The 55,303-nt window shown below is 54.3% G+C and carries 61 protein-coding genes, 1 tRNA gene, 3 rRNA genes and 1 other annotated feature (2 of these 66 running past the window's edge); of the genes, 47 read left to right on the top strand and 18 right to left on the bottom strand.

The genetic code is table 11. The annotated features are described in order from the left end of the window. Positions 1-382: the end of an L-aspartate oxidase gene (gene nadB / locus CU081_RS10190; RefSeq protein WP_022651669.1), read on the top strand. 1,238 nt of this gene lie to the left of the window's left edge; the window shows 382 of its 1,620 coding nt (coding positions 1,239-1,620); its start codon lies beyond the left edge, outside the window; its stop codon occupies positions 380-382. Here the strand turns inward: nadB and trmN are convergent. Further along, positions 367-1,104: a tRNA(1)(Val) (adenine(37)-N(6))-methyltransferase TrmN gene (gene trmN / locus CU081_RS10185; protein WP_003860724.1), complete on the bottom strand. Its 738-nt coding sequence runs from the start codon at positions 1,102-1,104 to the stop codon at positions 367-369. The two genes, nadB and trmN, sit on opposite strands and share 16 nt — an antisense overlap. A gap of 132 nt (positions 1,105-1,236) precedes the next feature. Between trmN and srmB the strand changes: the two genes are divergently transcribed. Beyond that, the gene (gene srmB / locus CU081_RS10180; RefSeq protein ID WP_003860725.1) at positions 1,237-2,565 is read left to right on the top strand and encodes an ATP-dependent RNA helicase SrmB; all 1,329 of its coding nucleotides are present in this window, start codon (positions 1,237-1,239) and stop codon (positions 2,563-2,565) included. A 52-nt stretch (positions 2,566-2,617) separates the two neighbouring features. On the opposite strand, the gene grcA is transcribed toward srmB, so the two are convergent. After that, the gene (grcA, locus tag CU081_RS10175) at positions 2,618-3,001 is read right to left on the bottom strand and encodes an autonomous glycyl radical cofactor GrcA (protein WP_003860727.1); all 384 of its coding nucleotides are present in this window, start codon (positions 2,999-3,001) and stop codon (positions 2,618-2,620) included. Positions 3,002-3,316: 315 nt separating this feature from the next. Here grcA and ung point away from each other — a divergent pair, with 315 nt between their 5' ends. Continuing rightward, complete coding sequence (gene ung, locus CU081_RS10170) at positions 3,317-4,006, top strand: uracil-DNA glycosylase (protein WP_003860729.1); 690 nt, start codon at positions 3,317-3,319, stop codon at positions 4,004-4,006. 39 nt (positions 4,007-4,045) lie between these two features. Here the strand turns inward: ung and CU081_RS10165 are convergent, their stop codons facing one another. Next, entirely contained in the window at positions 4,046-5,131 is a 1,086-nt protein-coding gene (locus CU081_RS10165) for a tRNA/rRNA methyltransferase (protein WP_022651671.1), read from the bottom strand. Positions 5,132-5,335: 204 nt separating this feature from the next. Between CU081_RS10165 and trxC the strand changes: the two genes are divergently transcribed. From trxC to CU081_RS10135, 5 genes are all read left to right on the top strand, one after another. Beyond that, the gene (gene trxC / locus CU081_RS10155) at positions 5,336-5,755 is read left to right on the top strand and encodes a thioredoxin TrxC (protein ID WP_003860733.1); all 420 of its coding nucleotides are present in this window, start codon (positions 5,336-5,338) and stop codon (positions 5,753-5,755) included. 70 nt (positions 5,756-5,825) lie between these two features. Beyond that, the gene (gene tapT / locus CU081_RS10150; protein WP_003860734.1) at positions 5,826-6,524 is read left to right on the top strand and encodes a tRNA-uridine aminocarboxypropyltransferase; all 699 of its coding nucleotides are present in this window, start codon (positions 5,826-5,828) and stop codon (positions 6,522-6,524) included. Between the two features lie 35 nt (positions 6,525-6,559). Next, positions 6,560-9,223, top strand: coding sequence for a bifunctional acetate--CoA ligase family protein/GNAT family N-acetyltransferase (locus CU081_RS10145; protein ID WP_022651672.1), 2,664 nt, complete (start codon positions 6,560-6,562; stop codon positions 9,221-9,223). Positions 9,224-9,332: 109 nt separating this feature from the next. Next, complete coding sequence (gene pssA, locus CU081_RS10140) at positions 9,333-10,688, top strand: CDP-diacylglycerol--serine O-phosphatidyltransferase (protein ID WP_022651673.1); 1,356 nt, start codon at positions 9,333-9,335, stop codon at positions 10,686-10,688. A gap of 46 nt (positions 10,689-10,734) precedes the next feature. After that, positions 10,735-11,058 (top strand): YfiM family lipoprotein, encoded by a 324-nt coding sequence (locus CU081_RS10135; RefSeq protein ID WP_003860739.1) that lies wholly within the window; start codon positions 10,735-10,737, stop codon positions 11,056-11,058. Here the strand turns inward: CU081_RS10135 and CU081_RS10130 are convergent. The 9 genes from CU081_RS10130 to rluD form a co-directional block, all read right to left on the bottom strand. Continuing rightward, the gene (locus tag CU081_RS10130; protein WP_003860741.1) at positions 11,055-12,362 is read right to left on the bottom strand and encodes an MFS family transporter; all 1,308 of its coding nucleotides are present in this window, start codon (positions 12,360-12,362) and stop codon (positions 11,055-11,057) included. The two genes, CU081_RS10135 and CU081_RS10130, sit on opposite strands and share 4 nt — an antisense overlap. Positions 12,363-12,513: 151 nt before the next feature. Further along, on the bottom strand, positions 12,514-12,966 hold the full coding sequence (locus CU081_RS10125; RefSeq protein WP_058647525.1) for a DUF4385 domain-containing protein: 453 nt from the start codon (positions 12,964-12,966) through the stop codon (positions 12,514-12,516). A gap of 128 nt (positions 12,967-13,094) precedes the next feature. Continuing rightward, positions 13,095-13,210, bottom strand: a 5S ribosomal RNA gene (rrf, locus tag CU081_RS10120). Positions 13,211-13,398: 188 nt separating this feature from the next. After that, positions 13,399-16,303: ribosomal RNA gene (locus CU081_RS10115) — 23S ribosomal RNA — on the bottom strand. Between the two features lie 182 nt (positions 16,304-16,485). Beyond that, a tRNA-Glu gene (locus CU081_RS10110) sits at positions 16,486-16,561 on the bottom strand. An 84-nt stretch (positions 16,562-16,645) separates the two neighbouring features. Beyond that, positions 16,646-18,187 (bottom strand): 16S ribosomal RNA (locus tag CU081_RS10105). Together the 16S, 23S and 5S rRNA genes with 1 tRNA gene alongside form the textbook arrangement of a ribosomal RNA operon. Before the next feature lie 429 nt (positions 18,188-18,616). Next, positions 18,617-21,190, bottom strand: a complete 2,574-nt coding sequence (gene clpB / locus CU081_RS10100) for an ATP-dependent chaperone ClpB (protein ID WP_022651674.1) — start codon at positions 21,188-21,190, stop codon at positions 18,617-18,619. Between the two features lie 129 nt (positions 21,191-21,319). Beyond that, positions 21,320-22,051 carry a purine nucleoside phosphorylase YfiH gene (gene yfiH / locus CU081_RS10095; RefSeq protein ID WP_003863167.1) on the bottom strand — a complete coding sequence of 244 codons (732 nt, stop codon included), beginning with the start codon at positions 22,049-22,051 and terminating at the stop codon, positions 21,320-21,322. Then, a complete protein-coding gene (rluD, locus tag CU081_RS10090) occupies positions 22,048-23,028 on the bottom strand; it encodes a 23S rRNA pseudouridine(1911/1915/1917) synthase RluD (protein ID WP_003863165.1) in 981 nt (326 codons plus the stop codon). The genes yfiH and rluD overlap by 4 nt, the downstream gene beginning before the upstream one ends. Before the next feature lie 131 nt (positions 23,029-23,159). Between rluD and bamD the strand changes: the two genes are divergently transcribed. From bamD to pheA, 4 genes are all read left to right on the top strand, one after another. Continuing rightward, positions 23,160-23,897, top strand: coding sequence for an outer membrane protein assembly factor BamD (gene bamD / locus CU081_RS10085; protein ID WP_003863164.1), 738 nt, complete (start codon positions 23,160-23,162; stop codon positions 23,895-23,897). 267 nt (positions 23,898-24,164) lie between these two features. Further along, positions 24,165-24,506, top strand: coding sequence for a ribosome-associated translation inhibitor RaiA (gene raiA / locus CU081_RS10080; protein WP_003863162.1), 342 nt, complete (start codon positions 24,165-24,167; stop codon positions 24,504-24,506). A gap of 104 nt (positions 24,507-24,610) precedes the next feature. Further along, positions 24,611-24,736 (top strand) — a sequence feature (Phe leader region). Further along, positions 24,612-24,659, top strand: a complete 48-nt coding sequence (pheL, locus tag CU081_RS26125; protein ID WP_100229775.1) for a pheA operon leader peptide PheL — start codon at positions 24,612-24,614, stop codon at positions 24,657-24,659. It overlaps the preceding feature by 48 nt. Positions 24,737-24,766: 30 nt before the next feature. Next, positions 24,767-25,927 (top strand): bifunctional chorismate mutase/prephenate dehydratase, encoded by a 1,161-nt coding sequence (gene pheA, locus CU081_RS10075; protein WP_003863160.1) that lies wholly within the window; start codon positions 24,767-24,769, stop codon positions 25,925-25,927. Here the strand turns inward: pheA and CU081_RS10070 are convergent. The 3 genes from CU081_RS10070 to CU081_RS10060 all read right to left on the bottom strand — a co-directional run bounded on the left by CU081_RS10070 (position 25,924) and on the right by CU081_RS10060 (position 28,329). After that, positions 25,924-26,796 (bottom strand): SMP-30/gluconolactonase/LRE family protein, encoded by an 873-nt coding sequence (locus CU081_RS10070; protein ID WP_003863157.1) that lies wholly within the window; start codon positions 26,794-26,796, stop codon positions 25,924-25,926. The genes pheA and CU081_RS10070 overlap by 4 nt on opposite strands. 189 nt (positions 26,797-26,985) lie before the next feature. Beyond that, a complete protein-coding gene (locus tag CU081_RS10065; protein WP_032609917.1) occupies positions 26,986-27,966 on the bottom strand; it encodes a phage integrase in 981 nt (326 codons plus the stop codon). Between the two features lie 69 nt (positions 27,967-28,035). Then, positions 28,036-28,329 carry a helix-turn-helix domain-containing protein gene (locus tag CU081_RS10060; protein ID WP_032610269.1) on the bottom strand — a complete coding sequence of 98 codons (294 nt, stop codon included), beginning with the start codon at positions 28,327-28,329 and terminating at the stop codon, positions 28,036-28,038. 159 nt (positions 28,330-28,488) lie between these two features. On the opposite strand from CU081_RS10060, the gene CU081_RS10055 reads away from it, so the two are divergent. From CU081_RS10055 to CU081_RS10010, 10 genes are all read left to right on the top strand, one after another. Next, positions 28,489-28,761, top strand: coding sequence for a Cox family DNA-binding protein (locus tag CU081_RS10055; RefSeq protein ID WP_023295263.1), 273 nt, complete (start codon positions 28,489-28,491; stop codon positions 28,759-28,761). Positions 28,762-28,763: 2 nt separating this feature from the next. Further along, entirely contained in the window at positions 28,764-28,943 is a 180-nt protein-coding gene (locus tag CU081_RS10050) for a hypothetical protein (RefSeq protein WP_044704192.1), read from the top strand. Then, positions 28,934-29,434, top strand: a complete 501-nt coding sequence (locus tag CU081_RS10045; RefSeq protein WP_044704156.1) for a hypothetical protein — start codon at positions 28,934-28,936, stop codon at positions 29,432-29,434. The genes CU081_RS10050 and CU081_RS10045 overlap by 10 nt, the downstream gene beginning before the upstream one ends. Before the next feature lie 65 nt (positions 29,435-29,499). Beyond that, complete coding sequence (locus tag CU081_RS10040; protein WP_044704157.1) at positions 29,500-29,715, top strand: DUF2732 family protein; 216 nt, start codon at positions 29,500-29,502, stop codon at positions 29,713-29,715. A gap of 16 nt (positions 29,716-29,731) precedes the next feature. Continuing rightward, positions 29,732-30,007: a DUF5405 family protein gene (locus tag CU081_RS10035; protein WP_044704158.1), complete on the top strand. Its 276-nt coding sequence runs from the start codon at positions 29,732-29,734 to the stop codon at positions 30,005-30,007. Continuing rightward, a complete protein-coding gene (locus CU081_RS10030) occupies positions 29,997-32,282 on the top strand; it encodes a replication endonuclease (protein ID WP_044704159.1) in 2,286 nt (761 codons plus the stop codon). Before CU081_RS10035 ends, CU081_RS10030 begins: the two co-directional genes overlap by 11 nt. A 5-nt stretch (positions 32,283-32,287) precedes the next feature. Continuing rightward, positions 32,288-32,752, top strand: a complete 465-nt coding sequence (locus tag CU081_RS10025; protein ID WP_044704194.1) for a DUF3850 domain-containing protein — start codon at positions 32,288-32,290, stop codon at positions 32,750-32,752. After that, complete coding sequence (locus tag CU081_RS26490; RefSeq protein WP_044704162.1) at positions 32,749-32,985, top strand: hypothetical protein; 237 nt, start codon at positions 32,749-32,751, stop codon at positions 32,983-32,985. The genes CU081_RS10025 and CU081_RS26490 overlap by 4 nt, the downstream gene beginning before the upstream one ends. Before the next feature lie 132 nt (positions 32,986-33,117). Next, entirely contained in the window at positions 33,118-33,375 is a 258-nt protein-coding gene (locus CU081_RS10015) for a hypothetical protein (RefSeq protein WP_044704163.1), read from the top strand. A gap of 46 nt (positions 33,376-33,421) precedes the next feature. Next, a complete protein-coding gene (locus CU081_RS10010; RefSeq protein ID WP_052753438.1) occupies positions 33,422-34,045 on the top strand; it encodes a hypothetical protein in 624 nt (207 codons plus the stop codon). 326 nt (positions 34,046-34,371) lie between these two features. On the opposite strand, the gene CU081_RS10000 is transcribed toward CU081_RS10010, so the two are convergent. Together CU081_RS10000 and CU081_RS09995 are read right to left on the bottom strand one after the other, a co-directional pair. Then, positions 34,372-35,397 carry a phage portal protein gene (locus CU081_RS10000; RefSeq protein WP_032618971.1) on the bottom strand — a complete coding sequence of 342 codons (1,026 nt, stop codon included), beginning with the start codon at positions 35,395-35,397 and terminating at the stop codon, positions 34,372-34,374. 1 nt (position 35,398) lies between these two features. Then, the gene (locus tag CU081_RS09995; RefSeq protein WP_045893680.1) at positions 35,399-37,168 is read right to left on the bottom strand and encodes a terminase ATPase subunit family protein; all 1,770 of its coding nucleotides are present in this window, start codon (positions 37,166-37,168) and stop codon (positions 35,399-35,401) included. A 165-nt stretch (positions 37,169-37,333) separates the two neighbouring features. On the opposite strand from CU081_RS09995, the gene CU081_RS09990 reads away from it, so the two are divergent. From CU081_RS09990 to CU081_RS09905, 18 genes are all read left to right on the top strand, one after another. Then, positions 37,334-38,188, top strand: a complete 855-nt coding sequence (locus tag CU081_RS09990) for a GPO family capsid scaffolding protein (protein ID WP_017382975.1) — start codon at positions 37,334-37,336, stop codon at positions 38,186-38,188. A gap of 55 nt (positions 38,189-38,243) precedes the next feature. Next, complete coding sequence (locus CU081_RS09985) at positions 38,244-39,311, top strand: phage major capsid protein, P2 family (protein WP_017382976.1); 1,068 nt, start codon at positions 38,244-38,246, stop codon at positions 39,309-39,311. A gap of 3 nt (positions 39,312-39,314) precedes the next feature. Next, a complete protein-coding gene (locus tag CU081_RS09980) occupies positions 39,315-40,070 on the top strand; it encodes a phage terminase small subunit (protein WP_023323597.1) in 756 nt (251 codons plus the stop codon). Positions 40,071-40,169: 99 nt separating this feature from the next. Next, positions 40,170-40,676, top strand: a complete 507-nt coding sequence (locus CU081_RS09975) for a head completion/stabilization protein (protein WP_032609900.1) — start codon at positions 40,170-40,172, stop codon at positions 40,674-40,676. Beyond that, positions 40,676-40,879 (top strand): tail protein X, encoded by a 204-nt coding sequence (locus tag CU081_RS09970; protein ID WP_017382979.1) that lies wholly within the window; start codon positions 40,676-40,678, stop codon positions 40,877-40,879. Before CU081_RS09975 ends, CU081_RS09970 begins: the two co-directional genes overlap by 1 nt. Then, a complete protein-coding gene (locus CU081_RS09965; protein WP_014170137.1) occupies positions 40,870-41,091 on the top strand; it encodes a hypothetical protein in 222 nt (73 codons plus the stop codon). Before CU081_RS09970 ends, CU081_RS09965 begins: the two co-directional genes overlap by 10 nt. Continuing rightward, on the top strand, positions 41,075-41,587 hold the full coding sequence (locus CU081_RS09960; protein ID WP_023295248.1) for a lysozyme: 513 nt from the start codon (positions 41,075-41,077) through the stop codon (positions 41,585-41,587). The genes CU081_RS09965 and CU081_RS09960 overlap by 17 nt, the downstream gene beginning before the upstream one ends. Continuing rightward, positions 41,584-42,015 carry a DNZ54_00345 family protein gene (locus CU081_RS09955; RefSeq protein ID WP_063132907.1) on the top strand — a complete coding sequence of 144 codons (432 nt, stop codon included), beginning with the start codon at positions 41,584-41,586 and terminating at the stop codon, positions 42,013-42,015. Before CU081_RS09960 ends, CU081_RS09955 begins: the two co-directional genes overlap by 4 nt. Next, positions 42,015-42,431, top strand: coding sequence for an Rz-like lysis system protein LysB (gene lysB / locus CU081_RS09950; protein ID WP_039269012.1), 417 nt, complete (start codon positions 42,015-42,017; stop codon positions 42,429-42,431). The genes CU081_RS09955 and lysB overlap by 1 nt, the downstream gene beginning before the upstream one ends. Beyond that, positions 42,319-42,564 (top strand): Rz1-like lysis system protein LysC, encoded by a 246-nt coding sequence (gene lysC / locus CU081_RS26485; protein ID WP_072163360.1) that lies wholly within the window; start codon positions 42,319-42,321, stop codon positions 42,562-42,564. The genes lysB and lysC overlap by 113 nt, the downstream gene beginning before the upstream one ends. Then, positions 42,527-42,994, top strand: a complete 468-nt coding sequence (locus tag CU081_RS09940) for a phage tail protein (RefSeq protein WP_058675207.1) — start codon at positions 42,527-42,529, stop codon at positions 42,992-42,994. The genes lysC and CU081_RS09940 overlap by 38 nt, the downstream gene beginning before the upstream one ends. Further along, positions 42,987-43,436 (top strand): phage virion morphogenesis protein, encoded by a 450-nt coding sequence (locus tag CU081_RS09935; RefSeq protein WP_100185462.1) that lies wholly within the window; start codon positions 42,987-42,989, stop codon positions 43,434-43,436. Before CU081_RS09940 ends, CU081_RS09935 begins: the two co-directional genes overlap by 8 nt. 68 nt (positions 43,437-43,504) lie before the next feature. Beyond that, positions 43,505-44,140 (top strand): phage baseplate assembly protein V, encoded by a 636-nt coding sequence (locus CU081_RS09930; protein ID WP_044704177.1) that lies wholly within the window; start codon positions 43,505-43,507, stop codon positions 44,138-44,140. Continuing rightward, positions 44,137-44,487, top strand: a complete 351-nt coding sequence (locus CU081_RS09925) for a GPW/gp25 family protein (RefSeq protein ID WP_044704178.1) — start codon at positions 44,137-44,139, stop codon at positions 44,485-44,487. Before CU081_RS09930 ends, CU081_RS09925 begins: the two co-directional genes overlap by 4 nt. A 5-nt stretch (positions 44,488-44,492) precedes the next feature. Then, positions 44,493-45,401 carry a baseplate assembly protein gene (locus CU081_RS09920; protein ID WP_032618987.1) on the top strand — a complete coding sequence of 303 codons (909 nt, stop codon included), beginning with the start codon at positions 44,493-44,495 and terminating at the stop codon, positions 45,399-45,401. Next, entirely contained in the window at positions 45,394-45,924 is a 531-nt protein-coding gene (locus tag CU081_RS09915; RefSeq protein WP_044704180.1) for a phage tail protein I, read from the top strand. Before CU081_RS09920 ends, CU081_RS09915 begins: the two co-directional genes overlap by 8 nt. Before the next feature lie 11 nt (positions 45,925-45,935). Next, positions 45,936-48,365, top strand: coding sequence for a phage tail-collar fiber domain-containing protein (locus tag CU081_RS09910; RefSeq protein WP_044704181.1), 2,430 nt, complete (start codon positions 45,936-45,938; stop codon positions 48,363-48,365). Between the two features lies 1 nt (position 48,366). After that, a complete protein-coding gene (locus CU081_RS09905) occupies positions 48,367-48,819 on the top strand; it encodes a tail fiber assembly protein (RefSeq protein WP_044704182.1) in 453 nt (150 codons plus the stop codon). Between the two features lie 119 nt (positions 48,820-48,938). Here CU081_RS09905 and CU081_RS26730 read toward each other — a convergent pair whose 3' ends face one another. Continuing rightward, the gene (locus CU081_RS26730; protein WP_255248574.1) at positions 48,939-49,061 is read right to left on the bottom strand and encodes a hypothetical protein; all 123 of its coding nucleotides are present in this window, start codon (positions 49,059-49,061) and stop codon (positions 48,939-48,941) included. Between the two features lie 228 nt (positions 49,062-49,289). On the opposite strand from CU081_RS26730, the gene CU081_RS09900 reads away from it, so the two are divergent. The 7 genes in view from CU081_RS09900 to CU081_RS09870 are tightly spaced (at most 57 nt apart) and all read left to right on the top strand, a layout consistent with a single transcriptional unit that may run on beyond the window. Continuing rightward, a complete protein-coding gene (locus tag CU081_RS09900; RefSeq protein WP_044704184.1) occupies positions 49,290-50,483 on the top strand; it encodes a phage tail sheath protein in 1,194 nt (397 codons plus the stop codon). A gap of 12 nt (positions 50,484-50,495) precedes the next feature. Continuing rightward, positions 50,496-51,014 carry a phage major tail tube protein gene (locus tag CU081_RS09895; protein ID WP_023295232.1) on the top strand — a complete coding sequence of 173 codons (519 nt, stop codon included), beginning with the start codon at positions 50,496-50,498 and terminating at the stop codon, positions 51,012-51,014. A gap of 57 nt (positions 51,015-51,071) precedes the next feature. Next, the gene (locus tag CU081_RS09890) at positions 51,072-51,395 is read left to right on the top strand and encodes a phage tail assembly protein (RefSeq protein WP_032618991.1); all 324 of its coding nucleotides are present in this window, start codon (positions 51,072-51,074) and stop codon (positions 51,393-51,395) included. 32 nt (positions 51,396-51,427) lie between these two features. Then, positions 51,428-51,550: a GpE family phage tail protein gene (locus tag CU081_RS09885; protein ID WP_017382998.1), complete on the top strand. Its 123-nt coding sequence runs from the start codon at positions 51,428-51,430 to the stop codon at positions 51,548-51,550. After that, positions 51,540-53,990 carry a phage tail tape measure protein gene (locus CU081_RS09880; RefSeq protein ID WP_044704185.1) on the top strand — a complete coding sequence of 817 codons (2,451 nt, stop codon included), beginning with the start codon at positions 51,540-51,542 and terminating at the stop codon, positions 53,988-53,990. The genes CU081_RS09885 and CU081_RS09880 overlap by 11 nt, the downstream gene beginning before the upstream one ends. A gap of 10 nt (positions 53,991-54,000) precedes the next feature. Continuing rightward, complete coding sequence (locus tag CU081_RS09875) at positions 54,001-54,465, top strand: phage tail protein (RefSeq protein WP_023323579.1); 465 nt, start codon at positions 54,001-54,003, stop codon at positions 54,463-54,465. Continuing rightward, on the top strand, positions 54,462-55,303 hold the 5' portion of the coding sequence (locus CU081_RS09870; protein WP_023323578.1) for a phage late control D family protein. The gene runs 328 nt beyond the window's last position; 842 of the gene's 1,170 nt are visible here — the first part of the coding sequence; the start codon lies at positions 54,462-54,464; its stop codon lies beyond the right edge, outside the window. The genes CU081_RS09875 and CU081_RS09870 overlap by 4 nt, the downstream gene beginning before the upstream one ends.

The following is a 55,303-nucleotide window of genomic DNA, read 5'->3' as shown; positions in this document are numbered from 1 at the left end:
ACGTCCGACAACACACTTGCCGGCATGGGATGAAAGTCGGGTAGAAAACCCGGACGAACTGGTGGTAATCCAGCATAACTGGCACGAGCTGCGGCTTTTCATGTGGGATTATGTCGGGATTGTACGTACAACGAAGCGTCTGGAACGCGCGTTACGCCGCATCATGATGTTGCAGCAGGAAATCGATGAATATTACGCCAACTTCCGCGTTTCTAATAATCTGCTGGAGCTGCGCAACCTTGTGCAGGTTGCCGAGCTGATTGTGCGCTGTGCAATGATGCGCAAAGAGAGCCGTGGCCTGCATTATACGCTGGACTATCCCGAACCGCTTGAAACGTCCGGGCCGTCGGTGTTGACGCCGCAGGTTCACATAAAAAGATAAAAGGCCTGGGTCAGAGCTGTGTAATCTTCGGAATAACGCTGGTCTGGCCCACGAATGACCATCCTGTCGATAAAGCACTCGCCCTCTTTCGGCGAGAGTGCCAGCAACACGCGGTGCGGTAAGCGTCCTTCCGTATCCGAAATATCGGTACGAAGACGCAGATTCCAGCCGATCTCATGTGCGATCTCAATGAAGGTATTACCCGTGCTTTCAGGCAAGACCACGCAGAAAAATCCCTCTTCCGAGATGAGCTCCGCCGCACTGGTCAGTAGCGCCTTGTGATCGAGCGAGCCGGTGTAACGTGCCTGCTCGCGTTCCGGCGTGCCACATTCCACGCCTGGCGTGAAATACGGCGGATTGCTAACAATCAAATCGTAACGCGCGGTCTGCTCCGGCGCCCAGGTCAGGACATCGGCGCATTCTACCCTGATGCGTTCTGCCCACGGAGAGTCGGCAGCGTTTTCACTTGCCTGCCGGGCCGCCTGAGGATCAAGCTCAACGGCATCGATCGTGACGTGTTCTTCCGTTCGCTGCGCCAGCATCAGCGCCTGAAGTCCGCTGCCCGTACCAATATCCAGAATGCGTTTTACACCTGCGACAGGAGCCCATGCCCCCAGTAAAATACCGTCTGTACCGACTTTCATCGCACAACGATCGTGCGCCACAAAAAACTGTTTAAAAGTAAAACCATCGCGGCGCAACTGCGCTTTGAGTTGAGACATGTCAGGGCAACCTTCTGAGTGAAACTGGAGTAGCATAGGGGAAAGCGAAGTGGTCGAAAAGCGATATCCATACAAACAGATGAAGATTACAGCCGTAACGTCTATAATCAGCGCCCCACACAGAGGTAGAACATGACTGTAACGACTTTTTCCGAACTTGAACTCGATGAAAGCCTGCTCAATGCCCTTGAGAGCAAAGGCTTTACACGCCCGACCGCCATTCAGGCCGCGGCCATTCCGCCTGCGCTTGAGGGCCGCGATGTGCTCGGTTCTGCGCCAACCGGCACGGGGAAGACAGCAGCCTACTTGCTGCCTGTGTTGCAGCATTTGCTCGACTTTCCGCGTAAAAAATCAGGCCCGCCGCGCATTTTGATCCTGACCCCGACCCGTGAACTGGCGATGCAGGTTGCCGAACACGCGCGTGAGCTGGCGGCGAACACCCATCTGGATATCGCGACCATCACCGGCGGCGTAGCGTATATGAACCACGCCGAAGTGTTCAGCGAAAACCAGGATATCGTTGTCGCGACGACAGGCCGTCTGCTGCAATACATAAAAGAAGAGAACTTCGACTGCCGCGCAGTGGAAACGCTGATTCTCGATGAAGCTGACCGCATGCTGGACATGGGCTTTGCCCAGGACATCGAACACATCGCGGGTGAAACGCGCTGGCGTAACCAGACAATGCTGTTCTCGGCAACCCTTGAAGGGGATGCCATTAAAGATTTCGCCGAACGTCTGCTGGAAGATCCGGTGGAAGTGTCCGCTACGCCATCGACCCGTGAGCGTAAGAAGATCCACCAGTGGTACTACCGCGCAGATAACCTTGAGCATAAGGTTGAGTTGTTGAAACACCTGCTGAAGCAGGAAGAGGCAACCCGTACCATCGTATTCGTACGCAAACGTGAGCGCGTGCATGAACTGGCAGAAATGCTGCGCAATGCCGGTATCAACAACTGCTATCTCGAAGGTGAAATGGCGCAGGTTAAGCGTACCGAAGGGATTAAGCGCCTGACCGATGGCCGCGTGAATGTGCTGGTTGCCACCGACGTTGCCGCGCGCGGGATCGACATCCCGGACGTGAGCCACGTGATCAACTTTGATATGCCGCGCAGCGGTGATACTTACCTGCACCGTATTGGTCGTACCGGCCGTGCGGGCCGCAAAGGTATTGCTATCTCTCTGGTAGAAGCGCACGACCATTTGCTGCTACAGAAAATTGGCCGCTACGTTGAGGAGCCGCTGAAAGCTCGCGTGATTGACGGACTTCGTCCGACCACACGTGCGCCGAGTGAAAAAATGACGGGTAAACCGTCCAAGAAAGCGCTCGCGAAACGTGCTGAGAGAAAAGAGAAAGAAAAAGAGAAGCCGCGCGTTAAACAGCGCCACCGCGATACCAAAAATATTGGTAAGCGCCGTAAGCCAAGCTCTGCTGCGTCAGAGACAAAAACGGAAGAGTAAAAAAAAGCCGGGACATTCCCGGCTTTTTTATTCCACCCCCAAAGCTGAAACCTTACAGGCTTTCAGTAAAGGTACGCGCGATAACGTCGCGCTGCTGTTCCGGGGTCAGAGAGTTGAAACGCACCGCATAGCCAGACACACGGATGGTCAGCTGTGGGTATTTTTCCGGGTGCTCAACGGCATCCATCAGCGTTTCGCGACGCAGGACGTTAACGTTCAGGTGCTGACCACCTTCCACGCGTACTTCTGGCTGCACTTGCATTGGAATTTCACGGTATTCAATTTCGCCCAGTTTGCTCACCGGAACGATTTCGTCTTCCGCAAAACCTGCTTTCGCTACTACACAGCGCGCTTCGTTTTTCTCGCTGTCCAGCAGCCAGAAAGAGTTCAGCAGATCGTCATTTGCAGCTTTAGTAATCTGGATACCTGTAATCATGTGTTGCCTCCCTTAGGCTACATTAACTGATGCTGGCCTTTTGCGGCCAATTGGTAAAACCATTGTTTGTTGTGTGTATATATAACATTCAGACCCGGGTGATTTATTGATTTAAATCAACAAAACCACCAACCACACAAAGAGTGTGGTCTGTATTTTTTGTTTTAGATCAATTTTAAAGGGTTACTAATTCAACTTATCCTGCCTGGTTTTCAACATAAATTGAGTCACTTAGCCTGCTTTTCCGCGGGTAATTTTGCTCGTTGGGGTTTAACAGGTAAGCTAGACACAGAATGAGATTCGCAGGAGAGCGAGATGACAACACCTTTAACCTGGCATGACGTGCTGGCTGAAGAGAAGCAGCAGCCCTATTTTATAAATACCCTCAGTACCGTTGCGGCTGAACGGCAGGCCGGCCAGACAATTTATCCGCCGCAGAAAGATGTGTTTAACGCCTTCCGCTACACCGAACTGAGCGATGTAAAGGTGGTTATCCTGGGGCAGGATCCGTACCACGGCCCCGGGCAGGCTCACGGACTGGCATTTTCCGTGCGTCCGGGCGTGGCCATCCCACCTTCTCTGCTGAATATGTATAAAGAGCTGGAAGGAACGATTCCGGGTTTCACCCGCCCTAATCACGGTTATCTGGAAAGCTGGGCGCGCCAGGGCGTGCTGTTGCTGAATACCGTATTAACTGTCCGGGCGGGTCAGGCACACTCCCACGCCAGTCTGGGATGGGAAACCTTTACCGATAAGGTTATCAGCCTGATCAATGAGCATCGTGAAGGCGTCGTGTTTTTACTCTGGGGTTCGCATGCCCAAAAGAAAGGGGCGATTATCGATCGTCAGCGTCATCACGTGCTGAAGGCGCCGCACCCGTCGCCGCTGTCTGCGCATCGTGGTTTCTTTGGCAGTAATCATTTTGTTCTGACGAATGAGTGGCTGGAAAAGCGTGGCGAAAAGCCGATTGACTGGATGCCTGTGTTACCGGCAGAGAGCGAGTAGGGTTTGAATGTGCCGGGTCAGGCCCGGCACATAAAAGGCTTATGCCTTGTTCTGACGCCACCATTCCGCCAGCAGCACGCCGGTCGCAACGGATACGTTCAGGCTTTCAACGTTGCCAGTGCCGTCGATAGAGACGCTCAGGTCAGCGCTGGAGAGTGCCGCATCAGACAGACCATCGCGCTCCTGACCTAACACCAGCACCATTTTGCGCGGCAACGTCGCTTTAAACAACGGCGTAGCGGCACGGCTTGAGGTGGTGACAATGGTGTAGCCCGCTTTACGGAATTGCTCCAGGGCTTCCAGCACGCTGTCGCCGGTGATCGGCTGAACGTGCTCTGCACCACCTTCCGCGGTACGAATCGCCGCACCGGATTCCAGCAGCGCGGCATCCTGCAACAGAACGCCTTTTACGCCAAAGTGCGCGCAGCTACGCATCATAGCGCCCAGGTTATGCGGGTTACCCACATCTTCCAGCGCCAGCACGCAGTCATCGGCATCCGCCTGGCTAACCCACTGCTGCACGGTAGTGCCGTTACGTTTTTTGATCAGGAAGCAGACGCCGCCGTGGTGTTCTGTACCGGACGCTTTTGTCAGCTCGGCATCGTCAACCACGTGGTAGGCTTTGCGGTTCGCCGCCATCCAGCGCAGCGCTTCTTTAAAGCGCGGGGTCACGCTCTGGATAAACCATGCACGAACGATACACTCCGGGCGGCTCTGGAACAGGGCCTGACAGGCGTTCTCACCGTAGACACGGGTCTCTTCCGCACGCTGACGACGCAGCACTTCCGGATCGATAAAGCTTTTTCCGCTGATACCGCCGTGATCGGCTTTTTCGGTCGTCTCTTCACCGGGCGCGCGAGAAACGGTACGCCATGGCGATCCACCGTCGCGGACAAAATCATCGCGTTTGCGATCGTCACGCTTACGGTCATCACGTTTGCGGTCATCGCCGCGGTTATTTCTGTCATCGCGGGCGGGGCGACGGCCACCGTCTGCACGAGAAGACGCCGGACGCCCGCCACCTTTTCCGGTACGCGGATTTTGGGTGCGTTTATCAGAGTCATCATCACTGCGGACATACATCACTTTGACCTTGCCGCTTTTGTTTTTCATTTCGTCGTTCATGCTTTTCTCCACCAGCGCTGCGCGAAGCGCGCAGATTACCCGATGTGCAAGCTCATAGCCATAATTTCGTACAAAAGCCTGTGACTATTGTTCCCATTGAATAAAACGCGTTGTCGTTTCATACAGGCTCACTGATAATATGTAACATATCAGAAACATTATCGGCGTTCTGCCGTTGTTCCACGGCTCTATCAGAGGTTAGTTATGAATACCGTATGTGCCAACTGTCAGGCTTTAAACCGCATTCCGGACGATCGGATGGATGACGGTGCGAAATGCGGGCGTTGTGGCCACGAATTATTTGATGGCGATGTCATTAACGCGACGGGTGCTACGCTGGACAAACTCCTCAAGGACGATCTGCCTGTTGTGGTCGATTTCTGGGCACCGTGGTGCGGCCCCTGCCGTAACTTTGCGCCCATCTTCGAAGACGTGGCTGAAGAGCGCAGCGGGAAAATGCGTTTTGTCAAAGTGAATACCGAAGCGGAACGTGAACTCAGCGCCCGTTTTCGCATTCGCAGCATTCCAACCATTATGATTTTCAAAAATGGTGAAGTGATCGACATGCTCAATGGTGCAGTACCAAAAGCGCCTTTCGACAGCTGGTTAAACGAATCCCTGTAACATTCGCGGGGCATATCTTGTGCCCCGTTCTCTCCTCTGCGAAAATGGGGTTTTTCCTGCCTTTTCGCCCATGACTGATAACGCTGTACTTCAATTACGCGCCGAGCGCCTTGCGCGCGCCACCCGCCCTTTTCTGGCCCGAGGCAATCGTATTCGCCGCTGCCAGCGCTGCCTTTTACCGCTGAAAGTGTGTCTGTGCGAAACGCTTGCGCCGAGCGAGGCGAAAAGCCGCTTTTGTCTGGTCATGTTCGATACCGAACCGATGAAGCCCAGCAACACAGGGCGTTTGATCGCCGATATTCTACCCAACACCGCAGCGTTTCAGTGGTCGCGCACTGAGCCACCTCAGGCTCTGCTCGACCTGGTGGCAAGCCCGGACTATCAGCCCATGGTCGTTTTCCCGGCATCATATGCAGGCGAACAACGTCAGGTACTTACGGCGCCACCATCCGGTAAGCCGCCGCTGTTTATTATGCTCGACGGCACCTGGACCGAAGCAAGAAAGATGTTTCGCAAAAGCCCTTATCTTGATGCGCTGCCGGTGATTTCCGTCGATCTGTCGCGTGTTTCGGCCTATCGCTTGCGTGAAGCGCATGCCGACGGTCAATATTGCACCGCTGAAGTCGCCATAGCGCTACTGGATCTGGCGGGCGATACCCAGGCGGCCGGCGCGCTGGGCAGTCACTTCTCCTGCTTCCGCGAACGTTATCTTGCGGGAAAAACCGTTCATAAGGGTAGTGTCACAGCAACTGAGGCAGAAAGCGTTTAAAATCATCAGGTCGCTTGCATTCACAGGAGGCCTGCATGAGCCAGAGAGGGTTAGAAGCGCTACTCCGTCCGAAATCCATTGCCGTTATTGGCGCCTCGATGAAACCGGACCGCGCAGGGTATCTGATGATGCGCAATCTGCTGGCTGGCGGATTTAACGGCCCGGTCATGCCCGTTACGCCCGCTTATAAGGCGGTACAGGGGGTGCTGGCGTGGCCGGACGTGCAAAGTTTACCGTTTGTTCCCGACCTCGCCGTGCTCTGTACGCATGCGAAACGAAACCTCGAATTGCTTGAGTCGCTCGGTCAGAAAGGCTGTAAAACCTGCATTATTCTTTCCTCGCCTCCTGAACAGCAGCCCGAACTGCTGGCCTGCGCCAGCCGCTACCAGATGCGCATTCTTGGTCCAAATAGCCTCGGTCTGCTTGCGCCCTGGCAAGGGCTGAATGCCAGTTTTTCCCCGGTTCCGATCCGTAAAGGCAAACTGGCCTTTATTTCGCAGTCGGCTGCGGTATCCAATACCATCCTCGACTGGGCGCAGCAGCGTGAGATGGGCTTTTCCTATTTCATTGCCCTCGGCGACAGCCTGGACATTGACGTCGATGAGCTGTTGGATTTCCTGGCGCGTGACAGCAAAACCAGCGCTATCCTGCTCTACCTTGAACACCTGAGCGACGCCCGTCGTTTTGTGTCGGCGTCGCGTAGCGCATCACGTAATAAACCGATTCTGGTCATCAAAAGCGGGCGCAGCCCCGCGGCTCAGCGCCTGCTACATTCCCGTTCCGGGATGGATCCCGCATGGGATGCAGCGATCCAGCGCGCCGGTTTATTGCGGGTACAGGATACGCACGAGCTTTTTTCCGCCGTCGAAACGTTAAGCCACATGCGCCCCCTGCGCGGTGAAAAGCTGATGATTGTCAGCAACGGTGCAGCTCCCGCCGCCCTGGCGCTGGACGAGCTCTGGCTACGCAACGGCAAGCTGGCCACGCTGGGTGAAGAGACGCTCCAGCGCCTGCGGGATGCGTTACCGGGAAGCGTTGTTCCCGATAATCCCCTCGATTTGCGCGATGATGCCAGCAGCGATCGTTACATTAAGGCGATCACGATTTTGCTGGATAGCCAGGACTTTGATGCGCTGATGATTATCCATTCGCCCAGCGCGGTTGCGCCAGGCAGCGAAAGTGCGCGTGCGCTGATTGAGGCGGTCCGAAACCATCCCCGCGGCAAATACGTTACCCTGCTGACCAACTGGTGCGGCGAATTCTCCTCGCAGGAGGCACGGCGTCTGTTTAGTGAAGCCGGGTTGCCAACCTACCGTACCCCAGAGGGCACCATTACCGCGTTTATGCATATGGTTGAATACCGCCGCAACCAAAAGCAGCTGCGTGAAACGCCTGCCCTGCCGGGCAATCTCACCGCAAATTCGGTGGATGTGCACAGGCTTTTGCAGCAGGCCATCGAAGAGGGCGCCACTTCTCTTGACACACATGAGGTACAACCCATTCTTGGCAGTTATGGAATGCAAACCCTGCCCACCTGGATTGCCGGCGACAGCGCTGAGGCGGTACATATTGCTGAGCAGATTGGTTATCCGGTCGCGCTGAAGCTGCGCTCTCCCGATATTCCGCACAAATCGGATGTGCAGGGCGTCATGCTGTATCTGCGCACCGCGACAGAAGTACAACAGGCCGCGGATGCCATTATCGATCGCGTAAAAATGACGTGGCCACAGGCCAGGATCCACGGCCTGCTGGTGCAGAGCATGGCCAACCGTGCAGGTGCGCAGGAGCTGCGCGTGGTTGTCGAACACGATCCGGTTTTTGGTCCGCTCATTATGCTGGGTGAAGGCGGCGTTGAGTGGCGGCCAGAAGAACAGGCGGTTGTCGCGCTTCCCCCTCTGAACATGAACCTGGCGCGTTATTTAATTATTCAGGCCATCAAAAGCAAAAAAATCCGCGGGAGAAGCGCTCTGCGGCCGCTTGATATCGCCGGATTAAGCCAGTTTCTGGTGAAGGTCTCCAACCTCATTGTTGACTGTGCGGAGATCCAGCGCCTGGATATCCACCCCCTTCTTGCCTCCGGAAATGAATTTACCGCCCTGGACGTGACGCTGGACATTGCGCCCTATATCGGTGACCCGGAAAGCCGTCTCGCCATTCGTCCTTATCCTCTTCATCTGGAAGAGTGGGTGGAGATGAAAAATGGGGAGCGGGCGCTGTTTCGCCCTATCCTGCCGGAAGACGAGCCGCTGCTGCGGGCGTTCATCTCGCAGGTGACGAAGGAAGATTTGTACTATCGCTATTTCAGCGAAATCAATGAATTTACCCACGACGATTTAGCCAATATGACCCAGATCGACTACGATCGAGAAATGGCGATTGTGGCGGTCCGCCGTTCCGGAGCGGGAGAGGAGATCCTCGGCGTGACGCGCGCTATTTCCGACCCGGATAACGTGGATGCCGAGTTTGCCGTACTGGTGCGTTCCGATCTTAAGGGTTTGGGGTTGGGCAGACGGCTGCTCGAAAAACTCATTGGTTATACGCGCGATCACGGATTGTCACGCCTGAATGGCATTACTATGCCAAACAATCGGGGTATGGTGACCCTGGCGCGGAAGCTCGGTTTTGACGTTGATATCCAGCTGGATGAAGGCATTGTCTCTCTGTCCCTCAGCCTGACTTCGACGGATAAACAAGAGTAAGCTGCTGGAAATGTTACCCACTTTTACCGGCACTGGGGTATCATTATCCGCTTATGTTGTTTGCCTGGTACAGACAACCCTTCAATGAACAGAGAAGAAACGCACTGTGATGTTGTCAAAATTTAAGCGTAATAAACATCAACAACACCTTGCTCAACTACCGAAGATTTCTCAGTCAGTTGATGATGTAGAGTTCTTTTATGCTCCCGCTCATTTCCGGGAGACGCTTCTTGAAAAGATTGCCAGCGCTACGCGACGTATTTGCATTGTGGCGCTCTATCTTGAACAAGATGAAGGTGGGCGTGCGATCCTGAACGCGCTCTATGAAGCGAAACGTCAGCGTCCGGAACTGGATGTTCGCGTGCTGGTAGACTGGCACCGTGCTCAGCGTGGCCGTATTGGTGCGGCTGCCTCGAATACCAATGCTGACTGGTATTGCCGCACGGCCCAGGAAAATCCGGGGATTGATATACCGGTGTATGGCGTACCGGTGAATACCCGTGAAGCGCTTGGCGTTCTTCATTTTAAAGGATTTATCATTGATGACAGTGTCCTTTATAGCGGCGCCAGCCTGAATGATGTGTATCTCCATCAGCTCGATAAATACCGCTACGATCGCTACCATCTGATCCGCAATCCGCAGATGGCTGACATCATGTTCAACTGGGTTGATAAAAACCTGGTTCATGGTCGGGGTGTGCACCGTCTTGACGATCCTCATCGCCCGAAAAGCCCGGAAATCAAAAACGACGTTCGCTCCTTCCGCCAGGAACTGCGCGATGCGGTTTATCGTTTTCAGGGTGATGCCAGTAATGAAGAACTGTCCGTTACGCCCCTAGTAGGCCTGGGGAAATCCAGCCTGCTGAACAAGACCATCTTTCATTTGATGCCGTGCGCTGAACATAAGCTCACCATCTGCACCCCTTACTTTAACCTTCCCGCCGTTCTGGTGCGTAATATCATTCAGCTGCTGCGTGATGGTAAAAAGGTGGAAATCATTGTCGGGGATAAAACGGCAAATGACTTTTTCATTCCGGAAGATCAGCCTTTCAAGATCATCGGCGCACTGCCTTATCTCTATGAGATTAACCTGCGCCGCTTCCTGAGCCGTTTACAGTACTATGTGAACACGGACCAGCTGGTTGTGCGTCTCTGGAAAGATGAAGACAACAGCTATCACCTCAAAGGGATGTGGGTGGATGATGAGTGGATGCTGCTGACCGGTAATAACCTGAACCCACGCGCCTGGCGTCTGGATCTGGAAAACGCCATCCTTATTCATGATCCTCAGCATGCGTTAGCCGCGAAACGCAATCGTGAGCTGGAGCTTATACGCACGCATACCACCGTGGTTCGTCACTATCGCGATCTGCAAAGCATCGCTGATTATCCGGTGAAAGTTCGCAAGCTGATTCGCCGTCTACGTCGGATCCGTATCGACCGCCTCATCAGCCGCATTCTGTAATACACGGGCCCTGTCATCGACGGGGCTTTTTTTATGGAGTCTGTTAATGCGTACGCCTTTCCTGATAATCCCTCTTTTCCTGACCGGTTGCAGCCATATGGCTAATGATAACTGGTCGGGTCAGGATAAAGCTCAACACTTTCTGGCGTCTGCAATGTTGTCCGCTGCGGGTAATGAGTATGCGCTGCACCAGGGGTATAGCCGGGATCGAAGTGCCACAATGGGCCTGATGTTCTCCATCAGCCTGGGGGCATCAAAAGAACTTTGGGATAGCCGCCCCTCGGGAAGCGGCTGGAGCTGGAAAGATTTTGCCTGGGACGTAGCCGGGGCAACAACCGGCTACGCCGTCTGGCAGATGGCGCATTATTAAAGGCGGATCCCTTTTCCTTTACGATGCAGCATCAGGGAGACAATAAACGCCAGCGCCCCCATGATGGTGACATACCAGAAGAAGGTCGTTTCACTGCCCCATGACTTTAGGGATAGCGCGACATATTCTGCTGATCCGCCAAACAGGGCGTTAGCGACCGCATAAGAGAGGCCTACGCCCAGCGCCCTCACCTGTGCGGGAAACATTTCCGCTTTCAAAATGCCACTAATTGCCGTGTAAAAACTAATAATAATAAGTGCCACCATAATCAAAGCGAAAGCGGCATACGGAGAGGTTGTATGCTGTAGCGCCGTCAAAAGCGGAACAGTCCCCAGGGTGAGCATGCCACCAAAGATCAGCATGGAGGTGCGGCGACCTATTTTGTCCGACAGCGCGCCAACAATCGGCTGAATGAGCATAAAGACCAGTAACGCCACCGTCATGACGACACTCGCAACGTTAGCATGCATGCCCGTCGTGTTGACCAGATATTTTTGCATATAGGTGGTGAAGGTATAGAAGCTTAGCGAGCCTGCGGCGGTAAAGCCTAGTACCATCAAAAATGCTTTGCGGTTACGCCACAGCCCTTTCATCGAACCGGCTTCTTTCAGCGCCCTGACCTCCTGTTGGGAGGTTTCATCAAGCTGACGGCGTAACCACAGCGCCACAACCGCCAGGGCGGCCCCCAGGGCAAACGGGATGCGCCAGCCCCAGGCGCGTAAATCTTCATCGCTAAGGATTTGTTGAAGGATCACCACAACCAGTAATGCCAGCAACTGACCGCCAATAAGGGTTACATACTGGAATGATGCATAGAAACCTTTGCGCCCTTCAACAGCTACTTCGCTCATGTATGTCGCGCTGGTGCCGTATTCGCCACCCACTGACAGCCCCTGGAACAGACGTGCCAGCAACAGCAACGCCGGTGCCCATGTTCCGATAGTGTCATATCCGGGAAGGCAGGCAATCACCAGCGAGCCGACGCACATCATGCATACGGAGATGAGCATGGATGTCTTGCGCCCTTTCCTGTCCGCGATCCTGCCGAACAGCCATCCGCCAATGGGACGCATCAGGAACCCGGCGGCAAAAACGCCTGCGGTTTGCAGAAGCTGCGTTGTAGTGTTCCCTGACGGGAAGAAGATATGCGCAAAGTAGAGTGAACAGAATGAATAGACGTAAAAATCAAACCACTCTACAAGGTTCCCCGATGAAGCTCCAACAATTGCCCAAACCCGACGGCGAGTATCCTTGCCTGCTAAACTTGTATTATCCGTATCTGCACTGGCTACGGTTTCTGTCATTTTAAAATCCCCTGTCTCACATTGCGGGCCATTGCCCACAAACAGTAAAACCGGATTTAAAACGAATCGTTAGGTAAATAAAATGTTTCCAATATGTTTCATTGGATTTTGTGAACTCGATCAGGTATCGAATTATTAGCGGACGTAGTAATTATCCCCACGCTTGCTGGTGAGCCTTTTTTCGCTGCAAATAATCTTCATCGGCACGAATTTTATCCCACCACGTTTTGAATACCGCAGCGGCCTCTGCTTTTACTGGATCGTGATCGAGGGGTTTGACCTGGCGCTTCTCATCATACTTTTTTCCGCCTTTAGGATTGGCGTATCGCCGGGCACGGGTGTATCCCATCTGTATGAATTTACGCGCCATATCCATACCTACAAAATCGTTATTCCTGCGGTACTCTTCAAAGAGGGCGTAGATCTCTTCTGCCGAACGCGCTGCGACTTCAGCATTTTTATAACGCCAGTGTGGAAGGATTTCGCTTTTATAAGGCTCGACCATCAATACGCCCTGCTCACCCCGGCCAACCTGATACCGTTCGGGATGTTCGCGAAAATTAATATTGGCAAAATCTTGTTGATAATCAAAGGGACGAGTCAAAGCGGCACCATTGTTAAAATTGTTTTAACAATTGTAGGCCGGATAAGGGGAAGCCGCCATCCGGCATGTTTTCCGCGCCCAAAGCAAAAACCCCGTACCTTACGGTACGGGGGTTTTTCTTGTTTGATGCCTGGCAGTTCCCTACTCTCACATGGGGAGACCCCACACTACCATCGGCGCTACGGCGTTTCACTTCTGAGTTCGGCATGGGGTCAGGTGGGACCACCGCGCTACAGCCGCCAGGCAAATTCCTGTGCTCTGTCCTGTGTCTTTCGCACTGATACTGCGTTGGCTGCTCTCGTAAAGTCAGTCACATACCTCAGTATGCTCCTTCCTTTCCTTCGTTTGCCGCCTTGTCTCAGCGCAAAATCCTTCGGACTCTGAATCTAAGCTGAAAATTTCGTCTCTTCGCCAAAACACCTTCGGCGTTGTAAGGTTAAGCCTCACGGTTCATTAGTATCGGTTAGCTCAACGCATCGCTGCGCTTACACACCCGACCTATCAACGTCGTCGTCTTCAACGTTCCTTCAGGAGACTTAAAGTCTCAGGGAGAACTCATCTCGGGGCAAGTTTCGTGCTTAGATGCTTTCAGCACTTATCTCTTCCGCATTTAGCTACCGGGCAGTGCCATTGGCATGACAACCCGAACACCAGTGATGCGTCCACTCCGGTCCTCTCGTACTAGGAGCAGCCCCCCTCAATTCTCCAGCGCCCACGGCAGATAGGGACCGAACTGTCTCACGACGTTCTAAACCCAGCTCGCGTACCACTTTAAATGGCGAACAGCCATACCCTTGGGACCTACTTCAGCCCCAGGATGTGATGAGCCGACATCGAGGTGCCAAACACCGCCGTCGATATGAACTCTTGGGCGGTATCAGCCTGTTATCCCCGGAGTACCTTTTATCCGTTGAGCGATGGCCCTTCCATTCAGAACCACCGGATCACTATGACCTGCTTTCGCACCTGCTCGCGCCGTCACGCTCGCAGTCAAGCTGGCTTATGCCATTGCACTAACCTCCTGATGTCCGACCAGGATTAGCCAACCTTCGTGCTCCTCCGTTACTCTTTGGGAGGAGACCGCCCCAGTCAAACTACCCACCAGACACTGTCCGCAACCCGGATCACGGGTCTACGTTAGAACACCAGCCATTAAAGGGTGGTATTTCAAGGATGGCTCCACGCAGACTGGCGTCCACGCTTCAAAGCCTCCCACCTATCCTACACATCAAGGACCAGTGTTCAGTGTCAAGCTATAGTAAAGGTTCACGGGGTCTTTCCGTCTTGCCGCGGGTACACTGCATCTTCACAGCGAGTTCAATTTCACTGAGTCTCGGGTGGAGACAGCCTGGCCATCATTACGCCATTCGTGCAGGTCGGAACTTACCCGACAAGGAATTTCGCTACCTTAGGACCGTTATAGTTACGGCCGCCGTTTACCGGGGCTTCGATCAAGAGCTTCGCGTTGCCGCTAACCCCATCAATTAACCTTCCGGCACCGGGCAGGCGTCACACCGTATACGTCCACTTTCGTGTTTGCACAGTGCTGTGTTTTTAATAAACAGTTGCAGCCAGCTGGTATCTTCGACTGATTTCAGCTCCGTCCGCAGGGACTTCACCTACATATCAGCGTGCCTTCTCCCGAAGTTACGGCACCATTTTGCCTAGTTCCTTCACCCGAGTTCTCTCAAGCGCCTTGGTATTCTCTACCTGACCACCTGTGTCGGTTTGGGGTACGATTTCGTGTTACCTGATGCTTAGAGGCTTTTCCTGGAAGCAGGGCATTTATCACTTCAGCACCGTAGTGCCTCGTCATCACACCTCAGCGTTAACAAGGTACCGGATTTACCTGGAACCTCCGCCTACATGCTTAAACCGGGACAACCGTCGCCCGGCTGACATAGCCTTCTCCGTCCCCCCTTCGCAGTAACACCAAGTACAGGAATATTAACCTGTTTCCCATCGACTACGCCTTTCGGCCTCGCCTTAGGGGTCGACTCACCCTGCCCCGATTAACGTTGGACAGGAACCCTTGGTCTTCCGGCGAGCGGGCTTTTCACCCGCTTTATCGTTACTTATGTCAGCATTCGCACTTCTGATACCTCCAGCATGCCTCACAGCACACCTTCAACGGCTTACAGAACGCTCCCCTACCCAACAACACATAGTGTCGCTGCCGCAGCTTCGGTGCATGGTTTAGCCCCGTTACATCTTCCGCGCAGGCCGACTCGACCAGTGAGCTATTACGCTTTCTTTAAATGATGGCTGCTTCTAAGCCAACATCCTGGCTGTCTGTGCCTTCCCACATCGTTTCCCACTTAACCATGACTTTGGGACCTTAGCTGGCGGTCTGGGTTGTTTCCCTCTTCACGACGGACGTTAGCACCCGCCGTGTGTCTCCCGTGATAACATTCTTCGGTATTCGTAGTTTGCATCGGGTTGGTAAGCCGGGATGGCCCCCTAGCCGAAACAGTGCTCTACCCCCGAAGATGAGTTCACGAGGCGCTACCTAAATAGCTTTCGGGGAGAACCAGCTATCTCCCGGTTTGATTGGCCTTTCACCCCCAGCCACAGGTCATCCGCTAATTTTTCAACATTAGTCGGTTCGGTCCTCCAGTTAGTGTTACCCAACCTTCAACCTGCCCATGGCTAGATCACCGGGTTTCGGGTCTATACCCTGCAACTTAACGCCCAGTTAAGACTCGGTTTCCCTTCGGCTCCCCTATACGGTTAACCTTGCTACAGAATATAAGTCGCTGACCCATTATACAAAAGGTACGCAGTCACCCCATAAAGAGGCTCCCACTGCTTGTACGTACACGGTTTCAGGTTCTTTTTCACTCCCCTCGCCGGGGTTCTTTTCGCCTTTCCCTCACGGTACTGGTTCACTATCGGTCAGTCAGGAGTATTTAGCCTTGGAGGATGGTCCCCCCATATTCAGACAGGATACCACGTGTCCCGCCCTACTCTTCGAGTTCACAGCAAGTGTGCTTTCGTGTACGGGACTATCACCCTGTACCGTCGGACTTTCCAGACCGTTCCACTAACACACAAGCTGATTCAGACTCCGGGCTGCTCCCCGTTCGCTCGCCGCTACTGGGGGAATCTCGGTTGATTTCTTTTCCTCGGGGTACTTAGATGTTTCAGTTCCCCCGGTTCGCCTCGTTAACCTATGTATTCAGTTAACGATAGTGTGTCGGAACACACTGGGTTTCCCCATTCGGACATCGCCGGGTCAAGGGTTCATATCACCTCGCCGGCGCTTTTCGCAGATTAGCACGTCCTTCATCGCCTCTGACTGCCAGGGCATCCACCGTGTACGCTTAGTCGCTTAACCTCACAACCCGAAGATGTTTCACTTCTGGTTGCGAAAATTTGAGAGACTCGAACACACATGAGCTGTGTGTCGTTTCAATTTTCAGCTTGATCCAGATTTTTAAAGAGCAAATATCTCAAACGTGACTCGCAAGTCAGTTTTGAGATATGACGGCAGGTGACTTTCACTCACGAACCAGCAAGTGGCGTCCCCTAGGGGATTCGAACCCCTGTTACCGCCGTGAAAGGGCGGTGTCCTGGGCCTCTAGACGAAGGGGACGTACAGTCTCAATCGCAAGACGCCTTGCTATTTACTTTTCATCAGACAATCTGTGTGAGCACTACAAAGGCAGGTTCTTTAAGGTAAGGAGGTGATCCAACCGCAGGTTCCCCTACGGTTACCTTGTTACGACTTCACCCCAGTCATGAATCACAAAGTGGTAAGCGCCCTCCCGAAGGTTAAGCTACCTACTTCTTTTGCAACCCACTCCCATGGTGTGACGGGCGGTGTGTACAAGGCCCGGGAACGTATTCACCGTGGCATTCTGATCCACGATTACTAGCGATTCCGACTTCATGGAGTCGAGTTGCAGACTCCAATCCGGACTACGACGCACTTTATGAGGTCCGCTTGCTCTCGCGAGGTCGCTTCTCTTTGTATGCGCCATTGTAGCACGTGTGTAGCCCTACTCGTAAGGGCCATGATGACTTGACGTCATCCCCACCTTCCTCCAGTTTATCACTGGCAGTCTCCTTTGAGTTCCCGGCCGGACCGCTGGCAACAAAGGATAAGGGTTGCGCTCGTTGCGGGACTTAACCCAACATTTCACAACACGAGCTGACGACAGCCATGCAGCACCTGTCTCAGAGTTCCCGAAGGCACCAAAGCATCTCTGCTAAGTTCTCTGGATGTCAAGAGTAGGTAAGGTTCTTCGCGTTGCATCGAATTAAACCACATGCTCCACCGCTTGTGCGGGCCCCCGTCAATTCATTTGAGTTTTAACCTTGCGGCCGTACTCCCCAGGCGGTCGACTTAACGCGTTAGCTCCGGAAGCCACGCCTCAAGGGCACAACCTCCAAGTCGACATCGTTTACGGCGTGGACTACCAGGGTATCTAATCCTGTTTGCTCCCCACGCTTTCGCACCTGAGCGTCAGTCTTTGTCCAGGGGGCCGCCTTCGCCACCGGTATTCCTCCAGATCTCTACGCATTTCACCGCTACACCTGGAATTCTACCCCCCTCTACAAGACTCTAGCCTGCCAGTTTCGAATGCAGTTCCCAGGTTGAGCCCGGGGATTTCACATCCGACTTGACAGACCGCCTGCGTGCGCTTTACGCCCAGTAATTCCGATTAACGCTTGCACCCTCCGTATTACCGCGGCTGCTGGCACGGAGTTAGCCGGTGCTTCTTCTGCGGGTAACGTCAATCGACAAGGTTATTAACCTTATCGCCTTCCTCCCCGCTGAAAGTACTTTACAACCCGAAGGCCTTCTTCATACACGCGGCATGGCTGCATCAGGCTTGCGCCCATTGTGCAATATTCCCCACTGCTGCCTCCCGTAGGAGTCTGGACCGTGTCTCAGTTCCAGTGTGGCTGGTCATCCTCTCAGACCAGCTAGGGATCGTCGCCTAGGTGAGCCGTTACCCCACCTACTAGCTAATCCCATCTGGGCACATCCGATGGCAAGAGGCCCGAAGGTCCCCCTCTTTGGTCTTGCGACGTTATGCGGTATTAGCTACCGTTTCCAGTAGTTATCCCCCTCCATCAGGCAGTTTCCCAGACATTACTCACCCGTCCGCCACTCGTCAGCAAAGCAGCAAGCTGCTTCCTGTTACCGTTCGACTTGCATGTGTTAGGCCTGCCGCCAGCGTTCAATCTGAGCCATGATCAAACTCTTCAATTTAAAAGTTTGATGCTCAATGAATTAAACTTCGTAATGAATTACGTGTTCACTCGTTGAGACTTGGTATTCATTTTTCGTCCGAGGACGTTAAGAATCCATGTCACTTTGAGTGCCCACACAGATTGTCTGATAAATTGTTAAAGAGCAGTGCCGCTTCGTTTTCGCTGCGGCGCGGGGTGTGCATATTACGCTTTCCCGCTTCAGAGTCAAGCGTTTGTTTTGCTTTTCTCTGCTGACCCGGCGGCTTGCGTGCCGTTGTTCCGTGTCAGTGGAGGCGCATTATAGGGAGTTCTTCTGAGGCTGCAAGTGCAAAGTGAAAATTATTTACCGACTGCTCACTTTCCAGGCAAAACACATCTCAGACATTAATTCTTGCCTGGTTTTTAAACAAAAACGAGCCGCAAGCGGCCCGTTTTTGCGTTTTGTGACTTACTGCACTGCCACAATTCGGTCTTCGTTGGCTTCCAGACGGATAACTTTGCCCGGAACCAGCTCCCCAGAGAGGATTTGCTGTGCCAGCGGGTTTTCGATCTGCTGCTGGATAGCACGTTTTAACGGACGCGCGCCATAAACAGGATCGTAACCATTCTCGCTCAGCAGTTTCAGCGCATCATCCGAGATGTGGATTTCATACCCACGCTCTTCCAGACGTTTGTACAGACGCTGCAACTGGATCTGCGCAATCGACGCAATGTGTTTCTCACCCAGCGGATGGAACACGACCACTTCATCAATACGGTTGATGAACTCCGGACGGAAGTTTTGGCTGACCACACCCAGCACCAGATCTTTCATATGGCTGTAATCCAGCTCACCGAAGCGTTCCTGAATCAAATCGGAACCCAGGTTCGAGGTCATGATCACCACCGTGTTACGGAAGTCGACCGTTCTTCCCTGCCCATCCGTCAGACGCCCATCATCTAGCACCTGCAACAGAATGTTAAACACGTCAGGATGTGCCTTTTCTACTTCATCCAGCAGGATGACGGAATAAGGACGACGGCGAACCGCTTCCGTCAGATAACCGCCCTCTTCATAACCGACATATCCCGGAGGCGCACCGACCAGACGCGAGACGGCGTGTTTCTCCATAAACTCGGACATATCGATACGCACCATCGCGTCATCGCTGTCGAACATAAAGTTAGCCAGCGCTTTACACAGCTCAGTTTTACCGACACCGGTTGGCCCCAGGAACAGGAACGAGCCGATTGGACGATTCGGATCGGACAGCCCCGCACGGCTACGACGAATGGCGTTAGATACCGCTTCGACCGCTTCGTTCTGTCCAATGACGCGCTGATGCAGATCCTGCTCCATACGCAGCAGTTTCTCGCGTTCGCTTTCCATCATGCGAGCCACAGGAATACCCGTCCAGCGCGCCAGCACTTCGGCAATTTCGGCGTCCGTCACTTTATTACGCAACAGACGCATGGTTTTGCCTTCCGATTGCGTGGCAATCTCTAACTGTTTTTCCAGCTCAGGGATCTTGCCGTACTGTAGCTCGGACATCCGTGCCAGATCCCCTACGCGACGCGCCTGCTCAATGGCAATTTTCGCCTGCTCCAACTCCGCCTTGATTGTCTGGGTGCCAGAGAGGGAGGCTTTCTCAGCTTTCCACTCTTCTTCCAGCTCAGAATACTGACGCTCTTTCTCGTCCAGTTCTTCGTTGAGCATATCGAGGCGTTTCTTACTCGCTTCATCAGACTCTTTGTTCAGCGCCTGCTGTTCCAGCTTGAGCTGGATAATACGGCGATCGAGTCGGTCCAGCTCTTCCGGTTTCGAGTCAATCTGCATACGGATGCTGGACGCCGCTTCATCGATAAGGTCGATGGCTTTATCCGGCAACTGACGGTCGGCAATGTAACGATGCGAAAGCATCGCCGCCGCAACGATGGCCGGGTCGGTGATCTGCACGTGATGGTGCAGCTCATAACGCTCTTTCAGACCACGCAAAATGGCGATGGTATCTTCAACGCTTGGCTCGGCAACAAACACTTTCTGGAAGCGACGTTCCAGCGCAGCATCTTTCTCAATGTACTGACGATACTCGTCAAGCGTAGTGGCGCCAACGCAGTGAAGTTCACCGCGCGCCAGAGCAGGTTTCAGCATGTTCCCGGCATCCATTGCGCCGTCAGCTTTACCCGCCCCCACCATGGTGTGCAGTTCGTCGATAAACAGGATGACGTTACCTTCCTGCTTCGCCAGATCGTTCAGCACGCCTTTCAGACGCTCTTCAAATTCACCGCGGTATTTCGCCCCGGCCACCAGCGCGCCCATATCCAGCGCCAGTACGCGACGGCCTTTCAGCCCTTCGGGCACTTCGCCATTAACGATACGCTGCGCCAGCCCTTCAACGATGGCGGTTTTACCGACGCCTGGCTCACCAATCAGCACCGGGTTGTTTTTGGTACGACGTTGCAGTACCTGGATTGTCCGGCGGATTTCTTCGTCGCGGCCGATCACCGGGTCAAGTTTGCCCTGCTCGGCACGTTCGGTCAGGTCGACCGTAAATTTCTTCAAAGCCTGACGTTGGTCTTCGGCTCCCTGGTCGTTCACGCTTTCACCTCCGCGCATTTTCTCAATCGCCTGGGTCACATTAGCGGTGGTTGCACCGGCGGATTTCAGCAGGTCGGTTAAGGTACCGCGTGATTCAAGCGCCGCCAGAACAAAGAGCTCTGACGAAATAAAGTTGTCCCCACGTTTTTGCGCCAGCTTGTCGCAAAGGTTCAGCACGCGCACCAGATCCTGCGACGGCTGCACGTCGCCGCCGGTACCTTCTACCTGCGGTAAACGGCTCAGCGCCTGATCGATGGCGGTGCGTAACTGGCCGGCATTAATGCCAGCGGACGTTAATAAAGGACGTACCGATCCCCCTTCCTGATTCAGCAAGGCGCTCATTAAATGAAGAGGTTCGATAAATTGGTTGTCGTGCCCCAGTGCAAGGGACTGGGCATCGGCGAGAGCAAGCTGGAATTTATTAGTAAGACGATCCAGACGCATAACTCCTCCCATAACAGGTCAAATTTGCTACTGGAGATTAAATGAGGTCATCCCTCAATTATTCAAGGTTAATAACCTGAATTATGTGAAAAGAAAACGGCGCGTACCGGATCGTCTTGATTCTTTAGGTTATATCAGCCAAATGAAACTTGCCATACGGCCTGTCGTCTTGTCGCGGCGATAGGAGAAAAAATCACCCTTTTCGGTGAAGGTACAGCGATCTCCGCCGAAGATTTGGGTCACACCGACGTTATTCAGGCGCTGGCGGGCAAGCTGGTAAATATCGGCCAGATATTTATCTCCGGAAGCCACGAACGCTTCGACCGCTTGCGGATCTTTTTCCATAAAGGCATCGCGCACTTCGGGCCCGACCTCAAATGCCTGCGGGCCAATCGCCGGGCCAAGCCAGGCGATGAGATTTGCAGAATCGTCCTGAAAGCAGGCGACGGTCTCTTCCAGAACGCCTTCGCACAGGCCTCGCCATCCGGCGTGGGCAGCAGCCACTTCAGTTCCTGCCTGATTGCAGAACAACACCGGCAGGCAATCAGCGGTCATCACCGCGCAAACCGTTCCCGGCGTATTGCTGTACGAAGCATCGGCGCGTTTAGACGCATAGGGCTCACCCGTCAGCTTAAGCACCGCTTTACCGTGCACCTGCTCAAGCCAGACCGGTTTTGAAGGAAGGTTTCCCGCAGCAAAGAGGCGTTTACGGTTCTCTTCAACGTGCTCCAGGTTATCGCCACAATGCGCACCGAGGTTCAGAGACTCCCACGCGCCCTGGCTCACGCCACCGATACGGGTTGAACTACAGGCGGCCACGCCTTCAGGCAGTGGCCACTCCGGGACAATCAGTTTGGTCATAACCAGTCCACGTGATCCTTATGTTCTTCGAAATCTGCGCGCATCGCGTCGATAAGTTCCACCATATCCTGTGGGATCGGCGCATGCCATTCCATCTGAATTCCGGTGATTGGGTGGTAAAGACGCAGCATCGTCGCATGCAGCGCCTGGCGATCGAATTTACGCAGCACGGAGATGAATTCATCCGATGCGCCCTTTGGTGGACGCGGACGACCGCCGTAAACCGGGTCACCCACCAGCGGATGGGTAATATGCGCCATGTGCACGCGGATCTGGTGAGTACGCCCGGTTTCCAGGCGCAGACGCAGGCGCGTATGAATACGGAAATGTTCCATGATGCGGTAATGGGTCACCGCCGGTTTGCCCATCGGGTGTACGGACATATGCGTACGCTTGGTTGGGTGACGGCTGATAGGCTCTTCCACCGTGCCGCCAGAGGTCATATGACCAATCGCCACCGCTTCATACTCACGGGTGATTTCGCGCAGTTGCAACGATTCCACCAGGCGAGTCTGGGCGGGAACCGTCTTCGCCACCACCATCAGACCCGTGGTGTCTTTATCCAGACGGTGAACAATACCGGCACGCGGTACGTCGGCAATCGGCGGATAATAATGAAGGAGTGCGTTAAGTACCGTACCGTCAGGATTGCCCGCGCCCGGGTGAACAACAAAGTCGCGCGGCTTGTTGATGACCAGAATATCGTCATCTTCGTAGACGATATCCAGCGGGATATCCTGGGGCTCGAAGCGGATTTCCTCTTCGATTTCAGCATTGATGGCGACAGCTTCCCCACCAAACACTTTCTCTTTTGGTTTGTCCCAGATCTTGCCGTTTACCAGCACGCGCTGGTCAAGGATCCATTCTTTTATGCGTGAACGCGAATAATCAGGGAACAATTCGGCCAAAGCCTGATCTAAGCGTTGACCGAGCTGATTTTCGGAGACTGTTGCGGTGAGTTCTACTCGTTGTGCCATAAACTGCTTCTTCGTTTAACGTTGGGTTTTACGGCTTTGCCGTTTAATATAGTGTGCTATTGTAGCTGGTCTTAATCGGGAGCAGGAACTGAGTTTCTCCCGGACAAACATTTGAGGAAAGTCAAAACGTCATGACGCGCATGAAATATCTGGTGGCAGCGGCCACGTTGAGCCTGGCTTTGGTGGGCTGCTCCGGTTCGAATGAACAGGTCCCTGACAATCCGCCGAATGAAATCTATGCGACTGCACAACAAAAGTTGCAGGACGGTAACTGGAAACAGGCGATAACGCAACTGGAAGCGTTGGATAATCGCTATCCGTTTGGTCCGTATTCGCAGCAGGTACAGTTAGATCTTATCTACGCCTACTACAAAAATGCCGATCTGCCGCTGGCTCAGGCAACGATCGATCGTTTCATGCGTCTGAACCCTACCCATCCTAACATCGATTACGTGATGTACATGCGCGGCCTGACTAACATGGCGCTGGATGACAGTGCATTGCAGGGCTTCTTCGGGGTGGATCGTTCCGACCGTGACCCGCAACATGCGCGTGATGCTTTCAATGACTTCTCCAAACTGGTGCGTAGCTACCCGAACAGCCAGTACATTACCGATGCCACTAAGCGTCTGGTGTTCCTGAAAGATCGTCTGGCGAAATATGAGTACTCCGTTGCGGAATACTACACCCGCCGTGGCGCATGGGTTGCCGTGGTTAACCGTGTAGAAGGCATGCTGCGTGATTATCCGGATACCCAGGCAACGCGTGATGGCCTGAAGCTGATGGAAAATGCGTATCGCCAGATGCAGATGACGGCTCAGGCTGACAAAGTGGCGAAAATCATCGCCGCGAACAGCAGCAACACCTGATACCGCTACAACGCATAACGGCAGCCCGCGGGCTGCCGTTTTTTTATTCTTTCAGACTTACGCTGAAGCGGTTTAGCTTCAACACATCCATTCAACTATGACCGCAATTGTTGGCTTCGACAAGGTAAATCTCACCTCTTCCTGCCCTGCCTCACAAAAAAGATTCCCTGACAAAAACCGACAAAATAACGTGATCTAAATCACACATTTTGACATTGGGTCGGGTATGCTGGAATCACCAAGACGGAAAGACAAGAGGTAAAATTTATGACAATGAACATTACCAGTAAACAAATGGAAATTACTCCGGCAATCCGCCAGCACGTCGCAGACCGTCTCGCCAAACTGGATAAATGGCAAACACATTTGATTAATCCACATATCATCCTGTCCAAGGAGCCGCAGGGTTTCATCGCTGATGCAACTATCAATACTCCAAACGGCCATCTGGTCGCCAGCGCAAAACACGAGGATATGTACACCGCAATTAACGATTTGATCAACAAGCTGGAACGGCAGCTCAATAAAGTGCAACACAAAGGTGAAGCACGTCGCGCCGCAACCTCGGTGAAAGACGCCAGCTTCGCGGAAGAAGTTGAAGAAGAGTAATCCTCTAAAATTGAGTGTACCGACAACGCGCCTTCGGGCGCGTTTTTTATTGACAGGATCAAAACAGTGCAGGTACTTTAACCCTATCAATTTCAGGATGACCTTATGAAACAGACGCCGTTTTTCTTCGCATTCTTTTTTACCTTCCCCTGACCGGGAGGCGTTTCGTCGTGTGATAAAGAATGCGAAGACGAACAACAAGGCCTCCCACACCGGGAGGCCTTTTTTATTGATAACGATAAAATGAGACAGACAACACTATGACACCGGAAAACCCGCTCCTGGATTTACGCGTAAAAATCAGTGCACTCGACGAAAAATTACTGGCCCTGCTGGCAGAACGCCGCGCGCTCGCCGTTGAAGTGGGCAAAGCCAAGCTCGAGTCCCATCGGCCGGTGCGCGATATCGATCGCGAACGTGATTTGCTGGAACGGTTGATTCAACTCGGCAAAGCGCATCATCTGGATGCCCACTACATCACCCGTCTGTTCCAGCTCATCATCGAAGATTCCGTTCTGACGCAACAAGCCCTGCTCCAGCAGCATCTGAACAAAACCAACCCGCACTCTGCTCGTATCGCTTTCCTCGGTCCGAAAGGCTCCTATTCTCATCTGGCGGCCCGCCAGTACGCAGCCCGCCATTTCGAAGAGTTTATTGAGAGCGGCTGCGCGAAATTTGCAGACATTTTCAACCAGGTCGAAACCGGCCAGGCAGATTACGCCGTGGTGCCTATTGAGAACACCAGTTCCGGCGCCATCAACGATGTTTACGATTTGCTCCAGCACACCAGCCTGTCGTTAGTCGGCGAGTTGACCATCCCTATCGATCACTGTGTGCTGGTCTCTGGCTCAACCGATCTGAGTCAGATCGAAACGGTGTACAGTCACCCGCAGCCGTTCCAGCAGTGCAGCCAGTTCCTGAACCGTTATCCGCACTGGAAAATTGAGTACACCGAAAGCACCTCGGCGGCGATGGAAAAAGTGGCGCAGGCAAACTCTCCTGCCGTCGCGGCTCTCGGTAGCGAAGCGGGCGGCGCGCTGTATGGCTTACAGGTGCTGGAACGCAATCTGGCCAACCAGACGCAGAATATCACCCGTTTCGTGGTTCTGGCCCGCAAAGCCATCAACGTGTCGGACCAGGTCCCGGCGAAAACCACCCTGTTGATGGCGACCGGCCAGCAGGCGGGTGCGCTGGTTGAAGCGCTGCTGGTGCTGCGTAATCACAACCTGATCATGACGAAGCTGGAATCCCGCCCAATACATGGCAATCCGTGGGAAGAGATGTTCTATCTCGACGTTCAGGCCAACCTGGAGTCTGCATCCATGCAGAAAGCCCTGCGCGAACTGGGCGAGATCACACGCTCCATGAAAGTGCTGGGCTGCTATCCGAGCGAAACCGTGGTCCCGGTCGATCCGGCTTAATGTTCGATAAAGCGGCTTTTCTTCATCCCTGCCACATTTACAGGCAGGGTGAAGATGGCACCGGAAAGCGGGTATTTCGCCAGCTCCTCCGCCTCCATATTTTCCCGCGTGGTGGTGATAAACAGCGTTTTCATATCGTCGCCGCCAAAGCAGACCATTGTCGGGCAGCGTACCGGCAGCCGATACTCTTCCAGCTGTTCGCCTTGCGGTGAAAACCGTGCGATACGCCAGCCGTCAAACAGTGCGCTCCAGTAGCAGCCTTCCTCATCCATTGCCGCACCGTCGGGAATACCGTCTCCCTCGCTAAACCGGCGAAACTCTTCGCGCTTACCGGGTTCCCCCTGCTCATCAAGCGGCGTACGGTAAATCACACCGTTCGGCGTATCAGAAGTAAACATCCACCGTTTGTCAGGACTAAACGCTAAACCGTTATGCCCGTGAATATCGCACTGGATCACTTTCGGCGTCAGGTCGTTGTCGATGCGCATCAGCAGGGCGCCGTTATAATCTCCCGGCCCCCAGAACGTGCCCGCATAAAACCGTCCCTGATGGTCGGTGCCTCCATCGTTAAAGCGTGCAAGCTGCGGGTTGGACGGGTTATCGCAAACCTTACGCTGGAGCAGGCCGTGTTTATCGGTCAGCCAGATGGCATTTCGCATTGCGACGATAAATCCGCCGCGTTCACGCAGGGCAAAACACCCAACTTCTTCATGGAATGAGAGCACCGAGTGTTCCGCGGTGGGCAGATGGTACCGATGGATCTCCCCTTCCAGGATATCCGCCCAGTAGAGCGCCTTCTCTTCTGCACTCCACGTCGGGCATTCAGGCAGATGCCCGGTATAGTTCAACAGCAGCTGCGGTTCAGCCATGACAGTTCCCCAAAATGAAAAAAGCCAGCAATGCTGGCTTTTACCATATATTGGGTGGATTAGGTTTATCAACCACTTACATTAATCCACTAATGAAAACAGTAAGTTAAAAAAAGCTGTAACCATCTGGAACCGTTTCTAATACCCCGAAGTGTGGACGCAATGTGGACACTCCGGGGCGAACAGAACCTACAGCGATATCCCTCCTGAAAGCGGATTCAATGCAACGGCATTTTGCAGATACTCCGGTGACAAATGCGCGTAAGTCATCGTCTGCTGGATGTTTGCATGACCCAGTATTTGCTGTAATGCAATGATGTTGCCCCCGTTCATCATGAAATGACTCGCGAAGGTATGACGCAGGATATGCGTTGCCTGATTTGCAGGAATATCGGGTTTAACCATCTTCAGCACCTTGCAAAAACTCACGTAATCGACGTTGAACAGATTCCCGCTGGCATTCTTCTTTATCAGCGATTCAAGTTCAGATGAAATTGGTACAGTGCGCTTTTTTCCGTTTTTGGTTTTCAGGAATGTCACGCGCCCGTTTACTATCTGTGCCGGTTTGAGTGTTGCCAGCTCTGACCACCGCCCGCCGGTACTAATCCCCAGCAGGGCAACCAGCAGATCATCACCTGTAAATGACTTAAGCAGCAGCGCAATTTCTGCCTTGTTAAGGAAAGCCATTTCAGGGTTAGTCTCTGCCAACGGAGGCAAACCATGAACGGGATGCGCCCCAGCAAACTCTTCAAGTTGAATCAGCTTCGTGAACATGCCTGATAAGCGGTACATGTCACGGTTTATCGTCGATGCGCTGACTCCCTCACTAAGCCGCTTTGAACGGTAATCCATAAGTGTTCTTTTGCTTAACCTTGTAACTGGTATGTCTCCCATATCACCAATGGTTTTTAGCAAATGATTAAACTCCTTCGTTCCGCGCTCATGGTTCTGTCCGTAATACTTCCACCATACGTCCAGCAACTCTGAAAGCGTTCTACGATCCGCTCGCTTACCCGCCCATTCTTTGGTCTGTGCGTTTGCCAGCGTGTAGCGCTCAAAAGCCAGTGCTTCGGCTTTCCTGTCAAACTTCCGGCGAATGCGACGTCCTTCGCGCCCGCGCGGTCTAATGTCCACTTCGTAACGACCATCATCGAGCTTCTTAATTGACATAAGAAAGCCCTCCGGTGGGGTTATGACTATCTTGGTAACAAATAGTGAAAATGTAATGCTTATAAAGCGTTAACCAATCTTCTTCTCGGAGTGGTCTGATTTTGTTGCATCTTGCCCATTGTGCGCGAAAGCCGGTGCGATCTGACCAGCTTGCGGAGCGGTTTTATCTGTCATGAGCCACAGTGTGTATTTCTGAAATTTAGGTGTGTTTGTCACCTGCATAACCACTTGTAATCCAGGTGATTTATATCCCCCCTCATAATTTTTGACTGTACCGAGTGCCAGCCCGCAAGCTTCACAGAAACTTTTTTGCGTTAGCCCCTCAGCTTTACGTACTGCTTTAAGTTTTTGACCTAACTCCATTGACAAGGACTCCCCTTGGTGACTATATTCACCGCGAAAGGTAACCATAGGGAAACCTTTTACGGCATAACTCCAGCGACTCAGGAAGCATCCTGAACCGTTCTAAGCCCGCTGGATCTGACAAGGTTAGCATGTAACCACATGAGAATGGAGTGTGTTATGGAAGCAAACGACTACGTTATTCAGTATCCGCTTGACGCGGTTCACCCTGATAAGTTCGCGGAATTGCTGGGAAAACCTCGCACCGCAGTAGTAGCGATGATTGAAAAAAACAAACTGCCGGTCATTGAGTTTCGCGACCCGGCAAAACCGAAAGCGCGTGCCGGTGACAAGCTTGTTTTCATTCCTGAGTTCAATCGCGGCGTGCGTGAGGCGTTTTATAACCGCCCGGCAGAACAACGTGATGCATGGTTGTTGTGGATGGGGCTATGACTATGAATGAGCCACGCTGCATAGCTCAGTTACTTCGTAACGAGAGCCCGAACCCGATTAACTTCACCATCACCCATGGCCGGGGACGTAGGGGCATCATTATCCGCACCCGTAAGCCTGGCATTTTGGCCGCTGTTGTTAAGCGCATTATGAAAATCAGAGAGGTGTCAAAATGGCTGTGATGACTCTTGATTTGGTACAAAAACAACCTGCTGCACTGCGCGTTGTCATCGGCAAACATCTTGCAGAAGCTCGCTGGCAGGACTCCTGCGATTTTTACAATCAGATGATGGAACGCGACCGCCTGACGGTCTGTTTTCATGCTCAGCTTAAACAGCGTCACGCGACCATGCGTTTTGAAGAAATGAGCGATGTAGACCGTGAGCGTCTGGCCTGCGCGATTGACGAGCTGCGCGGTGCGTTTTCTAAACGGCGTCAGGTCGGTGCCAGTGAATCGGCGTATATAAGTTATCTGACAGTAAGCCAGCGCCGCACTTTATTCCTTCACGCAGGATTAACTGAAAAGGAATTTAATCAGCCTTACTGGCGAGTTAATGAAGAGTCATGTTATTGGCGTGAGAAATTATTCCGTGCTCTACGTGAGTTATTCAGCCTCTTTGAATATGCCCCAACTATTTTGACCTCGGTTAAGCCCGAGCAATATTTGCATTAATTAAATAAAGGAAATTTTTTACGCGCTTGAATGCGTGGGACATCTTTTTGTCTGGAGCCGGGTAAATGGAAAAAGAAATATCAGTTCCTCGCAGCAACATGAAAGAGTTGTTAGCACAGGCCACCTTTGAGGCTCAGATAGTCACCGCGACGCGTTTTGCGTCTGCGCTCGATTCTCTGATAGCTCACATTTGCAAGTCAGAAATGAACCGCACGGAAATCATTGAGCTGTTGGGGCAGGAGTCCGAAAAGCTTCACAACTCTATATTAAATCAGCGATAAGTTAATGAGGGGATGTATGAGTATTAATATTCTTATCGATAATAAGTTCGTAATTACCAGCGACCAGTTCCAGTTTATTTTGCAGGAAAAGAAAATCGCTAAGTCTGGAAAAAATGCCGGTAAAGAGTGGCTCGATACTGTTGGCTTTTATCCAACAATTGGCAAGCTCGTTTCCGCTTTAGTGCTGCACAACATTTTAACCGGCGAAGCTCGTCAGTTTTCTGAATTAGAGAAACAGGTCGAGCAGTTAGGTCAAAAATGTCTCGAAGCATTCACTGCTAATGGCCGTTGAGACCCGGGGGCGCGTTGCCCCCTCGCCACCCCCACCACTACCAAAAAGCACCGGTGAGAATTTCGTCGGTGCTTATCCTTGGAACAAATCCCGCGAGGCCATTGGCCGCGATAGACCCCTTACACGTGCCGAACTCCGTCAGGTGCAAGGTGTTTTAAACCGGATTGACCGTCTGCCGTTTTTCCTGCAAACGCTGTTTACCTCGCGTTATAACTTCATCCGCCGCACAAAGAGCCCTTTGGGTGGGCTGTATTTCCTCAAAAACACGTTTGAGCGCAAGCTGCTGCCGCGTCTTGAGCGTGTTAATGAGCTGTGCGGGATGAATGAATCCGCCTCGATAGGTTTTTTATCTGCGCGTGATGAATATGCACGCCTGCCGGATATGAACGACAAAGAGCTCAGGAAATTTGCGGCCAGAATCGCCGCTCAACTCTGGAGCAGATACGAAGAATTAAGCGATGCATGGGCGCACGCTCACGGCGGCAGAGAGACTCTTTTCACTGATGAGGCGCAGGCGCATTTATACGGGAAAGTTGCCGGTGTTGCGCGCGCTTTCAATCTCACACCGATGTACTGGAAAAAATACCGTAAGGGTCAGATGACGATCCGCATGGCATTTTCCGCTATTTCACGTCTGATTAAGGATGAGTGGTGGGTTAACCAGCTCAAGGCGCAGCGTATGCGCTGGCGCGAGGCGCTGCTCATTGCTGCCGGTGAGGTCAATAAAGACCGTTCCCCCTACGCCAGCAAAATGGCGATCCGCGATGTTCACGCGCGCCGCCTGGCTAATCTCGAATACCTGAAATCCTGCGAGCTCGAAAACAAAGTCACCGGCGAGCGTATCGACCTCATCAGCAAAGTCATGGGGAGTATTTCTAACCCTGAAATCCGTCGAATGGAGTTGATGAATACTATCGCCGGGATTGAGCGCTACGCGGCCAGCGTGGGTGACGTGGGGATGTTTATCACACTAACCACACCATCAAAATACCACCCGACCCGACAGGTCGGGAAAGGCGACAGCAAAACAGTGCAGCTCAATCACGGCTGGAACGAAAGCGCATTCACGCCAAAAGACGGTCAGCGCTATCTGTGCCGAATCTGGAGCCTGATGCGCACCGCGTTCAAAGATAACGATTTAGAGGTTTACGGGATGCGCGTTGTCGAACCGCACCACGACGGCACGCCGCACTGGCACATGATGCTGTTTTGCAAACCCGGTCAGCGTAAAGCCATCAACGAAATTATGCGTCGTTATGCCCTCAAAGAGGACGGTCATGAAAAGGGCGCGGCAAAACAGCGCTTTGAGTCACGTCATCTTAATCAGGGCGGCGCGGCGGGTTATATCGCTAAATACATTGCCAAAAATATCGACGGTTACGCACTCGACGGCCAGCTCGACCACGACACCGGCAAGCCCCTGAAAGATACAGCCTCCGCCGTCACCGCATGGGCGTCTACATGGCGCATCCCGCAGTTTAAACCAATTGGCCTCCCGACGATGGGCGCTTACCGCGAACTGCGCAAGCTGCCGCGCGGCGTGAGTATCGCCAGTGAGTTTGACGATCGTGTCGAGGCTGTCCGGGCTGCTGCTGATGAAGGTGAATTTGACCTGTATATCATCGCGCAGGGAGGAGCAAACATTAAGCGTGATGCTCAGGCCGTCAGGGTCGCCCGTAAGGTGACGGATGAGGTCAACGAATACGAGGAAGATATCGAGAGGGTGGTCGGTATTTATGCCCCTCACCTTGGGGCTGACCGTGTCCGTGTAACCCGTACAGCCGAATGGCGCATCGTTCCAAAGGTTTTGGCCGTTGAGCCTTTGACCTCAAAAAGCGGCTTCGCCGCGCCTCGGAGTCCTGTCAATAACTGTGGAAAGCTCACCGCCGGTGGCGATCCAGTTATGACCCCCACACCGTCTGAGCAAGCCGCAGCGGTGTTAAATCTGATTGAGCGCGGGGTTATCGGCTGGAATGAGCCAGACGTCGTGAAAGTGCTTAACGGTGCGTTGAAGGCTGGTACACCGCGCAAAAATCGCCAGCAAAGAAGCAACGCGCCGCTCAAAGCGAGCGAGCAAGCGCCATCAGCCAGGATGACAAAACCCGAAAGGGATCGCGTCGCAAAAATTCGTTTCGATTTGGCTCAGGAGGGCATTACCCCGGAACGGTGGGAACTCGATGCGCTGGCGCGTGGGGCAACGGTGATTTATGGCGATAAAAAATTCAAATATCTGGCTGCTGATGAGTGGCCGGGGTTTTCAATGTCTGAGGAGTGATGACGATGAGTAAAATTCACGAGTTAAAAATTGCGCCTGTCCATTTTAACGCTGTGCGGGATGAGTCAAAGCGCGCTGAGTTTCGGCTTAATGACAGGGACTATCAATGCGGCGATGTCCTCCGGTTGATGGAATGGGAGCCCGAACGCGGGTATAGCGGCGAAAGTGTATCGGTGAGGGTCACGGATGTTACGGATTTAAAGGAGTGGGCTGGAAATTATGTGATGTTGAGTATTGAGGTTTTGAAAGCGCCGGTATCGAAATTGTTTGAGGTGATTGGCTGGAAAGAGTTAAGCAAGCGAGGTCTTTTATTCAGAATTAACCATGAAATTTTGCATCCTTTGGGGCTGGCCGTTTCATTTGACTCTCTAAACGATACCTCGCCCGGTGCGCTAGTTGCACCCGATGGCGTGTGGGAGTTTTCGGAAGATTCAATTTTACTGGCTAAGAATAAAGGGTGGATAAAATGACTAAATTACATCGAGAGGCACCCCGGCACAGAACCTACAGTATCAAATTGATGGCAATCGTCCATCGCCTACAACAGATTATGATTAATGAAAATTTGACCCCTGCCGAACTGGTCGGGTGCGCCGAAATTGTCCGTGATAGCTACGGGAAATGTCTCGATATTAGCAATCCGAAAATTGAGGTGTTCGCACCCGCGAGAGGTCCGATAATCCCGCCGCCACGTCGACGATAGCAAACGCCACCGGCGGTGAAACTCGCTTTCAGTGCCGGTGGTGTTGAACAACGAGCACGGCGAGGCGTTAGCGTTTAACACGGATATCTGCTAAAACACTGTGTATGTGTACAGTGTTTATTGTGGGGTTATATGGGCGGTAAGGACTCAAACTATCAGATTGTCTATCGCGGTGAGATGCTGGAGTACTTTAAGCCGGGCGGGTGGGTATTTTTCCAGCGTCCAAAAGAGTGTGGCGGTGGTTACTGGTTAGGACGAACATACCACGATGTTTTTATGATTGAGTACGAACGACCGGTTTCGCTGAGCGAGGGGATGATTTACTTAACCTCGCTGAATAAGGTCGAGGCCAGAAGTAACGATTTTGACGAGAATTTTTCGTTGTTTTGATAGGATGTCAAATATGTCAGTGTTTTAAATACATAAAGGATTCACTATGGGATGGCGACTGGTTGGAGTGATTTTGTTATGCATATTGACGTTTATTGCGGGATTGATGGTTGGTGGGATTGATTCATCTTGGATGAACAGCGGCCATTCCTCCGAGGTTGCGTTCTGGTCTATGTTGGGTGGGTGGGTTTCAGGTATAGCTACTGTAGCGGCTGTCATAGTTTCGCTTTTCATGGCTTATCTTGCATCGCAGGCCAATGTTGAAAAGATAAAAATGATTTTCACGCCTAAAGGACATAATCAGTTTGGAGATTATGTTTTCAAAAATTCATTAACAATAAAGAATTTAAGCGCGGTAAACACTCCGATTATGAAGTTTTTTATTCAAATAGATGGCGCTTATGCTGATTTGTACCCGACTCAGATGGGGATTTTTCAGTTACCCTACACACTTCAACAGCAAGGAGAAAGTTGGGTGTACGAAACTCATTTGGTGCCCTCAGCAGGTTGGGTGTCAGTATTTTCCTCGCTGGCGCAGCAAAAAATAATCAAGTTCAAAAGTGGCTACTTCATAGTTGAGACTGCATTAAAACAACATCGCTTGAAAATCCCTAAAGAGATGCTTTCGGATATTAAAGAACTCAAAGAAAAAATAGATAGAGTAAGTTAATTACGGATTAATAGCTTGGCATGCATTGGGTGCATGAATTTGCATTCCTTCTTTTATTGAGATTTTGCCAGCAAGCGCCAGCGCTGGCGCGGCTCGGGGCTCCTGATGCACCTGCATTAAAACCGACCCGTTAAGCGGGCAGGCGAGGCGGGGATAGCACTGCGCGCCAGACGTGGTGACAGGATTTATTTTACGCGTCTGTGCGCGTCGTGTTGGCGCGCTGTTATGTGCGGTCGGTTAATGAGGTGCTGATGTGGTTGCGCCGCGTGTGCGGCGTCTGGCTCGCTCTGAGAGGATGCCGCCCGGAGGCGGCATTTTGGCGGGGGTTACTCAGTTTCGATGTTGTAATCCTTAAAGCGGATCACCTCTAAACCGAGCCATTCATTGATTTCCTTGAAACGCTCCTGCAATGGCGTCAGCTCGTTACGTACAAATACCCGCGCCACCTTCTCGATATCACCCATTGAGCCAATATTCTCGGGCTTGCCGCCCATAAGCTGGAACGGTACGCGGTGTGCATCGAGCAGGTCGGCGGCGCTCACCTTTTTGATGTTGAAAAAATCATCCTTCGTGGCGACTTCACTCAGCGGCACAATCTTGATACCGTCCGGTTTCCCGTTCGGGGCATAGAAAAACAGGTTTTTGAAATTCCCGAGCCCTTTCGAGTCGCGCATCGCGGAGCGCAGCGCCTCGACGTCGGTGCTGCTCTGCGCCGCGTCGGTGACGTACATGATGTAACCCGCGTGCGCGCCGTTCTGGTAATACTTGCGACGAAACAGCGTGGCGGATTCATTCAGCCAGGCGGAATTAAGCGCGCTCAGGTATTCCGGCATCCCGTAGAGCTCCTGATTGATGTCGGGCTCAAGCAGATGACAGACTGAGCCGGGGGCGAACTGGTGCGGGTGCGTGAAGTCCGACACGTACCAGTAAACCCCATCCTCGACACCCCGGCGGGTGTATTTGGCCGGAGAGGTTTCAAGCTTCATGAGCTGGCCGGTCACGCTCATGCGCTTTTCAAGATAGCCGTTGGCAAACACCAGATAATCGAGTACAAGGCGGCTGAAATCCTGCCGTGAAAGCAACGGATGCGGGATGTAGGTGCTCGTCAGGATGTTACGCTTCACGTAAATCGGGGAGCTGTGATGCACGGCGGCGCGCAGGCTTTTCGCCAGCCCGGAGAAGTTGACCGGCGGCTCGTACCATTTGCCGTTATTGATGCACTCGACATAGTCGAGGATATCGCGGCGATCCAGAACGGGTGACGGCTCGCCAAAGGTGAACGCCTCCATTTTCTGCGGTGCGCTGGCGGTCATGTTGGTCTGTTTTGGCTGTTTCTTTTGGCGTTTTTTCATCTTAGTTGATATCCAGAATCGAGGTTGAATGCATACCGCTACCGGCGGAAAGTGGCTCGTTTAACAGGGCGTGCATGGTTGCCCACGCGATATCCGCGTGGCTGGCTTCCTCACTGCGGCTGGCTTCATAGGTGGCACTGCGGCCACTGCTGGTCATGGTTTTGCGGATAGCCATGAATGACTGCGTGATGTCGGTCGCACCGGCGTCATACTCCAGACACCCGCGTCGGATGGTGTCTTTCGCTTTCAGCACCATTGCGGTTTTCATTTCCGGCGTGTAGCGGATGGCGCGCGCCGCCGGGAAGAATGAGCGCACGAGCTGGTAAACCCCCTGGCCGATGCCGGTCGCATCGATGCCGATATAGTCGACGGTGTATTTTTCGGTCAGCGCACGGATGGCCTCGGCCTGCGCGGCAAAATCCATGCCTTTCCACTGGTGACGCTCAAGGATGCGGAACTTGCCACCGGCAACCAGCGGCGGAGCCAGAACAGCACAGCCTGCGCTGTCGCCGGTATGTGACGGATCGTAGCCAATCCAGACTGGGCGCCAGTTAAACGGACGGTCAGCAAACGGCTCGAAGTCCTCCCATTCTTCCATCGCATCGACCATGCAACGCTGGAGCTCCTCGAACGGGAATACCGACGCCTTATCGTCGACGAACTCGCACATAAACAGGTTACGGAAGTCATCCGCGCTGTTTTCCTGTCTGAGCTGGTCGAGGTTAAACAGGGTACAGCCCCCGGCGAGCGCGTCCTCAATGGTGACAATTTGCCGCCACTGGCCGTCCCCGCATAACATGCCCCCGGCAAGCGCCTGATGACTGATATCGATGTCGACACGTTCGTCGCGGTTACTGCGTCCCCGGTTAAACAGCTCGCCTGACCAGAACGGATAAGCGCCGTGTGCCAGCGTCGACGGCGTTGAAAAATATGTGGTGCGCAGGTGCGATTGCGAGGCCATGCCCGAGGCGACTTTGCGCAGCTTCTGGAAATTGGGTATCCAGAAAATCTCATCGACGTACAGGTCGCCGTTGTGGCTCTGCGCGGTGTTAGAGTTGGTCCCGAGGAAAATCAGCTCTGCGCCGTTGTTGCCGATGACAATCGGATCGCCTGACAGGTCGACGTCGACCAGACGCGCAAAGGCGATGATGTACTTACGGAAAACGTAAGCCTGCGTTTTACTGGCTGACAAAAATATCTGGTTATGGCCGGTCTTAAGGGCGCGCAGGAGCGCTTCGCGCGCAAAGTAGAACGTTGCGCCAATCTGGCGCGATTTGAGGATGTGGCGAATACGGTGCGCGATGCCTGCCTTATGCCAGTTGAGCTGATACTCAAACGACTGGTCAAAGAAAATCTCTTCCAGCTTTTCAATCGCTTCTTCACTGAAGAAATTACGTTTCGGCTTTTTGCGATCCCCTTTGTTGCGGCTGGCAATGTTGGGGTTTAAATCCACCTCGTTTCCGGTCTGACTGTAGCGGTTCACGCGCGCAAGGCGCTCCATCTGGCGCGACAGAAAATCAGCGACCTTAAAGTCGTGCGGCGTCAGGTCGGGCTTGGCGTAAAGCTGAATGAGGCGCGCCTCTAACGTCGATTCAACGCGGTTAATCGGCGCAGTTTCCTCCCATCCATCACGCTGTTTCCAGCTCTGCACCGTGGGGCGCTTGAGTTGCAGCATGTCGCAGATTTGCGGCACGGCGAACCCCTGCCAGTACAACAGCCGCGCCTGTCGTCGCGGGTCATTGAGTAGTGAAAGGTCAGTTGAAATGGTCATGCTTACCTCGTTTTGATGTTACGAGGCAAGGCTAAGGAAATGACCGCGCTTAATCGCTAAGCCCCTGTTGTGTCAGGGGTTGCACTTCCGCAACAGGTGGCTGATGAGGGGCTGAGTCGGGAAACTAACCCCGACCCGAAAACCCAACATCAGGACACCTGAACAATGGCAAAGAAAGTTTCTAAATGGTTTCGTATCGGCGTCGAGGGTGACACCTGCGATGGCCGCGTCATCAGCGCTGATGACATTCAGGAAATGGCCGACACGTTCGACCCGCGCGTCTACGGCTGCCGCATCAACCTCGAACATATCAAAAGCCTCATCCCTGACAGCCCATTTAAGCGCTACGGCGATGTGACCGCGCTTAAAGCGGAGATTATCAGCGATGACTCTGCGCTCAATGGCAAAAAGGCGCTGTTTGCCAAAATTGCCCCACTCGATGAGCTGGTCAGCATGGTACGTGCCGGGCAGAAGGTTTACACCTCAATGGAGATCCGCCCGAATTTCTCTAACAGCGGCAAATGCTATCTCATCGGGCTGGCCGTCACTGATGACCCGGCAAGCCTCGGCACCGAATACCTTGAATTCTGTAGCCGCGCCACGCAGAACCCGCTCGCCGGTAAAAAAGACCAGCCGGGCGATCTCTTCTCTGTGGCCTCACTGGCTGAGCTGGAATTTGAAGACGTTCCCGACACCATGCTCAACAGCCTGACCGACAAGGTAAAGGCCATTTTCAGCCGTAAACAGGCCAGCGACGACGCACGTCTTGCAGATGTGCATGAGGCTGTGACGACCGTCACCGAGCTGGTGCAAACCAACCTCACCGCCACCGACCAGCGCGTCACCGAGCTTGAGACCGAACTGGCTCAGCTTAAGCAGGACGTGACCAGCAAGGCCGAAGAAAGCGCGCAGGCGTTTAACGACCTCAAAAACTCCCTCGATAACACCGAAAGCCAGCGCCAGCCGCGCCGCGAGCTTTCAAAAGGTGGTACGGGCGACGAGCTGCTGACCAACTGCTGATAACCCGCCGGGCGCGCTGCCCGGCCTGATACCTATTACCCGAACAGGATAAACCATGCGTAAACAAACCCGCTTTAAATTCAATGCCTACCTGACCCGCGTCGCGGAGCTGAATGACATTTCCACCGATGACGTGGCGAAGAAATTCACCGTCGAGCCGTCAGTCACGCAAACCATGATGGACACCGTGCAGGAATCGTCCTCATTCCTGACGAAAATCAATATCGTGCCGGTCGACGAGCTGAAAGGCGAAAAGGTCGGTGTGGGTGTTAACGGCACAATCGCGAGCACCGCCGATACTGACGGCGATGGCGAGCGTGAAACCGCTGATTTTACCGCGCTGGAGTCCAACAAATACGAGTGCGCGCAGATTAACTTTGACTTCCATATCCGCTATAAGCAGCTCGACCTGTGGGCGCGATTCCAGGACTTCCAGACCCGTATCCGTAACGCCATTATCAAGCGTCAGGCGCTCGATTTCATCATGGCCGGTTTCAACGGCATTGAGCGTGCCGCCAAATCTGACCGCAAAAAAAATCCGATGCTTCAGGATGTGGCCGTGGGCTGGTTGCAGAAGTATCGCAATGAAGCGCCAGCGCGTGTGATGTCAAAAATCACCGACGAGGACGGCGCGGTCATTTCCGATGTGATCCGTGTGGGTAAAAACGGCGACTATGCGAACCTCGACGCGCTGGTCATGGATGCCACCGGCAACCTGATTGATGAGATTTATCAGGATGACCCGGAGCTGGTTGTCATCACAGGTCGCAAGCTGATGGCGGATAAATACTTCCCTATCGTCAATAAAGACCAGGAAAACAGCGAGTCGCTGGCCGCTGACATCATCATCAGCCAGAAGCGAATCGGCAACCTGCCTGCCGTGCGCGTGCCTTACTTCCCGGCGAATGCCCTGATGGTGACGCGTCTCGATAACCTGTCAATCTACTTCATGGATGACGCGCATCGCCGCAGCATCATCGAAAACCCGAAGAAAGACCGCATCGAGAACTACGAGTCAATGAATACCGACTACGTGGTCGAGGCATACGCTGCCGGTTGCCTGATTGAAAATATCAAGCTCGGTGACTTCACCGCACCTGCTGCACCGGAAAGCGGAGAGTAAGCCATGACGAGTCCCGCAGCGCGTCACATGATGCGGGTCTCGGCCTCTGAAACAGCGCGGCGGGCTGCTGTCCCGCTGCGCAATGCAACTGCCTATGAGCAGATGCTCGTTAAGCTGGCCGCAGACAACCGCACGCTAAAACAAATCCGATCAAATGAGCGCAAGGCAGATAAAAAGCGTGAGCTGCTGCCGTTCTATCTGCCATGGGTGGCTGGCGTCCTCGCAAACGGCAAGGGCGCGCAGGATGACATCGTCATGACGGTCATGCTGTGGCGTCTCGATGCTGACGATATCGCCGGGGCGCTGGAAATTGCCCGTTACGCCATGACCTATGGCCTGACCATGCCGACCGGTCGACGTCCGACGCCTTACCTGCTGGCCGAAGAGGTGGCACTGGCCGCGCAGCGCCTGCTCGCTGCAAAACAGCCGGTCGAACTGGCGAACCTGCTCGACACCATTGCGCTGACTGAACGCGCTGACATGCCCGATATCGTGCGCGCGAAGCTGCACAAAATCACCGGCTATGTCCTGCGTGATGCGAATCAACTGCCCGAGGCGCTGGCGCACCTGCAACGTGCGATCCAGTTAGAACGCACTATCGGTGTGAAAAAGGATATCGAGCAGTTAGAGCGCCAGCTCAGGCCAAAACCCGAACCGGCACCGAAAACCAAAACGACTAAACCGCGTACGCGCAAACCTGCCGCTAAACCGGCGGCACGGCGCGGGCGTCCACCAAAGGCGGCAAAAGCCGCAGGTTAACCGAGCGCTCCCCGAGCCGGGCGGCACGCCGGTCAATGCGGGTATCAATTGCCCTGACTGCGACCGGCGTCCACCGCCCACCTATTACCCGAGGTTGTCATGACGACGCTGATTATTGAGCAAAATAAAGAGCCGCAGGATGTGCCGGGCGTGGTGATACCGCCGCCGGGCGTGAGCGAGCCGGTAATCAAAAACACCCCGTTTTTTCCTGATGTTGACCCGAAGCGGGTGCGTGAGGAAATGCGTTTAGAGCAGACCGTTTCCCCTGTGCGCCTGCGCCGGGCAATTAAGACCGCCATCGCAGAGACGAACGCGGAGCTGGGCGAATGGCGCGAGCGTCAGCTCGATGCCGGTTACGCCACGCTGGCGGATGTCCCGACCGACAGGCTCGACGGCGAAAGTGTGCGTGTTTTCCACTACTTCAACGCCGTGTGTGCCATGACGACCGCCACGCTTTACGAGCGTTTTCGCGGCGTGGATGCGACCGCCAGAGGTGACAAAAAGGCCGACAGCATCGACAGCACTATCGATGAAATGTGGCGGGATATGCGCTGGTCTGTGGCGCGCATCCAGGACAAAGCGCGCTGCATTGTGGGGCAAATCTGATGAAAGCGTATGCGCTACAGGGCGACACCCTCGACGCGATTTGTGTGCGGTACTACGGGCGCACCGAGGGCGTGGTCGAAACCGTCTTAGAAGCGAATCCCGGCCTGTCTGAGCTCGGCGTCATCCTGCCGCACGGCACGGCAATTGAACTGCCCGAGACCGACAGCGCAGCCAGAACCGAAACGGTGAATCTATGGGACTGAGTATGGAGAAAATCACCACGTTTATCGCCTACTGGCTGGCCGTCGCGCTGGCGTACCTCGGCGCAATATCGCCCGAAAAGATGGCGCTTTACGTGGGCGGCGGTTGCGCCATTTTTACCGCGCTGACGAACTACTGGTTTAAGCGCAAAACGTACCTCTATCTGACGTCACTCGGACTCGACAAGGGGGCTATTCGTGAAATCAATCGTTAAACGTTGCAGTGTGGCCGCAGTGCTGGCGCTGGCGGCGCTGATGCCTGACTTTCGTCTGCTTAACACCTCGCCCGAGGGGCTGGCGCTTATTGCCGACCTCGAAGGTTGTCGCCTGACGCCTTACCAGTGCAGCGCGGGAGTGTGGACGTCAGGCATCGGCCACACTGCCGGGGTCGTCCCGAAAGGGGAAATCACAGAACGTCAGGCGGCGGCGAACCTCGTCGCGGATGTGATGAACGTCGAGAGGCGTCTCGCAGTCTGCGTGCCGGTAGAAATGCCGCAGCACATTTACGACGCGCTGGTCAGCTTCTCATTCAACGTGGGAACCGGCGCGGCCTGCCGGTCAACGCTGGTCTCGTATATCAAACGTCACCAATGGTGGCAGGCGTGCGACCAGCTCACCCGCTGGGTTTATGTGAATGGCTCAATCAATAAAGGGCTGGAAAATCGCCGCGCGCGTGAGCGTGCTTATTGTCTGAAAGGAGTTTCTCAATGAAAAAGTTTTTACGTTCACTGATTTTAGATGCCTTGCTGGCTGTATTCCTGCTGTGGGGGCTGGCTTCGCCGCAAAGTGCAGCACTTAATTTTGTTGCAGCGTGGGCGCTGTTTGGCTGTGTTGTCTGTATTGCGGCGAGTCTCGCCGGTGTGGCTGTTTTTGACCACTGGCTACGAAATGCGGGGAAAGGTATTCCGGTAAAACCCGAGATTATGAAAATCTTCCGCGCTGTTTTCTGTAACAAGCTCTCAAAGGCGCGTCGCGCATGGTCTCTTATTATTTTTGTCGTAACCATTGGGTGTCTGCTCGGTGCTGGCTGGATCTTTACCGCGCTGCTTTACCTGATTTGCGTCCTGACCTTTACGGGGGTGCGCACCTCATACCGTCAGCGCATTGAGGAGGCGGGGCTGTGTCCAGATACATTGTGATGTTGATTGCCGCAGGTCTGGCGCTGGCGGCTGTGCTCTGGTTAAGGCATGAGAACGGTAATCTACGGCGCTCTTTTGACCGGGCAAATAAGGTCGCGACCGAACAGAAAAACGTGATCGGGATGCTGAAAAATCAGCTTTCCGTTTCGCAGGGAATCGCCAGGCGAAATGAAACCGCACAGGTCAGTTTACGTGGTGAGCTGATTGCTGCCGGTGCGATGGCCGTGCGCCGGGAAGAAACCATTACGAGGCTGATGAATGAAAATGAAACGTTACGCCGCTGGTACAGCGCTGAGCTGCCTGATGTTGTGCGCAGGCTGCACACCCGCGCCGGTTGCGCCTCCGCCGGTCATTGTTTACAGCGCCTGCCCGAAAGTGAGCTATTGCCCGATGCCGGGAAGCGACCCGGCCACTAATGGCGACCTGAGTGCAGATATCCGCAGGCTTGAGCACGCGCTCGCCGCCTGCGCGTTACAGATTGAAACCGTCAAAGCCTGTCAGGATAAACTCGATGAAGAAAGCAATCAGCCTGCGAAAAGCGCTAACTGACGCCGTCCCGCAGCTTAAAACCAACCCCGAGATGATGCGCATTTTTGCCGACGAGGGGAATATCGATGCACGGCTCGCGGCCTCCCTGTCCCACGAGAAAATTTACACCCTGAATGTGATCGTGTGCGATTTCGTAGGCGACCCTGATTTGATTTTCGTGCCGGTAGCCGCGTGGCTCAGGGAAAACCAGCCGGATATCTGCACGCTCGATGAGGGGCATAAAAAAGGCTACCGCTTCCAGATGGATTTAAACGACGGTGATACGGTTGATATCAGCATCAGCCTCCAGCTCACCGAGCGCACCATCATCAGGGAGGAAAACGGCTCACTGCATGTGAGCTATGCCCCGGAGCCGCCACCGCCTGAACCCGTCACGCGTCCAAAAGAGCTCTATATCAACGGCGAACTTGTGAGCAAGTGGGATGAGTGACTTTAAACCCTTTGATAACAAGCTCGAGGGGATGCTTGCTGCCCTGTCACCCGCAGGGCGTCGGAAGCTTGCCGGTGAGATTGCGAAGCAACTCAGAACGGCGCAACAGCAACGTATCAAACAGCAAAAAGCCCCCGATGGCTCACCGTATCAGGCGCGAAAGCGCCAGCCGCTGAGAGCCAAAAAAGGTCGAATTAAACGGGCAATGTTTCAGAAGCTCCGCACTAACCGGTACATGAAAGCCAGTGGCCGTGAAAACGGTGCTGTGGTGGAATTTACCGGAAAAGTGCAGCGTATCGCGCGTGTCCATCAGTACGGCCTCAAAGACCGGCCAAACGCACACGCTCAGGATGTGCAGTACGCAGAGCGCCAGCTACTCGGATTTAGCCAGGCGGATAAACAGCTCGTCGAAACGCTGACTATCAAACATCTTAGCCGCTGATTGTTGTCCCATCCCTCATAAAACCCGCCTTAATTGCCGCTGGCCTTGCCCGGCGGCATCCTTCCCGTATGAATAATTTAAATTCCCTACAGGAAATCGCACGCGCGATCCGCAACCTCATCCGCACCGGCATCGTGACCGACGTCGACCTCGACGAGGGGCTGTGTCGTGTCCAGACCGGCGGCATGCAAACCACCTGGCTTAACTGGCTCACCTGTCGAGCCGGTCGCTCTCGCGTATGGTGGGCTCCATCCGTTGGCGAGCAGGTGTTATTGCTGGCCATCGGCGGTGAGCTCGATACGGCCTTTGTGCTGCCGGGCATTTTCTCAGATGACAATCCCGCGCCGTCAGCCTCACCTGATGCGTTACATGTGGCATTTCCCGATGGCGCTGTCATTGAGTACGACCCCGAAAGCGGCGCGCTCACCGTGTCAGGTATCAAAACCGCCAATGTCACCGCGTCGGATTCCATTACAGCCACCGTGCCGGTGGTGCTGGTTAGAGCCTCGACCCGTATCACTCTCGATACACCCGAGGTGGTGTGTACCAACAAACTGACGACCGGCACGCTCGAAGTGCAGAAAGGCGGGACGATGTCCGGGAATATCGAGCATACCGGCGGGTCACTGTCGTCAAATGGGAAAGTGCTGCACCTCCATAAACACCCGGGCGACAGTGGCGGGACAACGGGGGCACCGATATGACAGTGCGTTATCTGGGAATGAACAGCCAGACCGGCCTCAGTATCTCTGAGGTGGAGCATATCAGGCAAAGCGTGCGCGACATTCTCGTCACGCCGGTTGGCTCGCGCGTCATGCGCCGTGAATACGGCTCGCTTCTGTCGGCACTGATTGACCAGCCGCAGACACCGGCACTGCGATTGCAGATTATGGCCGCGTGCTATTCCGCGATCCAGAAGTGGGAGCCGCGCGTCAGCCTGACAACCATCACCTTTGAGCAGTCGGAGACCGACGGCGGGCTGTATGTCGATATCACCGGCACGCGCTCGGCTAACGGCCAGCCCTTTTCCCTCACCATTCCACTGAGTTAAACGCTATGGCAATTGTTGACCTTAACCAGCTCGCCGCGCCTGATGTCGTGGAAGTGCTGGACTATGAGACCATCCTCGCGGAGCGCAAGGCGACGCTCGTCTCGTTATACCCGGAGGAACAACAGGAGGCAGTGGCGCGCACGCTGACCCTCGAATCCGAGCCGATTGTTAAGCTGCTGGAGGAAAACGCCTATCGGGAAGTTATCTGGCGGCAGCGCGTCAACGAGGCCGCGCGTGCGGTCATGCTGGCTTACGCTGCCGGAAGCGATCTCGACCAGATTGGGGCTAATTCCAATGTTCCGCGACTTGTCATAACCCCGCCAGACGACACGACATTTCCCCCCACGCCAGCCGTGATGGAATCGGATACTGACTATCGCCTGCGTATCCAGCAAGCCCCCGAGGGGCTAAGTACCGCAGGCTCAACCGGCGCATATCAGTTTCATGGCCGCAGTGCCGACGGGCGTGTCGCGGATATTTCCGTCATCAGTCCTGAGCCTGCGTGTGTGACCGTGTCTGTGCTGTCGCGTGAAAATAACGGCGTGGCCTCTGACGAGCTGCTCGCCATCGTGCGCGATGCGCTGAACGACGAGGACGTCCGGCCGGTTGCCGACCGCGTGACCGTGCAGTCAGCGAAAATCGTCGACTACAAAATCACTGCATCGCTTTACCTTTACCCCGGCCCCGAAAGTGAGCCGGTGCTCAGTGCGGCAAAAGCAAAGTTACAGGCGTATATCACCGCGCAGCACCGGCTCGGGCGTGACATCCGAAAGTCGGCCATCTATGCGGCGCTCCACGTCGAGGGCGTGCAGCGTGTCGAGCTGGCCGCGCCGGTGGCCGACATTGTGCTCGATGACACGCAGGCGTCATGGTGCAGCGAGTACAGCGTCACCATAGGGGGCAATGATGAATGACACCCGACTGTTGCCGGTGGGCTCCTCGTCACTTGAGGTGGCGGCGGCGCGTGCCTGCGCTGAAATCGAGAATACCCCTGTCCCCCTGCGCCGACTCTGGAGCCCGGACGACTGCCCGGCAAACCTCCTGCCGTGGCTGGCGTGGGCGTTTTCCGTTGACCGCTGGGATGAGAACTGGCCGGAGGCCACCAAACGGGATGTGATCCGCAGCGCCTGGTATATCCACGCACACAAAGGAACGATTGGGGCAGTGCGCCGCGTGGTGGAGCCGCTCGGCTACCTGATAAACGTGTCTGAGTGGTGGCAGACAAACGACCCGCCCGGCACGTTTCGCCTCGATATCGGTGTGCTGGAGACCGGCATCACCGAGGAAATGTATTACGAAATGGAGCGGCTTATTGCCGATGCAAAGCCAGCCAGCCGCCATCTTATCGGCCTCAATATTATTCAGGACATTCCCGGCTATCTGTACACCGGCGCCCTGAGCTATGACGGCGACATCATCACGGTTTACCCCGGATAAGTGAGAGCACAATGACAGTGAAATATAAAACGGTCATCACCAAAGCCGGTGCCGAAAAACTCGCGGCGGCGACCGTCCCGAACGGGAAAAAGGTGAATTTTACGGCGATGGCCGTCGGTGACGGCGGCGGTACGCTGCCGGTGCCTGATCCGAACCAGACAAAGCTGGTCAAAGAGGTCTGGCGTCACGCGCTGAACAAAATCAGCCAGGACAGGAAAAATAAAAATTATGTCGTGGCGGAGCTGCTCATCCCGCCTGAGACCGGCGGTTTCTGGATGCGCGAGCTCGGGCTCTATGACGACACCGGCACGCTGATTGCGGTCGGCAATATGGCCGAAAGCTACAAGCCAGCGCTGGCGGAGGGCTCTGGCCGCGCGCAGACCGTGCGCATGGTTATTATGGTGAGCGACATCGAGTCAGTCGAGCTGACCATCGACACCTCAATGGTGATGGCAACACAGGACTACGTCGACGACAAGCTCGCTGAGCATGAGCAGTCCCGCCGCCATCCTGACGCCACGCTCACCGCTAAGGGTTTCACTCAGCTAAGCAGTGCGACCGACAGCGCGTCTGAGAGCGTCGCAGCGACGCCGAAAGCGGTTAAGGCAGCATATGACCTTGCGAAAGGGAAATATACGGCTCAGGACGCGACCACGGCGCAAAAGGGTATCGTCAAGCTCAGTAGCGCAACCGACAGCACGTCTGAGGCGCTGGCGGCAACGCCGAAAGCCGTTAAGGCCGCGAATGACAACGCTAACGGGCGCGTGCCGTCAGGGCGCAAGGTAAACGGTCGGGCGCTGTCATCCGATATCAACATTACGGCGCAGGATATTTTCAACGGTCAGACTGTTGGCATTGGCAACGCTGCCGACCTGAACGCCTACACCACGCCGGGGCTGTATTACCAGCCAGCGAACGCGCAGGCACAAACAGGCAGGAACTATCCAGAGGCTAACGCCGGTTCGCTGGAAGTCTATAAGCATGCCGGTATCACGCAGATTTACCGGGTTTACAACAGCTCCCGCTCGTACATTCGCACGCTTTACAGCGGGACGTGGTCAGCCTGGACAAAACAATATGATGCGGCGAACAAGCCTACACCGGCTGATATTGGGGCGTTACCAGTAACCGGCGGAACGGTGACGGGAAATCTGTATTCAAAAGGTCAGATATCAGCGGGGGATTCGCGTCTTTTATCTATCTATTCCTCGAACACTTCATCCCTTGCAGGGGCTATTAACCTTTGGGGTAATGTTGACCGACCAACAGTATTAGAATTTAAAGACGCTACTGGATACCACTTTTATTCACAACGTAATGTAAATGGTTCCATATCTTTTAATTTTAATGGTGCAGCAGAAGTCAGAGGCACAATTTCTGCTCATGGTGAAATTGTTTCAAGAGCTGCGAACGGCCTGCGTATCGCCTATGGTAATTTTGGCGCATTCTGGCGAAATGATGGCTCAAGTCTTTATTTGATGTTAACGAACGCTGGTGATTCGCTGGGAAGTTACAACTCACTCCGCCCGTTGTATGTGAATCTCACCACAGGCGCGCTTCAGTCAGGAACGCCGCTGTCGGTATACAACACAATCACTGCGAGCGAAGAAATTACCGCAGGCAAAGGAATGGTTGCGGGTTATAGCGGTCCATTTGCCTGGGCTGAACAGTACAAAGCGAAAGCGCCATTTTTCAATGCGTATTCAACTACCGCCACGAGTGAATACCATCCGGTAATCAAACAACAAGCGACCATTGTGAGTAAAAACTCCTGGGCATTTTCGATGGGGTCTCTGGTTGCTGGTGATGAACTTTCATGGCATCTGCATATGAAAGGCAGTGGCGCACAGGATATTAATTTTAAATGGGACACTAAAGGAAACTTCAACGCGCCGGGACAGGTGAATCCGGGAAGCTATGCCAATTTTGATAACCGCTATTACACCAAAACGCAATCCGATGCGGGATATATGCCTAGAACGGGCGCTTACACCAAAGCGGAGAGTGACGGGCGTTTCCAGCCAAAAGGCAATTACACCCCGGCGGGTCAGGCTTACACCAAAGCGGAGAGTGACGGACGTTTCCAGCCAAAAGGCAATTACACCCCGGCGGGTCAGGCTTATACCAAAGCGGAGTCGGATGCGCGTTACGGAGTCGGTAAAACGACGACAGGTAATAACAGCGCTTACTACACGCATGGTAATGGCGCTGTATTCATGCAGGCAGTAAGAAATATTGCTGTCGGTAATAATGCTACCGTAACTGTGACACTGCCAACATCTTTCCCTAACGGCATTCTCGGTACAGGGCTCAGCTTTTACGGTTCGGGTGGCAACAACTCCGACTCATATTATATGTGCACGCCGGTCAATAAAAATCAGGTGAAAATCCAGACCCGAAACTGTAACGGAACATTTTCACTTATCGTGTCGGGATATTGATATGAAGAAATATTTCAGCAATACAGATAAAAGCTTTTACCTTGAGGAAACTGTCAGAACCTATGAAGAACAGGGTATTCCCGTTCCGTCAGACCTGATGACAATAACCGATGCCGAATATGAAGCCTTTATGGTTTCACCTGACCGGAAAGCGCCTCAGTACAATACTGAATCAGAATGCATGGAATGGGTCGATATCGAACCGCCGACCCGTGAGGAAGCTATTGAAAAAGCTGAGTCATTAAAGGCGCAGCTCTTGTCTGTTGCAGCTCAGGCCATAGCCCCATTGCAGGATGCGGTCGATTTGTCGATGGCGACAGAGGAGGAAATGGCGAGCCTGTCGGCGTGGAAAACATACCGGGTTTTACTTAACCGGGTAGATACCGGTAAGCCCGACGAAACTGAATGGCCTGAATCACCGTTAACTGCATATTCCGACGAATCCGGCCACTGATTCCGATTTGTTCCGGCCAAATCTGGCCATCCATCGGAATCGGCGATCCCGGGAATGGGTGATCGGTTTGCGTCGGAATACGCATTAACAGAGTAATAAAAAACCCGCGTTAAGCGGGTTTAGTCATAGGGGCATTCTTCATAGTCTTTTTCTGTTTCGTCACCGGCAAACAGTCTGAGCCAGCAAAAGCCAAAGAGCCACCATGCAGCCAGACCACCAACAACCCAGAGTAAAATCGTCATTATCGCTTCCTCGTTAATGCCGAAACGATAGCGACAATACCCATTCATTGATAATGGTTATCAGCGATCAATTTACCGTGATTGATCGCTGATAACGATCAATGACGCTTTCCTCACACGGCAACCGGTCACTGCGCGTTGTGCTGTCACTCCCCCAACGGCCTTTCGTTTCTCACGTCCCGCACACAACAGAAAATAGTCGCACCCCTTAACCACGGAGTTAAACGGATGAGCGACTATCATCACGGCGTCGAGGTCATCGAGATTAACGATGGCACGCGCACCATTTCCACCGTTTCCACAGCCATCATTGGCATGGTCTGCACGGCCAATGATGCTGACGATTCAACATTTCCGCTAAATGAGCCGGTGCTGATTACCAGCGTGCAAAACGCTATCGGTAAAGCCGGTAAGCTCGGCACCCTGTCAAAATCCCTGCAAGCCATTGCCGACCAGTGCAAGCCGGTCGTTGTGGTTGTGCGCGTTGCCGAAGGTATTGAAGACCCGGACGACCCGGAAGCGGCGCAGAAAGAAACCATTTCCAACATCATCGGCACGACCGACGAAAACGGCCAATACACCGGACTGAAAGCGCTGCTGACCGCCAAAACCGTCACCGGCGTCAAGCCGCGCATTCTCGGCGTGCCGGGGCTGGATTCTCTGGAAGTGGCGACCGCGCTCGCGGCGACCTGTCAGAGCCTGCGCGCGTTTGGCTATATCAGCGCGTGGGGCTGCAAGACCATTTCCGAAGCTATCGCCTACCGTGAGAATTTCAGCCAGCGTGAGCTGATGGTCATTCACCCTGATTTTCTGGCATGGGACACCACGGCGAATCAGACCGATATTGCATGGGCGACCGCCCGCGCGCTCGGCCTGCGTGCCAAAATCGACCAGGAAACGGGCTGGCACAAAACGCTGTCTAACGTTGGCGTGAATGGCGTCACCGGCGTCAGTGCCTCGGTCTCGTGGGACTTGCAGGAGAAGGCCACCGACGCGAACCTGTTGAATCAGGCTGGTGTCACCACGCTAATCCGTAACGACGGCTTTAAATTCTGGGGCAACCGTACCTGCTCCGACGATCCGTTATTCCTCTTTGAAAACTACACCCGCACGGCGCAGGTGCTGGCCGACACGATGGCGGAGGCGCACGCCTGGGCGATTGATAAACCCGTCACCGCAACGCTTATCCGCGACATCGTCGCCGGTATCAATGCGAAATTCCGCGAGCTGAAAAACAACGGCTATATCGTTGACGGCTCCTGCTGGTACGACCCGGAGTCAAATAGCGTGGAAACGCTCAAAGTGGGGAAACTGTATATCGATTACGACTACACCCCCGTCCCGCCGCTGGAAAACCTGACCCTGCGCCAGCGCATCACTGATACCTATCTGGCGAACCTGTCAGAGTCGGTCAACAGCTAAGGAGCTCTGAGCATGGCATTACCACGCAAACTGAAATACCTGAACATGTTCAACGATGGCCTGAGCTACATGGGCGTTGTTGAATCCGTCACCCTGCCAAAGCTGACCCGTAAGCTTGAGAAATACCGCGGCGGCGGGATGCCGGGCTCGGTGTCGATTGACCTCGGTCTCGATGACGATGCGCTGTCGTGCGAGTGGACGCTCGGCGGTCTGCCTGACGTCGAGCTGTGGGCGCAGTACGCCTCACCGGGCGCGGACAGCGTACCGTTACGCTTTACTGGCTCATACCAGCGCGATGACACTGGCGCGATTTCTGCCGTTGAGGTGGTCATGCGTGGCCGTCACAAAGAGTACGACGGCGGCGAAAACAAACAGGGCGAAAGCGGCACGACCAAAATCTCGACCGAATGCGCGTACTACCAGCTCACGATTGACGGCAGGGAAGTCATCGAGATTGACGTCATCAACATGGTGCTGAAAGTCGACGGCGTCGACCGTCTGGCAGAGCATCGCAAGGCCATTGGCCTGTAACCCCCTTAACCGGTCAGTCAGGCTGGCCGGTCACTTAACTTTGACGAGAGCAATATCATGGAAAACAACATCGAAACCGGCGTTACAGAAATTGAAGTCACCGAAACCAAAAAGCCACACGTCGTGACCCTCGATAACCCCCTCATGCGCGGTGAGCAAAAAATCGGAGAGGTGACGGTTTCAAAACCTAACGCGGGAACCCTGCGCGGGGTGTCGCTGGCCTCGCTGGCAAACTCTGACGTTGACGCGCTGATTAAGGTGCTGCCGCGTATGACCTACCCGGCACTCACCGAGCATGAAATTGCCCGTCTGGATGCCTCAGACCTGATGCAGTTCGCCGCTGAGGTGATTGGTTTTTTGTCGCCATCTTCGGCTCGCTGACGTTCCCCGCAAAACTTTCGGTCGATGACCTGATGGCGGATATCGCGGTGATTTTTCACTGGCCGCCATCAGAGCTGTATTCCCTTAGCGTGACCGAGCTCCTCACATGGCGCGACAAGGCGCTACAGCGAAGCGGAAACCACTATGAGCAATAACGTCAGAATCGAGGTGCTGCTTAACGCAGTAGACCGGGCAAGCCGACCGCTAAAAGCTATCCAGAACGCCAGCAAATCCCTCGCTGGCGATATCCGCAACTCACAGACGACCCTGCGCGACCTTAACGCGCAGGCGTCCCGAATTGACGGATTCAGGAAAGCGAGCGCACAGCTTGCCGTGACCGGTCAGTCGCTTAACAAAGCGAAACAGGAGGCCGCAGCGCTGGCCGTCCAGTTTAAAAACACGGAAAACCCCACCAAAGCGCAGGCGCGCGCGATGGAGGCGGCAAAAAAATCCGCTGCTGACCTGCAACTCAAATATAACGGGCTCAGGCAGTCGGTACAGCGCCAGCGCACCGAGCTTGCTCAGGCCGGGATTAATACCCGAACGCTGTCGGCTGACGAGCGTCGCCTTAAAACCAGCATCAGTGAGACGACCGCCCAGCTTAACCGGCAACGTGAGGCGCTGGCGCGGGTCAGCCAGCAACAGGCAAAGCTAAGCCGGGTTAAAGAGCGGTATCAGTCCGGTAAATCCCTCGCGGGTAGTGCGGCGGCGGCTGGTGCTGCCGGTGTCGGAATTGCCACGGCTGGCACCATGGCCGGTGTAAAACTGCTGATGCCTGGCTATTCGTTTGCACAGAAAAACTCTGAGCTGCAAGCCGTGCTCGGGGTCGACAAACAGTCGCCCGAAATGGAGGCGTTACGCAAACAGGCCAGACAGCTCGGTGACAATACCGCCGCATCTGCGGACGATGCAGCGAGTGCACAAATCATCATCGCCAAAAGTGGCGGGGATGCTGATGCCATTCAGGCGGCGACGCCGGTCACGCTGAATATGGCGCTGTCGAATCAGCGCTCGATGGAGGAAAACGCCGCCCTGCTGACAGGGATGAAATCTGCGTTCCAGCTTTCCAACGACCAGATCGCGCACATTGGCGACGTGTTGTCGATGACGATGAACAAAACCGCCGCCGACTTTGACGGGCTGAGTGATGCGCTGACCTATGCCGCGCCGGTGGCGAGAAATGCCGGGGTCAGTATCGAGCAAACCGCCGCGATGGTCGGTGCGTTGCACGATGCGAAAATTACCGGCTCGATGGCGGGAACGGGTAGCCGTGCAATCCTGAGCCGCCTACAGGCTCCGACCGGTAAAGCCTTTGAGGCCATCAAAGAGCTCGGTGTCAAAACCTCTGACGCCAGAGGAAACACGCGCCCGATATTTTCCATCCTGAAGGAAATGCAGCGCAGTTTTGAGAAAAACAATCTCGGTACCAGCCAGCGCGGCGAGTACATGAAAGCCATCTTCGGTGAAGAGGCCAGCTCGGCGGCAGCGGTGCTGATGACCGCAGCGTCAACCGGCAAGCTCGACAAACTCACCGCAGCGTTTAAAGCCTCGGACGGTAAAACCGAGGAGCTGGTCAAAATCATGCAGGACAATCTCGGCGGCGACTTTAAAGAGTTTCAGTCTGCTTATGAGGCCGTGGGAACTGACCTGTTTGACCAGCAAAACGACGCTCTGCGCAAATTGACGCAGACGGCCACGCGATATGTTTTGAAACTCGATGGCTGGATCACCCGCAATAAATCACTGGCGACCACTATCGGTGTTGTAGCCGGTGGCGCACTGGCGCTGATTGGTGTGATTGGCGGGATTGGCCTGATTGCGTGGCCGGTGGTGATGGGGATTAACGCCATTATCGCCGCCGCAGGTCTGCTGGGAACGGTCTTTACCGTTGCCGGTGGCGCAATAGTGACTGCTGTCGGTGCAATCAGTCTGCCGGTGGTCGCGGTCGCCGGTGCGGTGGTGGCCGGGGCGCTCCTGATTCGTAAATACTGGGAGCCCATCAGCGCATTCTTTTCGGGCGTGGTGGAGGGGCTTAAAGCGGCATTTGCGCCGGTGGCGGAAATCTTCTGGCCGCTGACGCCGGTGTTTGATTCCATCATCGAGAAATTGCGCGGGGTCTGGCAGTGGTTCACTGACCTGATAGCACCGGTCAAGGCAACGCAGGAAACGCTGGACCGCTGCAAAAATGTCGGCGTGGCATTTGGCAAAGCGCTGGCCGATGCGTTAACGGCTCCCCTGAACGTCTTTAACAGCCTGAGCGGCAAAGTCGGCTGGCTACTGGAAAAGCTCGGGGTTATCAAAAAAGAGTCGGACGGCCTCGACCAGACTGCCGCTAAAGCCAGTGCCGCAGCCGGTACGCAAAACGGGTCTTATATTCCGCAGACGTCCGTTTATGGCGGTTATCAGATGTACCAGCCAGTGACGGCGCCTGCTGGCCGGTCCTATGTCGACCAGAGCAAGCGTGAATACAACATTACTCTGTCGGGTGGCGTTGCGCCGGGAACTGACCTCGACCGGCAGCTCCGGGAAGCAGTCGAAAAACTCGACCGGGAAGAAAGAGCACGCCAGCGCTCAAGTATGCGCCATGACGGATGAGGGCTAAAACATGTTAATGGTACTGGGTTTATTTGTGTTTGAACGCCGCACGCTGCCGCATCAGTCCATGCAATATTCGAAGGATTACCGATGGGCGTCAAATGACCGCATCGGTAAACCCCCTGCTTATCAGTATCTCGGCGAGGGGGAAACCTCGCGCACGCTCTCGGGCGTGCTGTACCCCGAAATCACCGGCGGACGCCTGTCGCTGACGGCCATCGAACTGATGGCCGACGAGGGCAGAGCGTGGCCGCTGATTGACGGGACGGGCATGATCCACGGTATGTATGTCATCGAAAAAGTGACCCACACGCACACCGAATTATTCAGCGACGGCGCGGCCAGAAAAATTGAGTTTAGCCTCTCGCTGAAACGGGTCGATGACTCGCTCGCGGCCATTTATGGAGACCTGAAAACGCAGGCCGACAATCTGGTGACATCTGCCGGTAACTGGATTGGAGGGCTGGCGGGATGATTACGGGTCTGAATGTTCAGGCCGGGGCGCAGATTGCTCCGGCGTTTATGCTCACGCTTGATGGCGATGATATCACGCAGAATTTCAGCGACCGGCTAATCAGTCTGACCATGACGGACAATCGCGGATTCGAGGCTGACCAACTCGACATCGAGCTCGACGACACCGACGGGCTTGTCGAGCTGCCGCCGCGCGGTGCAAAACTGACGCTGTGGCTGGGCTGGCAGGGCTCAGCCTTGCTGAATAAGGGCAGTTTCACGGTCGACGAAATCGAGCACCGTGGCGCGCCTGATACGCTGACCATCAGGGGGCGCAGCGCTGATTTTCGCGGCACGCTGAACTCCCGCCGGGAACAGTCATGGCATGACACCACGCTCGGTGTCATTGTTGAGACCATCGCAGCGCGTAACAAACTCACGGCCAGCGTGGCTGACACGCTGAAAGCGATCCCCGTGCCTCATATTGACCAGGCGCAGGAATCCGACGCGGTGTTTCTGTCCCGCCTGGCTGACCGTAACGGTGCATCAGTGTCGGTGAAAGCGGGGAAACTGCTGTTCCTGAAAGCCGGTACCGGCAGGACGGCCAGTGGCAAGCCCATCCCGCAAATGACCATCGAACGCGGCGACGGCGACCGTCATCAGTTTGCGATTGCTGACCGCGAAGCCTACACCGGCGTAACGGCGAAATGGCTGCACACAAAAGACCCGAAGCCGCAAAAGCAAAAGGTGAAGCTCAAGCGCAAGCCGAAGGAGCAGCACCTGCGCGCGCTGCAACATCCAAAAGCGACAAAAACCACGTCAAAGGCCAGAGCCAAAAAAGAGCAGGAGGCGCGCGAGGG

Source organism: Enterobacter sp. CRENT-193, from assembly GCF_002787395.1.
GTDB lineage: Bacteria > Pseudomonadota > Gammaproteobacteria > Enterobacterales > Enterobacteriaceae > Enterobacter > Enterobacter hormaechei_C.
This window is presented reverse-complemented; position numbering and strand designations above follow the sequence as displayed.

Excerpts from the sequence above, each read along its gene's own strand:
- CU081_RS09885 (WP_017382998.1), top strand. The coding sequence starts at position 51,428 with ATGGCGGATATCGCGGTGATTTTTCACTGGCCGCCATCAGAGCTGTAT.
- grcA (WP_003860727.1), bottom strand. The coding sequence starts at position 3,001 with ATGATTACAGGTATCCAGATTACTAAAGCTGCAAATGACGATCTGCTG.
- CU081_RS09940 (WP_058675207.1), top strand. The coding sequence starts at position 42,527 with ATGAAGAAAGCAATCAGCCTGCGAAAAGCGCTAACTGACGCCGTCCCG.
- CU081_RS09890 (WP_032618991.1), top strand. The coding sequence starts at position 51,072 with ATGGAAAACAACATCGAAACCGGCGTTACAGAAATTGAAGTCACCGAA.
- CU081_RS10040 (WP_044704157.1), top strand. The coding sequence starts at position 29,500 with ATGGAAAAAGAAATATCAGTTCCTCGCAGCAACATGAAAGAGTTGTTA.
- srmB (WP_003860725.1), top strand. The coding sequence starts at position 1,237 with ATGACTGTAACGACTTTTTCCGAACTTGAACTCGATGAAAGCCTGCTC.
- lysB (WP_039269012.1), top strand. The coding sequence starts at position 42,015 with ATGTTGATTGCCGCAGGTCTGGCGCTGGCGGCTGTGCTCTGGTTAAGG.
- CU081_RS10165 (WP_022651671.1), bottom strand. The coding sequence starts at position 5,131 with ATGAACGACGAAATGAAAAACAAAAGCGGCAAGGTCAAAGTGATGTAT.
- CU081_RS09975 (WP_032609900.1), top strand. The coding sequence starts at position 40,170 with ATGACGACGCTGATTATTGAGCAAAATAAAGAGCCGCAGGATGTGCCG.
- CU081_RS10025 (WP_044704194.1), top strand. The coding sequence starts at position 32,288 with ATGAGTAAAATTCACGAGTTAAAAATTGCGCCTGTCCATTTTAACGCT.
- CU081_RS26730 (WP_255248574.1), bottom strand. The coding sequence starts at position 49,061 with ATGACGATTTTACTCTGGGTTGTTGGTGGTCTGGCTGCATGGTGGCTC.
- trxC (WP_003860733.1), top strand. The coding sequence starts at position 5,336 with ATGAATACCGTATGTGCCAACTGTCAGGCTTTAAACCGCATTCCGGAC.
- rluD (WP_003863165.1), bottom strand. The coding sequence starts at position 23,028 with ATGGCACAACGAGTAGAACTCACCGCAACAGTCTCCGAAAATCAGCTC.
- trmN (WP_003860724.1), bottom strand. The coding sequence starts at position 1,104 with ATGTCTCAACTCAAAGCGCAGTTGCGCCGCGATGGTTTTACTTTTAAA.
- CU081_RS26490 (WP_044704162.1), top strand. The coding sequence starts at position 32,749 with ATGACTAAATTACATCGAGAGGCACCCCGGCACAGAACCTACAGTATC.
- CU081_RS09970 (WP_017382979.1), top strand. The coding sequence starts at position 40,676 with ATGAAAGCGTATGCGCTACAGGGCGACACCCTCGACGCGATTTGTGTG.
- CU081_RS09965 (WP_014170137.1), top strand. The coding sequence starts at position 40,870 with ATGGGACTGAGTATGGAGAAAATCACCACGTTTATCGCCTACTGGCTG.
- CU081_RS10145 (WP_022651672.1), top strand. The coding sequence starts at position 6,560 with ATGAGCCAGAGAGGGTTAGAAGCGCTACTCCGTCCGAAATCCATTGCC.
- CU081_RS09990 (WP_017382975.1), top strand. The coding sequence starts at position 37,334 with ATGGCAAAGAAAGTTTCTAAATGGTTTCGTATCGGCGTCGAGGGTGAC.
- CU081_RS10035 (WP_044704158.1), top strand. The coding sequence starts at position 29,732 with ATGAGTATTAATATTCTTATCGATAATAAGTTCGTAATTACCAGCGAC.
- tapT (WP_003860734.1), top strand. The coding sequence starts at position 5,826 with ATGACTGATAACGCTGTACTTCAATTACGCGCCGAGCGCCTTGCGCGC.
- CU081_RS09880 (WP_044704185.1), top strand. The coding sequence starts at position 51,540 with ATGAGCAATAACGTCAGAATCGAGGTGCTGCTTAACGCAGTAGACCGG.
- CU081_RS09985 (WP_017382976.1), top strand. The coding sequence starts at position 38,244 with ATGCGTAAACAAACCCGCTTTAAATTCAATGCCTACCTGACCCGCGTC.
- CU081_RS09935 (WP_100185462.1), top strand. The coding sequence starts at position 42,987 with ATGAGTGACTTTAAACCCTTTGATAACAAGCTCGAGGGGATGCTTGCT.
- CU081_RS09925 (WP_044704178.1), top strand. The coding sequence starts at position 44,137 with ATGACAGTGCGTTATCTGGGAATGAACAGCCAGACCGGCCTCAGTATC.
- CU081_RS10000 (WP_032618971.1), bottom strand. The coding sequence starts at position 35,397 with ATGAAAAAACGCCAAAAGAAACAGCCAAAACAGACCAACATGACCGCC.
- CU081_RS09905 (WP_044704182.1), top strand. The coding sequence starts at position 48,367 with ATGAAGAAATATTTCAGCAATACAGATAAAAGCTTTTACCTTGAGGAA.
- raiA (WP_003863162.1), top strand. The coding sequence starts at position 24,165 with ATGACAATGAACATTACCAGTAAACAAATGGAAATTACTCCGGCAATC.
- CU081_RS10135 (WP_003860739.1), top strand. The coding sequence starts at position 10,735 with ATGCGTACGCCTTTCCTGATAATCCCTCTTTTCCTGACCGGTTGCAGC.
- CU081_RS09955 (WP_063132907.1), top strand. The coding sequence starts at position 41,584 with ATGAAAAAGTTTTTACGTTCACTGATTTTAGATGCCTTGCTGGCTGTA.
- CU081_RS09875 (WP_023323579.1), top strand. The coding sequence starts at position 54,001 with ATGTTAATGGTACTGGGTTTATTTGTGTTTGAACGCCGCACGCTGCCG.
- CU081_RS10050 (WP_044704192.1), top strand. The coding sequence starts at position 28,764 with ATGAATGAGCCACGCTGCATAGCTCAGTTACTTCGTAACGAGAGCCCG.
- CU081_RS10010 (WP_052753438.1), top strand. The coding sequence starts at position 33,422 with ATGGGATGGCGACTGGTTGGAGTGATTTTGTTATGCATATTGACGTTT.
- ung (WP_003860729.1), top strand. The coding sequence starts at position 3,317 with ATGACAACACCTTTAACCTGGCATGACGTGCTGGCTGAAGAGAAGCAG.
- CU081_RS10130 (WP_003860741.1), bottom strand. The coding sequence starts at position 12,362 with ATGACAGAAACCGTAGCCAGTGCAGATACGGATAATACAAGTTTAGCA.
- pssA (WP_022651673.1), top strand. The coding sequence starts at position 9,333 with ATGTTGTCAAAATTTAAGCGTAATAAACATCAACAACACCTTGCTCAA.
- CU081_RS10045 (WP_044704156.1), top strand. The coding sequence starts at position 28,934 with ATGGCTGTGATGACTCTTGATTTGGTACAAAAACAACCTGCTGCACTG.
- CU081_RS10055 (WP_023295263.1), top strand. The coding sequence starts at position 28,489 with ATGGAAGCAAACGACTACGTTATTCAGTATCCGCTTGACGCGGTTCAC.
- CU081_RS10015 (WP_044704163.1), top strand. The coding sequence starts at position 33,118 with ATGGGCGGTAAGGACTCAAACTATCAGATTGTCTATCGCGGTGAGATG.
- CU081_RS09900 (WP_044704184.1), top strand. The coding sequence starts at position 49,290 with ATGAGCGACTATCATCACGGCGTCGAGGTCATCGAGATTAACGATGGC.
- CU081_RS10070 (WP_003863157.1), bottom strand. The coding sequence starts at position 26,796 with ATGGCTGAACCGCAGCTGCTGTTGAACTATACCGGGCATCTGCCTGAA.
- CU081_RS10030 (WP_044704159.1), top strand. The coding sequence starts at position 29,997 with ATGGCCGTTGAGACCCGGGGGCGCGTTGCCCCCTCGCCACCCCCACCA.
- CU081_RS10060 (WP_032610269.1), bottom strand. The coding sequence starts at position 28,329 with ATGGAGTTAGGTCAAAAACTTAAAGCAGTACGTAAAGCTGAGGGGCTA.
- CU081_RS09910 (WP_044704181.1), top strand. The coding sequence starts at position 45,936 with ATGACAGTGAAATATAAAACGGTCATCACCAAAGCCGGTGCCGAAAAA.
- CU081_RS09980 (WP_023323597.1), top strand. The coding sequence starts at position 39,315 with ATGACGAGTCCCGCAGCGCGTCACATGATGCGGGTCTCGGCCTCTGAA.
- pheA (WP_003863160.1), top strand. The coding sequence starts at position 24,767 with ATGACACCGGAAAACCCGCTCCTGGATTTACGCGTAAAAATCAGTGCA.
- lysC (WP_072163360.1), top strand. The coding sequence starts at position 42,319 with ATGTTGTGCGCAGGCTGCACACCCGCGCCGGTTGCGCCTCCGCCGGTC.
- CU081_RS09930 (WP_044704177.1), top strand. The coding sequence starts at position 43,505 with ATGAATAATTTAAATTCCCTACAGGAAATCGCACGCGCGATCCGCAAC.
- clpB (WP_022651674.1), bottom strand. The coding sequence starts at position 21,190 with ATGCGTCTGGATCGTCTTACTAATAAATTCCAGCTTGCTCTCGCCGAT.
- CU081_RS09920 (WP_032618987.1), top strand. The coding sequence starts at position 44,493 with ATGGCAATTGTTGACCTTAACCAGCTCGCCGCGCCTGATGTCGTGGAA.
- yfiH (WP_003863167.1), bottom strand. The coding sequence starts at position 22,051 with ATGACCAAACTGATTGTCCCGGAGTGGCCACTGCCTGAAGGCGTGGCC.
- CU081_RS09915 (WP_044704180.1), top strand. The coding sequence starts at position 45,394 with ATGAATGACACCCGACTGTTGCCGGTGGGCTCCTCGTCACTTGAGGTG.
- bamD (WP_003863164.1), top strand. The coding sequence starts at position 23,160 with ATGACGCGCATGAAATATCTGGTGGCAGCGGCCACGTTGAGCCTGGCT.
- CU081_RS10065 (WP_032609917.1), bottom strand. The coding sequence starts at position 27,966 with ATGTCAATTAAGAAGCTCGATGATGGTCGTTACGAAGTGGACATTAGA.
- CU081_RS09995 (WP_045893680.1), bottom strand. The coding sequence starts at position 37,168 with ATGACCATTTCAACTGACCTTTCACTACTCAATGACCCGCGACGACAG.
- CU081_RS09895 (WP_023295232.1), top strand. The coding sequence starts at position 50,496 with ATGGCATTACCACGCAAACTGAAATACCTGAACATGTTCAACGATGGC.